Below are 54,995 nucleotides of genomic sequence, written 5' to 3'. Positions count from 1 at the left end.
TCACGTCCAGCATCAGCGCTTCATCCGCGCCAGCCTTCTCGGCTGCAATGCAGGCAATGATGCAATTCAGCTTGGAGTGAGAGTTGAGCTTGGGATCCTGGGTCATCGGCAGCCCGCGGATATGCGGCACTGTGGCCAGCTTGATCGGACGCGGCAGATTTGGGCGTGAATGCTCCATGATGATGGTCATTGTCGGCCCCTGCTGCGACAGCGACGGGTGCTGGAACGGCCGGGTCTTTACCCCCCGCGTCACCATCAGGCGGGCATGGGCATCGGTGGTCATGCCATTGGCTTTTTGCGTCTCTAATACGGCATTTTTCACGCCGTCCCGATCCATGCCAATATCCAGGTCAATGGCCTTGGCGGCCTCAAACAAACGGTCCAGATGCTCGTCAATGAAAGCCCAAGTGCCGTTGTAGAGCCGCAGCCCTTCCCACACCCCGTCTCCCAGCATGAAACCGCTGTCATAGACACTCACCTTGGCCTCGGCCTTGGGGAGGATTTCACCGTTCAGATAGATCAGGATCTCTTCGTTGCGCTGATCTTCTTCAGCCTGATGGGTGCTCATTTTTTCGGTCATGATGTCCTCCTGCGGGCGCAAACTAGTAATATTGGATCCAATTTCCAAGCAGTAACTTGCTGTCACCTGTCCGTGAAATGCGGGCGCCGCGGGTTGAGCCGCGCAAGCTCAGCCGGCAGGGTGGCTGCAAAACAGGATGGAGGCAGAGATGCGTGTTCTGGAGAGACTGAAACCCTTGGCCCTGATGGGTCTCATTGCCATCGGCACAGTGGCGCACACCAACCCGCTGCAAGCACAATCTACCGAAGTGCTTACCGTGGCCGGCGGTTGCTTCTGGTGCGTGGAAAGTGATTTTGAAAGCGTGCCGGGGGTGATTGAAGCGGTGTCGGGCTACACCGGCGGCAAAACGGAAAATCCTACTTACAAGGACGTGACCGGCGGCGGAAGCGGCCACTACGAGGCGGTGCAGATCACCTTTGATCCGGCAAAAGTATCGCGGGAGCGCCTGCTGGAACTGTTCTTCCGTTCGGTGGATCCCACCGATGACGGCGGTCAGTTCTGCGACCGCGGAGACAGCTACCGCACGGCCGTGTTTGTCTCTAACCCAGAGGAAAAGAGCCTTGCAAAGCAAGTCAAAGCCGAGGCGCAAGAAGCCCTGGGGCAGAACATCGTGACACCGGTCCTGCAGGCTGGAACCTTTTACGAGGCAGAAGACTATCACCAGGACTACTACAAAGGCGACAGCCTGGTGTTTACCCGCTTTGGCCCCAAAAGGCAGGCGGCAGCCTATAAGCGTTACCGCCAGGCCTGCGGACGCGACGCGCGGGTAGCGCAGTTGTGGGGAGATGACGCGCCTTTTGCCAAGGGGTACTGAAGCGGGGCGCTGCCCCCTTGGCCTGACGGCCAATTCCCCCGAGGTATTTTGAACCAGAAAGAAGCAGGGCGCCCTGGATCAGAAACGGGCGCCCTGTACCTCTGTCAGCTCTGGAATGACATCTGCAGTGCCGTGGCGTGTCACCATCAATGCCGCGGCGCGGCTGGCTGTTGCCATTGCCTTCTCCATGGCCAGGCCCTGGTCCAGGCTTGCCAGCACATAGCCGGTGAATGTGTCGCCGGCACCAGTGGTGTCAACCGCGGTAACCGGTAGGGCCGGAACCTCCTGAGTTGTGCCCGTATCGCCGTCGATATGCCGGGCGCCCTTGGCACCAAGCGTGATGATCACATCCCTGACGCCGATTGCGCCGGGCGGCTTCCCAATGGCCTGCTCAAGCTGTGCCGCCTCGACTTCATTCAGGATCAGAAAGTCCAGAAACGGCAGCACCGCCTGCACCGCATCGGCATCAAAGGGGGCCGCCGCGTAGCAGACCCGCAAACCCAGCTGCCGGCCCAGCTGCGCCGCTTCAGCCTGCAGGCTGGTTTCATTCTGCATCACCAGGATATCATCAGGCTTTGCCTTTGATAGAGCCTGTTTCAGCTGTTCTTGGCTCAGCGCCCGGTTGGAGCCGGGGAACAGGATGATTTGATTTTCCCCATCCGGCTCCACTGCGATAATGGCATGGCCTGTTGGCGTATTGATCTGGGTAACATGCTCAATCCCGACGCCATAGCTCTGCAGCCGCTCCACCGCCCAATGCCCGTCCGGCCCTACGGCACCAATGTGATGCACTTCGCTGCCGGCCCGGACTGCAGCAACCGACATATTGGCCCCCTTGCCGCCCAGGAACCTATCCAGGCTGGAGGCGGCAAGGGTCTCCCCCGCCGCCGGCAGATGCGGCATGGCATAAACCATATCCGCGTTGATCGAGCCCAGGTTCCAGATCGCCATGCCGGATCACCCGATGTTGCAGGCCGCCAGCACCGCCATGTTCAGAATGTCATTGGTGGTGGAGGTGGTTGAACAGATCTGGATCGGCTTGTCGATGCCCGACAGGATCGGACCGATCACGGTGGCGCCGCCCATCTCCTGCATCAGCTTGACCGAGATCGAGGCCGAGTGGCGGGCCGGCACGATCAGGATGTTGGCCGGGCCGGTCAGGCGCTGGAACGGGTAATACCGCTGTGCCCGCTCGTTCAGCGCCACATCAACGGTCATTTCGCCTTCGTACTCAAAATCGACTCCGCGCTGATCCAGTACGGTGGGGGCGACATGCATCTTCTCGGCCCGTTCCGACACCGGATAGCCAAAGGTCGAGAAGCTGACAAAAGCAACACGCGGCTCAAGCCCCATATGGCGGGCCACGCCGGCGGCGCGCTCGGCGATATTGGCCAGGTGGTTCTCGTCCGGCCATTCATGCACCAGCGTGTCGCCGATCAGCACGATCCGGCCTTTGTGCAAAAGCGCGGTGACGCCTGCAACACCATGCTCGGCATCGGCATCAAACACATGGTTGATCCGTTCCAGCACATGTGCAGATTTCCGGGTGGCCCCGGTCACCAGACCGTCGCCATGGCCATGCGCCAGCATCAGGCTCGAAAACACATGCCGGTCGCGGCCGACCAGGCGGTGAATGTCCTTGTGGTCAAACCCTTTGCGCTGCAGGCGGCTGTAGAGGAAATCCTTATAGGCATCAAAATGCGGGGTGTTGGCGGCATTGACCACCTCAAGCTCGCGCACTGCGTCGCCCAAGCCGGCTTTTTCCAGTTTCTCGCGCACATCTTCCTGACGGCCGACCACCAGCGATTTGCCAAAGCCCGAGCGCTGGTACATCACCGCGGCGCGCAGCGCCCGCGGGTCATCGCCCTCGGCAAAGATCATCCGCGACTGGGCTGAACGGGCCCGTGCGTTGAGGCCGCGCAGGATCGAGGCGGTCGGGTCCATGCGGGACTTGAGGCCAACCTCATAGGCATCCATGTCGACAATCGGACGCCGTGCCGCACCGGTGTCCATGCCCGCCTTGGCAACCGCCGGCGGGATCCGGTGGATCAAACGCGGATCGAACGGGGTCGGGATGATGTAATCCCGGCCAAAGGAGAGCGATTTTCCATAGGCCAGCGCCACCTCATCCGGCACATCCTCGCGTGCCAGTGCGGCCAGCGCATGGGCACAGGCGATCTTCATCTCATCGTTGATGGCACGGGCGTGGATGTCCAGCGCACCGCGGAACAGATAGGGGAAGCCCAGCACGTTGTTGACCTGGTTCGGATAGTCCGAGCGCCCGGTGGCAACGATGGCATCCACACGCACTTCATGCGCCTCTTCCGGGGTGATCTCCGGATCCGGGTTGGCCATCGCAAAAATCACCGGATTGTCGGCCATGGAGGCAACCATCTCCTGGGTCACCGCACCTTTGACCGAAACGCCAAGGAACACATCGGCGCCACGCATCGCCTCTTCCAGCGTGCGCAGATCGGTGGAGATGGCATGTGCCGATTTCCACTGGTTCATGCCCTCGGTGCGGCCCTGGAAAATCACACCCTTGGTGTCGCAGACGATACAGTTCTCGTGCCGCGCACCCATGGCTTTCAGCAGCTCGATACAGGCAATGCCCGCCGCGCCGGCACCGTTGAGAACGATTTTCACGTCCTCAATCTTCTTGCCCGACAGATGCAAAGCATTGATCAGGCCGGCCGCGCAGATCACCGCAGTGCCGTGCTGGTCGTCGTGGAAGACCGGAATGTCCATCTCTTCCTTCAGGCGCTGCTCGATGATGAAACATTCGGGCGCCTTGATGTCTTCCAGGTTGATGCCGCCAAAGGTCGGCCCCATCAGTTTCACCGCATCGATGAACTTGTCCGGGTCTTCGGTGTCCAGTTCGATGTCGATCGAGTTCACATCGGCAAACCGCTTGAACAGAACCGACTTGCCTTCCATCACCGGCTTGGAGCCCAGCGCGCCCAGGTTCCCAAGCCCCAGCACTGCGGTACCGTTAGAGATCACCGCAACCAGGTTGCCCTTGTTGGTATAATCATAAGCGGTTTCAGGGTTCTCAGCGATTGCTTCGCAAGGAACCGCCACACCCGGAGAGTAGGCCAGCGACAAGTCCCGCTGCGTCGTCATCGGGACGGTGGCGTTGATCTCCCATTTACCCGGCGTCGGCTGCAGGTGGAACGCCAGGGCTTCTTCATTGGTGATCTTTGATTTGGGCATTGAAACTCGTGTCCTCTCCTCGTCGGAGACCCTCTTATCCCAGCCAACCGCGGCCCTCAATCAAGGGTTTCAAGAATCTGTATAGCCAGAATTGAGATAAAAGCGGCTAAAACACGATAAATACCGTCAGGTTTTCGCCTCAAAGTAGACCGGCCGCCGCTTCATTTGTTCAGTAGATGTTAACCTGCACCTGAACGCCAGGTGGCGCTCGGGTCGGAAACCAAACCGGGAAAGCACCTGTCAGAATGACATCTGTCCGCCCGGCAACCGGGCATAGGATCAAAGGAACAATGAGGAATGATAAGCATCCACAACAATTCCGGTGCGATGGTCGCCCTGCAGACTCTGGGCGGTGTGAATACGCAGCTCAACACTGTTCAGGACAGCATCTCGACCGGTAAGGAAGTCAATACGGCGCAGGACAGCGCCGCGCTTTGGGCCATATCCGAACTGATGAATTCGGATATTTCCGGTTTGCAGTCCGTCTCGGACTCTCTGTCCCTGGGCGAGGCAACCGTGGCCGTAGCGTCTGCCGGGGCGGAGCAGATCACCGACACCCTGACGGAAATGCGGTCACTTGCGGTGATGGCAGCAAGCGGCATGGGCGACTTCAGCAAGTTCGAAGCCGCGCTGGCCAAGAAGTCCGAGAAGATCAATTCGATTATCTCCTCCGCCAGTTTCAACGGTGTGAACTTGCTGAAAACCGATGTCGACGGCAGCGGCGGCACCTCGCTGACCGTTGCGTCCTCCCTTTCCGGAACCGGCAGCCTCTCCATCATCAGCGTCGGCGGCGCAGATTTCGAAGGCAGCCCGCTGTTTGACATCGGCAACCGCACTGCAATCACGGACAGCGCCAGCGCCATGACCGCCCTGAGCGAAATCGAAGGCTTTCTGTCTTTTGCAATCGACAGTTCGGCGGCATTGGGCGCCAGTGCAAACAACCTGGCCAGCCAGAACAGTTTTGTCGGCAAACTGTCGGATTCGATCACCCAAGGCGTCAGCTCGATGATCGACACCAGCATGGAAGAGGCGGCAACTCAATGGCGCGCTCTTCAGGCACAGCAGCAGCTAAGCACCGTGGCGCTCTCCATCGTTAACACTATGCCGGACACCCTGCGCAATCTCTACTGACAGCAGCCTGCCGCCGGGCTGCCCGGCGGCAGGCACATCCGGGTTTCCCTCGGACTCCCCCCAATGTAAATGTCATGCAACGACGACCCCGGGGGACTTTTCATGACCGTAACGCCCATGATGGCGCAGTATCTCGAGATCAAGGCAGCGCATGCGGACGCGCTGCTTTTTTACCGGATGGGCGATTTCTACGAGATGTTCTTTGAGGACGCGGTGAATGCGGCCGAGGCCCTGGACATCGCGCTGACCAAACGCGGCAAACACAACGGTGAAGACATCCCGATGTGCGGCGTGCCGGTCCATGCAGCCGAAGGCTACCTGCTGACCCTGATCCGCAAAGGCTTCCGCGTCGCCGTGGGCGAACAAATGGAAAGCCCGGCCGAGGCCAAGAAACGCGGCTACAAATCCGTGGTGAAGCGTGATGTGGTGCGGCTGGTGACCCCCGGTACCCTGACCGAGGATTCCCTGCTGGAGGCACGCCGCCACAATTTCCTGGTCTCCTATTCCGAACTGCGCGACGAGGCCGCGCTGGCCTGGGCTGATATCTCCACCGGCGCGTTTCACGTGATGCCGGTTGCCCGGGTTCGCCTGTCTCCCGAACTGGCCCGCCTCGCCCCCTCCGAACTGATCGTCGCCGACGGCCCCGCCTTTGACGCCGCGCTGCCGTTGGCTGATGAGTACAAAATCCCGCTGACCCCGCTGGGCAAGGCAAGCTTTGACAGCACCGCAGCGGAGAAACGGATCTGCAGCCTGTTCAACGTCAGCGCCTTGGACGGCTTCGGCACCTTCACCCGTGCGGAAGTCTCAGCCATGGGTGCGCTGATCGACTATCTGGAGATCACCCAAAAGGGCAAACTGCCGCTGCTGCAGCCGCCGCAGCAGGAGGCCCAGGACCGGGTGGTGCAGATTGATGCCGCAACCCGCCGCAATCTGGAACTGACCCGCTCGCTGTCCGGCGGCCGGGCCGGCTCGCTTCTGTCGGTTGTAGATCGTACCGTCACCCCCGGCGGCGCCCGTCTGCTGGAACAGCGCCTGTCCAGCCCCTCGCGCAGTCTGGATGTGATCCACCAGCGCCTTGCCGCTCTGGACTTCACTGTTGATAAAACGCAGACCGCAGAAGATCTGCGTGCTTCACTGCGTAAGACCCCTGACCTTGACCGGGCATTGTCACGCCTCGCCTTGGAGCGCGGCGGTCCCCGTGACCTGGCCGCCATCCGAAACGGGCTTTCTCAGGCAGAGGTGATTGCTGATCTTTGCTCTGGTCAGAACCTGCCCGAACTGATGGCCCGCGCCATGTCTGAATTGCAGGGGTTCGATGACCTGCTCTCCCTGCTGGACGCAGCCCTGATTGCCGAACCGCCCTTGCTGGCCCGCGACGGCGGTTTCATCGCCACCGGTTATGACCCGGAACTGGACGAGGCCCGCACCCTGCGCGACGAAGGCCGCTCGGTCATTGCCTCGATGCAGAAGCAATACGCCGAACACACTGGCGTTGCCTCGCTAAAGATCAAGCACAACAATGTGCTGGGCTATTTCATCGAAACCACCGCGACCCATGCGGACAAGATGATGTCGCCGCCGCTGAATGAGACATACATCCACCGCCAGACAACCGCCAACCAGGTGCGTTTCACCACGGTGGAGCTCAGCGAGATCGAGACCCGCATCCTTAACGCAGGCAACCTGGCGCTGGAGATCGAAAAACGGCTCTATGCACGGCTTTCAGGCGCTATCCTGGACTGCGCAGCCCGGCTCAACACCGCCGCCCGCGGACTGGCCGAATTGGACCTGCTCACAGGCCTCGCAGACCTCGCCCGCGGCGAGAATTGGACCCGCCCCAAAGTCGACAACAGCCGTGCGTTCCACGTGGAAGGCGGCCGCCACCCGGTTGTGGAACAGGCCCTGCGCCAGCAAGGTGGCGAGACCTTCGTGGCCAATGACTGCGATCTCACCGCCCAGGACGGCGCCGCTGTCTGGCTGCTGACCGGTCCCAACATGGCCGGTAAATCGACCTTCCTGCGCCAGAACGCGCTGATCGCCCTGCTCGCCCAGATGGGCAGCTATGTCCCGGCCGAGGCTGCCCATATCGGCCTGGTCAGCCAACTGTTCAGCCGTGTCGGCGCCTCGGACGACCTGGCCCGAGGCCGCTCCACCTTCATGGTCGAGATGGTCGAAACCGCCGCGATCCTGAATCAGGCCGACGACCGCGCATTGGTGATCCTGGATGAAATCGGCCGCGGCACCGCCACCTATGACGGCCTGTCCATTGCCTGGGCAACACTTGAACATCTGCACGAAGTGAACCGCTCCCGCGCGCTGTTCGCCACCCACTACCACGAGCTGACCCAGCTTGCCGCCAAACTGGAAGGCGTCGACAACGCCACCGTTGCGGTCAAGGAATGGGAAGGCGAGGTGATCTTCCTGCACGAGGTCCGCAAAGGCGCTGCCGACCGCTCTTACGGTGTGCAAGTGGCACAGCTGGCCGGCCTCCCCGCTTCTGTGGTGGCCCGTGCCCGCGACGTCCTCGATATGCTGGAACAAGGCAGCCGCGAAGGCGGTACCAAGATCCAGATCGACGACCTGCCCCTGTTTGCAGCTGTCCCACCGCCACAGCCCAAAGCCCCCGCAGGCCCCTCTCCTGCAGAAGAACTCCTGGCCAGCATTCACCCGGATGACCTCAGCCCGCGTGAAGCGCTGGAAATGCTCTACAAGCTGAAAGAAGCCGCAGGCTAAACAAAAGCGGCCCCAACCGGGACCGCTCTTTCATCTTGCCAAAAATACTCCCGCCGGAGGCAGCGCCCGCAAGGGCGCACCCATCATGCAGGCGTCGAAGACACGCCAACCTGCGCCGCGCGCAGCAGGCGGTCATGCAGCATGAAGCCTTCCGCCGACACCTGAATGATGTCGCCCGCCTTGGTGCCCGGCACAGGGGCCTCAAACATCGCTTCATGCACCTTCGGGTCGAACTTGTCGCCGACCTCGGGCGAGACAATCCGGATGCCGTGCTTCTCAAACACACCCAGCAGCGAACGCATGGTCAGTTCCACACCTTCGATCAGCGCCGCAGACACTTCACGCTGCTCGTCGGTGGCGGCTTCAATCGCGCGCTTCATGTTGTCATAGACCGGCAGCATGTCGCGGGCCAGTTTCGAACCACCATAATTCTCCGCCTCGCGGCGTGCCTTGTCACCGCGCTTGCGGGCATTCTCGGCATCCGCCAGCGCCCGCATGAAGCGGTCTTTCAGCTCATCCCGTTCCGCCCGGAGCGCATCGATTTCCAGCGAGGCGTCATCAAATTCCTCGGTCTGCGTCGCCAGCTCTTCAGCCTCGGCGGCGGCGATGTCATCCAGAAAGTCTTCGTCCTTGAGCTCTGCCATGTTTCACCTCTAACTCCGGTCCGACAACAGCTTGCCGACCAGTTGTGCCGTATAGTCCACAATCGGCACGATCCGTCCGTAATTCAGGCGCGTCGGGCCAATCACCCCCACCGCACCAATGATCTTTCGATCCGCGTTCATATAGGGAGACACCACCAAAGAGGAACCCGAAAGTGAGAAAAGTTTGTTCTCCGAACCGATAAAAATGCGCACGCCCTCGCCGTCCTCGGTCAGTTCCAGGAATTCGGCGATATCGCGCTTGCGCTCCAGGTCGTCAAACAGGGTGCGGATCCGCTCCAGCTCCTCCGCTGCACCGGTCTCTGCCAGCAGATTCGCACGGCCCCGGACAATCAGCCGGGCCTGATCGCTGCCGTCATCTTCCCAAACCGCCAGACCGCTTTCGATCATAGCATGCGCCAGACTGTCGATCTCCTGCCGCCGTGCCGAGATCTCACCCTGGATCTGCCGCTGCACCTCACTCAGCGTCCGCCCTTCAATAAGCGCATTGAGGAAGTTCGCCGCCTCCCGCATCGAACTGGGCGTCTGCCCCGGCGGCGGCGTGAACAGACGGTTCTCCACGTGGCCGTCCGAAAACACCAGAACCACCAGCGCCCGGTCATGCGCCAGCGAGACAAACTCGATATGGCGGATCTCGGCCTCGTGCTTGGGTGTCAGCACCAGCGACGCCCCCTGCGTGACGCCCGACAGCGCCGCGCCCACGCGGTCCAGCATGCCGCCCACGTCGCCGGCGTTCTTGCCCAGGGTCGCGTCAATCTTTTGACGGTCCTGGGCTTTCAGGTCCTCGACCTCCAGAAGGCCATCGACAAACATCCGCAAACCCAGCTGCGTCGGCACCCGTCCGGCACTGATATGCGGGCTGTCCAAGAGCCCCAAGAACTCCAGATCCTGCATCACATTGCGCACTGTCGCCGCGCTGACCTTCTCACTTAGTGAACGCGTCAGCGTGCGGCTGCCCACCGGATCGCCGCTCTCCAGATAGCTTTCCACCACCGTCCGGAACACTTCCCGGGAACGGTCGTTCAGATCCTGCAGAATGTTTTGCGGGTCACTCATCGGCCTTCCAGCGTGTCTTGCGGTTTCAACATAAGAAGCCGCTGCCAAGATGTCATTAAAGAGCAGCAGGCCAAAAGGTCAATCGGGCTTGCATCGCCTTGGTCCCGGGGGCTATCCCCAAGCCAACAGCAAAAGGATGTATCATGCGACCCTCCGGACGAGAATTGAATGAAATGCGCGCCGTCTCGATCGAGACCGGTTTCACCAAACACGCCGAGGGCTCCTGCCTGATCAAGATGGGCGACACCCACGTGCTCTGCACTGCCACCATCGAAGACCGCGTGCCGCCGTTCATCAAAGGCACCGGTTTGGGCTGGGTCACCGCCGAATACGGCATGCTGCCCCGCGCCACCAACACCCGCATGCGCCGCGAGGCTTCCTCGGGCAAACAGGGCGGCCGCACCGTTGAAATCCAGCGTCTGATTGGCCGCGCCTTGCGGGCCGGCGTCGACCGCGTTGCCCTGGGAGAGCGCCAGATCACCGTCGACTGCGACGTGCTGCAGGCCGACGGCGGCACCCGCTGCGCCTCGATCACCGGCGGCTGGGTGGCGCTGCGCCTGGCGGTCAACAAGCTGATGAAGGCCGGCGACGTGCAGATCGACCCACTGATGGATCCAGTCGCCGCGGTGTCCTGCGGCATCTATGCCGGCCAAACGGTGCTGGACCTCGACTATCCGGAAGACTCCGAGGCCGGCGTGGACGGCAACTTCATCATGACCGGCTCCGGCAAGCTGATCGAAGTTCAGATGTCGGCCGAAGGCTCCATCTTCTCCCGCGACCAGATGAACCAGCTGATGGACTTGGCTGCCAAAGGCACCGCCGAACTTGCCGAGATGCAGAGGGCCGCCTGCAAATGATCCGCAAACTGGAAGGCGGCAAGCTGCTTGTCGCCACCCACAACAGGGGCAAGCTGCAGGAGATCTCCGAGATTCTCGCTCCGTTCGGTGTGAGTGTGGTAGGCGCCGACGAAATGAATCTGCCGGAACCGGAAGAAACCGAGGACACCTTCGTCGGCAATGCCCGCATCAAAGCCCATGCCGCGGCCAAGGCCACCGGCCTCCCTGCCCTTTCCGATGACTCCGGCATCACCATCGACGCACTGAATGGCGCCCCCGGAGTCTATACCGCCGATTGGGCCGAAACCCCCAACGGGCGCGACTTCAAAATGGCGATGACCCGCGCCAATGACGAACTGAACGCCGCCGGTGCCAATGCCCCCCGCACCGCCCAGTTCCGCTGCACCCTGGTCATTGCCTGGCCCGACGGCCATGACGAAGTCTTCGAAGGCGTAATGCCCGGCCAGCTGGTCTGGCCGATCCGCGGCGAACACGGCTTTGGCTACGATCCGATGTTCCAGCCTGACGGTTTTGACATCACCTGCGCCGAAATGGATCCGGCAGAGAAAAACAAGATCAGCCACCGCGGCAAAGCGGTGGCCCGGTTCGTCCAGGGCTGTTTCGGTGGATGACTGGCGCAATGGGGGCTTTGGCCTCTATGTGCATTGGCCCTTCTGCCAGGCCAAATGCCCCTATTGCGACTTCAACAGCCATGTCTCCGCTAAAATAGACCAGAACCTATGGGTTAGGGCCTATTTGGCCGAACTGGACAGACTCTCTGAACAGCTATCAGGCCGCGTTCTGAACTCGATTTTCTTCGGTGGCGGCACCCCGTCCCTGATGCTGCCCGAAACAGTCTCTGCCATTATCGAACGGGCACGTGAAATCTGGCCCTTTGCCAACGACATAGAGATCTCTCTTGAAGCAAACCCAGGCTCTGTCGAGGCTGGCCGGTTTACCGGCTACCGCGATGCCGGCCTCAACAGGGTCTCTATGGGCATTCAGGCTCTGAACGACGAGGATCTGCGCCGTCTGGGTCGCATCCACAGTGTGTCTGAAGCCAAGGCCGCCTTTGACATCGCCCGCAATTGTTTTGACCGTGTGAGCTTTGATCTGATCTATGCCCGCCAGGGCCAATCCCTGGAGGCTTGGCAGGCTGAACTGCGCGAAGCCCTGTCGATGGCAATCGACCATCTGTCGTTGTACCAGCTCACCATCGAAGACGGCACAGCCTTTGGTGACCGCTACGCCCGCGGCAAGCTGCGCAACCTGCCGAGCGATGACACCTCCGCCGACATGTACCAGGCCACGCAGGAGATCTGCGCGGACTTCGGTATGGGTGGCTATGAAATCTCCAACCATGCAAAGCCCGGTTCGGAATCGCGGCACAACCTGATCTACTGGCGCTATGGCGACTACGCCGGCATCGGCCCCGGCGCCCATGGCCGCCTTACCCTGAACGGCACCCGCTACGCCACTGAGACCCACCTCTCCCCTGGTGCCTGGCTGGATGCTGTCCGTAAAGGCAACGGCGAATCCCTGCGAGAGGCTCTGGTTAAGGAAGATGCAGCGGCTGAATACCTGATGATGGGGATGCGCCTATCTGAAGGCCTGGATATGGTGCGGTATTCCCAGCTCGCGGACCGTGACCTGCCTGAAAACCGGCTGGATGACCTTGTACAGTTAGGTATGGTCACTATCTCTGACCAGAGGCTGCGCGCGACTCATCAAGGCCGCGCGGTATTGAATGCGGTTCTCCGCGACCTGTTGATGGATTGAAGCAATGCGTTTTCTCTACGCCGGCCTTGGACTTCTTTTTGTTGCCCTGGCCGTCATCGGCATTGTCCTGCCTCTCCTGCCGACGGTTCCCTTCCTGCTGCTTGCCGCCTTCTTCTTTGCCAATTCCTCGGACCGTCTGCACAATTGGATCTTGGCCCATAATGTCTTTGGCCCGATGATCACTGACTGGCGCGACCACGGTGCCATCCGGCCGGGCGCAAAAAAGGCGGCAACCATTTCGATTGCCGCCGTCTTTGGCATTTCCCTACTGGTTGGCGTTCCCACTCATGTATTGGGGATCCAAGCGCTGGTGCTCTCAGCCGTTCTGATCTTTATCTGGACCCGGCCTAGCGGCTAAGCAGATTGCACAGCTCATCCAGCTGATCCAGATCCTCATAGCTGATCGTCACCGAGCCGCTTTCCCCGCCCGACTTGTGATCTATGGAGACCTTCATCTTCAGCATCGCTGACAGATCACCTTCCAAGGCGCGAGTGTCTGCGTCCTTTTCAACCGCTTTCTTCGGTTTCTTTGCCGCAGCGGTTTGATAGCCGGCAGCATCTTTCTTCACCAAAGCCTCAGTCGCGCGGACGGATAGACCACCTTTCACAATCTTCTTAGCCAGATCGGACGCATGATCCGACGTAATCAAAGCCCGTGCGTGGCCGGCAGACAGCTTCCGCTCCTGCACCAGGATCTGCACGTCCTCGGGCAAATGCAGCAGCCGCACCAGATTGGCAATATGGCTGCGGCTTTTGCCAAGCGCCTCTGCCATCTTTTCCTGGGTATGGCCGAACTTCTCCATCAGCTGCTTATAGCTCTGCGCCTCTTCCATCGCGTTGAGGTCAGAGCGCTGAATGTTCTCGATGATGGCAACTTCCATCATCTCGAGATCGGAGTAGTCCCGGATCAGCACCGGCACTTCATGCAGCTGCGCCGCCTGCGAGGCACGCCAGCGGCGTTCGCCGGCGACAATTTCATATTGTCCGCCAGGGCGCGGCCGCACGATCAGCGGCTGCAAAACACCCTTTTCCTTGATGGAGGCGGTCAGGTCATCCAGATCCTCCTGCAGAAACTGCCGGCGCGGCTGGTTCGGGTTGGCAACGACGTTTTCAATCGGCACCAGAATTTCCGCATTCCGCGGTGCCTCAGCCTGCGTGCTCACCGGCGCAGGGTTCACATCTGCCATCAACGCCGACAGCCCCCGGCCGAGCCCGCGCGGTTTTGCTTTTTTTTCTGCCATGGTTGCCTCCGGTACGTCTTCTGCATTTACGCCGCAATCTTGTGATGTTTATTGAGGATTTCTTCCGCCAGGGCGCGATAGGCCTGTGCTCCCTGCGAGTTTGTATCATAGTTCAGAACCGGCTGGGCATACGACGGTGCCTCGCTGACCCGAACGTTGCGCGGGATTTTGGTTTGAAACACGAGCTCACCCAGATTGTCGCGGGCATCCTGCTCAACCTGCTGCGACAGGTTATTACGCCGGTCGAACATAGTAAGGACGATTCCCTCGATCCGCAGCGCAGGATTGGCCGACTGCCGTACTTCGCGGATCGTCAGCATCAACTGAGTAACACCTTCCAGCGCAAAGAATTCGCTTTGCAGCGGCACCAGCACAGAATGCGACGCCACCATGGCGTTGACTGTCAGAAGGTTCAAGGAAGGCGGGCAGTCAATCAGCACATAGTCCCAATCGTATTCATCCATCGCCGTTTGCCGCAGCGCATCGTGCAAGAGAAAGCTGCGCTTCTCATTGGTAAACAGTTCTATATCCGCTGAGCTGAGATCAACAGTAGCCGGAATGATGCAAAGATCTTCGATTTCCGTCTGCCGGATCACGTCTGTCAGCGACGCGTCTTCGACAAGCAGGTCATAGGTCGTCAGATCCCTGTCCGACGGCTCTATCCCAAGCCCGGTAGAAGCATTCCCCTGCGGATCCAGGTCCACAACCAGCACCCGCAACCCGCACTCAACCAGCGCCGCTGCGAGATTTATGGCTGTCGTTGTCTTCCCTACCCCGCCTTTTTGATTTGCCACCGCGATAATACGAGGCCCCTCAGGCCGGGAACAATCAGACACGTGCCACTCCCCTAATTTTCAGGATTACTGCTTCTGGTTCTGTCAGACTTCTAACCGGTTCCGCATCAAAGCGCCATTGCTGCCGCGCGTTATCCACTTCTTTTTTCCAAGTAACTCCCTTTGGAAACAGCGCGGTACCGCCGGCTGCCAAGTGGCGTTCCGAGAATTCAAGAAGGAGAGACAGGTCTGCCAGCGCCCGGGCGGATAGAATATCCGCGTTCTGAGGGTCAGCTTGTTCGATTCTCTTTGAAATAACGGTGAGACTGACGCCGCATTCTCTGGCAGCGGACCGCAGGAATGCAGATTTCCTCTGATCGCTTTCGATCAGCGTTACTTTCATGTCCGGCTCTTCGTCAGCAGCCAGGATGGCTACAATCACACCGGGGAACCCGCCACCAGAACCGATATCTGTCCAGAGGCTGCCCCTTTCGCCGCACCTGAACACTTGAACGGAGTCAGCTATATGCCGCGTCCAAAGGTGATCCAGGCTGTTTTTGGAAACCAGATTGATCTTCGGATTCCACTTCCGGATCACTTGCTCAAAGATTTCCAGCCGCTGCATTGTTTCACGTGAAACATCCAGGGATGCGAGAATTTCTTTCTGGTTCATGCGGATTTCCCCTGGCGGCCCTGCTCCTTCCGAAGCCGAGCGAGCAGAAGAGCCAAGGCAGCCGGGGTTATACCGTCAATCCGAGCCGCCTGTGCCAGAGTTTCCGGCTGAGCGCGAGCAAGTTTCTGCTGCAGTTCCTTAGAAAGGCCCTCAATCCCGTCATATACAAAGCCGGCAGGAATGACATAACCCTCGTCCCGCTTCATCGCGGATATCTCCCGCTCCTGCCGGGCAATGTAATTGGCATACAATGCATCCCGTTCGACTTGCCTGCGGATGTCACTTTCGGCTACGGAAAGTTCCGGCAGCAACGGAAGCATGTCCTCAAAAGTCACATCCGGAAACGCCAAGACGTCCAGCCCGGAGCGCTTATTGCCATCCTGGTTGACGCGAATACCGGCCTCCAGAACCTGCTTGGGCGTAAAGCTGGCTGCCTCCAGGGTTGAACGCGCTGCCTCAAGGCGTTCGCTCTTGTCCTGGAATGCCGCTTGCCGCTCCGCCCCGACACATCCGAGCTCGATCGCCATTGGTGTCAATCTCTGGTCGGCATTATCCGCACGCAAAGACAGCCGGAACTCCGCTCGCGATGTGAACATCCGGTAGGGCTCACTCACCCCGTTGGTGGTGAGGTCATCTATCATCACCCCGATGTAGCTGTTGGAGCGGCCAAATACGGCAGGTTCCCTGCCCTTGCAGCGCAGAGCAGCGTTCAGGCCAGCAACAAGCCCCTGGGCAGCAGCTTCTTCGTAGCCCGTGGTGCCGTTGATCTGCCCTGCAAGGTACAGTCCGGGAACCTCTTTCAGGGCCAGATCCAGTGAGAGCGCGCGCGGATCGACGTAGTCATATTCAATCGCATAGCCCGGCTGCAGGATTTCTGCATTCTCCAGTCCTTTGATCGAGCGGACATAATCCTCCTGTACATCCAGCGGAAGGCTCGTCGAAATTCCATTGGGATACACGGTGTGGTCGGAAACGCCCTCTGGTTCCAAAAAGATCTGATGAGAGTCCTTATCGGCGAAACGGACAATCTTATCCTCGATTGACGGACAGTACCGCGGCCCCACCCCCTCTATGTGCCCTCCATACATGGCAGAGCGGTCCAGATTCTTCCGGATAATGTCATGTGTCTTTGAATTGGTGTGGGTGATCCCGCAAGAAACCTGCTTTGCGTTCAGTTTCTTCGTCAGGAAGGAGAAGAAGACCGGATCTTTATCACCAGGCTGCTCATCCAGGATACTCCAGTTGATCGTCCGCCCGTCAAGCCTCGGCGGTGTCCCGGTCTTCAACCTGCCCAAAGGAAGGTCAAAGCTGTCGAGGCGTTCTGCCAACCGGTCGGAGGGCTTGTCGCCCATACGCCCGCCCGGCCTGGAAACATCACCGATGTGAATGACGCCGCGCAGGAAGGTGCCGGAGGTCAGAATCACTGCGCGGCTGGAGATCTCGCTGCCATCGGCAAGGACCACGCCGGCGACGGTTTTCCCATCCATCACAAAGTCAGTGACTTCGCCTTCGACGATATCGAGATTGCTCTGAGCTTCTGTCAGCTTCAGCATTTCAGCCCGGTAAATTGAACGGTCCGACTGCGCTCTTGGCCCTTGAACTGCCGGCCCTTTACGCCGGTTGAGCAAACGGAATTGGATACCTGCCAAGTCGGCCACCCGGCCCATCACCCCGTCCAGTGCGTCAATTTCCCGAACCAGATGCCCCTTGCCCAGGCCGCCGATTGCAGGATTGCAGGACATAACGCCAATCCCGCTGCGGTCCAGCGTGACCAGAGCGGTCCGTACACCCATGCGCGCTGCGGCATGGGCGGCTTCGGTGCCGGCGTGCCCGCCGCCTACTACGATGACATCGTATGCTGAATGTTTCACGTGAAACACTCCTTCACTTTCCTAAGCAGAAACTCGAGAAGATCTCGTCCAGCAGGTTTTCAACGCCGATCCGGCCCACAAGCATTTCCAAAGCCCGGATCGCCGACCGCATTTCCTCGGCTGCAATATCATAAAACTCCGGACCACGCTGCAGGATATCCTGTGCTTCCTTTAAATTCACCAGAGCTGTCAGCATAGCATCCCGGTGCCGCGCACGGGTGGCAATGCCGGCCTGGGCAGAACGGTTCTGCAAAATCTTGGAAATGTGATCAACCAGATGATCGATTCCCTGACCGGACCGGCCAGAAACCGCATTGCCGGCGTCCTCCCGCAAATCGGCCTTGGGACGCAAGCGGATGTCGCCGGCCCGCATTTCCACATCGAGGAGTTCATCGTCCTCCGCCAGAAAAACACGAAGATCCGCATCTTCCGCCCGTTTGCGAGCCAGGGCGATGCCGATACCTTCGACGTGGTCATCCGTGTCCCGCAGGCCGGCAGTGTCCAATAGGGTAACAGGCAAGCCGGCGAGGTCCATACGGACTTCGATGATATCGCGTGTAGTGCCGGCATACTCAGAAGTGATCGCTGCTTCGCGGCCGGCCAGCGCATTCAAAAGCGTCGACTTCCCGACATTGGGTGCACCAATGATAGCCACTTCAAAACCGCTGCGGATCCGCTCTGCAAATTTGACGCCGGCGGTTTCCTGTTCCAAGCCGGCTTGAACGTTTTGCAGCAGGCCGACAACCTCCGGCGTAACGTCGACAGGCACTTCTTCGTCGGCAAAGTCGATAGTGACCTCTATCAAGGAGGCCGCCCGGATCAGATTTGCCCGCCATTTCTCGGCCAGATCTCCAAGCCCGCCGGCGAGAATCACCTGCGCCTGTTTGCGTTGGGCTTCGGTTTCTGCATCGATCAGATCAGCCAGGCCTTCAACCTGGGCCAAATCCAGATTGCCGTTTTCCAGCGCCCGGCGGGTGAACTCCCCGGGTTCTGCCATTCTCAAACCACTGATTCGTCCAAGCGAATCGAGCACTGCAGTTACGACGGCAGTGCTTCCATGTGTTTGAAATTCAACAGTATTTTCGCCCGTAAAGCTATTCGGAGCGGAGAAGGTAAGAACCAGCGCCTCGTCCAGGCGTTCACCTGATTCGTCCCGCAGAACCCGCAGGCTGGAGCGCCGCGCCGGCAAAGCACGGCCGCATAGCTGAACACCAGCCTCCAACGCCAAAGGGCCGGAGACGCGGATCACCGCAACCCCGGCCTTGCCTTGAGCGGAGGCCAGCGCAAAGATCGTGTCCATTGGGTGGCCCTTCTCTCTCGCCGGCCCGGATCAGGTGTTCATCGAGTCGAAGAACTCAGAGTTCGACTTGGTCTGCTTCAGCTTCGACAGCAGGAACTCAATCGCGTCGGTGGTGCCCATCGGGTTCAGGATCCGGCGCAGCACAAATGTCTTGGCCAGATCGACTTTGTCGACCAGCAGGTCCTCTTTCCGGGTGCCGGATTTGAGGATGTCGATCGCCGGGAACACGCGTTTGTCGGCAATCTTACGGTCCAGCACGATTTCCGAGTTACCGGTGCCTTTGAATTCTTCAAAGATCACCTCGTCCATGCGCGAGCCGGTGTCGATCAGCGCGGTGGCAATGATGGTCAGCGAACCGCCCTCTTCGATATTGCGCGCGGCACCAAAGAAGCGTTTGGGGCGCTGCAGCGCGTTTGCGTCGACACCACCGGTCAGAACCTTGCCCGAGGACGGCACCACGGTGTTAAAGGCCCTACCAAGTCTTGTGATCGAGTCGAGAAGAATCACAACATCTCGTTTATGTTCCACCAAACGCTTGGCCTTTTCGATGACCATTTCGGAGACCGCAACGTGCCGGGTCGCCGGCTCGTCAAAGGTGGAGGAGACAACCTCACCCTTCACCGAGCGCTGCATGTCGGTCACCTCTTCCGGGCGCTCGTCGATCAGCAGAACGATCAGGTAGCACTCCGGGTGGTTCTTTTCGATCGAGTGGGCGATGTTCTGCAGGATCACCGTTTTACCGGTCCGCGGCGGCGCCACGATCAGCGAACGCTGGCCTTTGCCGATCGGCGCAACCAAGTCGATCACCCGGGCGGAACGGTCCTTGATGGTGGGATCCTCGATCTCCATCTTCAGACGCTCATCCGGGTAGAGCGGGGTCAGGTTGTCGAAGGCAATCTTGTGACGGGCCTTTTCCGGCTCCTCAAAGTTGATCTTGGTGACATTGGTCAGCGCAAAGTAACGCTCACTGTCGAGCGGAGCCTTGATCTGGCCTTCCACGGTGTCGCCGGTGCGCAGCGACCACTGGCGGATCATATCGGGGGAAACATAGATGTCATCCGGACCCGGCAGATAGTTGGCTTCGGGCGAGCGCAGAAAACCGAAACCGTCCTGCAGCACTTCCAGCACGCCGTCGCCGCCGATTTCCCAGCCCTCATCCGCGCGTTCGCGCAGGATCTGGAACATCATCTCGCCCTTGCGCATGGTCGAGGCGTTTTCGATCTCCAGCTCCTCGGCCATTGCCAGCAGCGCTTTGGGGCTTTTTGCCTTGAGATCGGACAGATTCAGGGATTGCACGGTCATATATATACGGCCTCTACTCCCCCGTTTGCCCAGGGGGTCGGTCTGACGACAGGATTGGAAAACACGAAATGCCCGGACGGGCCCGTTGAGAGCCATACATAGGGACTCGTTTCAGGTGAGTCAAACGCCGGCTGCAAGCGTTCCGGCGCTGCTGGGCCTGTTTCTGCGCTTCTGCGTCAGAATTTGAAGGTGACCGAAACCACAATCATCAGCATCAGCACGGTGGGGACCTCATTCATCATCCGGAACTGCCGGCCGGTGAGAGTATTCCTGCCTTCTTTGAAATCGCGGTAGCGGAACAGCAGCCAATGGTGGAACCAGGTCATGGCAATCACTGAAACGCCCTTGGTCCAGGGCCAGATGTAGCTCCAGTCGACGATTCCAGGCGTTAGAACGATGAACAGCCCTGCAGCCCAGGAGACATACATTGCCGGGCGCATGATGATCCTGAGGAGCTTCTCTTCCATTTGAAGGAAGATCGGCACTGCTTCCTGCACATTCTCAGCCTGCTCCACGTGATACACAAACAGACGGGGGAGATAGAAGAGACCTGCCATCCAGCTGAGGACAGCCATGATGTGCAGCGATTTGGCATATGGGTAGAGCGTGAACATGACATCGCTCAGGTCCATGGGCTGTTCTCCCGAACTGATCTGATCTCTCTAATAATTAAATGATTATTAGAAGGATGATGTTTTTGTAGTGTGCGTGGATTCCGGTGGATAAGTGAGTCCTCCTCCGCTTATCCCCAGCAGGGATAAGATTCCAGCTTGGATGGGACCGGAGTCGTGGAAATTTTCTTAACGCCTTAGAAATAAGGTGCGTTAAGAATGTGTTTACCTATCCGTACTTGGGGATAAGGCAGGGATGATCCGGGGAGAGCCGGCATATCCACGGATTCAAAGTTATCCTGACTCACAAAGGACGACTCAGCCGGCTGAATCCTGAGATTTGCGTCAACCCCTGTAGTCTTTACTTGAGCGTGGAAAACCATACAAAACGTCCTGAAACAATCTGCGTCTTTCCCACGGGGTTTTCCACATGACTGCCCACATAGTGCTGGCTTCCGGTTCCGAAATCCGGGCGCATCTTCTGCGCCAGGCATGCATAGAATTTGAAACCGACGTGCCGCGGCTGGATGAAGAGGCGATCAAGGCCGCGCTGCTGGCTGAACAGGCGCCGCCGCGCGACATCGCCGATGCGCTGGCTGAGGCCAAGGCACGCAAGATCAGCGGCAAACATCCGGGCAAACTGGTGCTAGGCTGTGATCAGGTGCTTGATTTCGAAGGGAAACTACTTTCCAAGCCAACCAGCGAAGAGGTTGCGCTGGCGCAGCTCAAGGAAATGTGCGGCAAGCGGCATATGCTGCTGTCGGCCGCGGTGATCTACCGCGATGGCGAACCGATCTGGCGCCATGTGGGGCAGGTCCGGCTGGTGATGCGGAAATGCTCGGATGCTTATCTGCAGGACTATGTGTCCCGCAACTGGGACAGCATCCGCCACGCGGTGGGAGCTTATAAACTGGAGGAGGAAGGCGTGCGCCTCTTTGCCTCCATTGACGGAAGCTACTTTAATGTCTTGGGATTGCCGCTGATGGAGCTTATCAGTTACTTAGGCCTGCAAGGGGTAATCGAGCAATGACAGAAGCAAAAATCCCGCTCGCCGGCGTTATCGGCTGTCCGGTTGCACATTCCAAATCTCCGCAGCTGCACCGTCACTGGCTGAACACCCATGGGATCGCCGGCCATTATGTGCCGATGCATGTGGAGCCCGAAGATCTGGCGGACACTATCCGGATGATGCCGAAGATGGGGTTTGTCGGCGCCAACGTGACCATCCCGCACAAGGAAGCGGTGATGGAGATTGCTGACAAGGTCACCGACCGGGCCAAGCTGATTGGTGCGGCCAATACGCTGATCTTCCGCAAGGACGGCACCATCATGGCCGACAACACAGACGGCTATGGTTTTATTACCAACCTGCATCAGGGCGCGCCGCTGTGGGAACCGCAGTCCGGGCCGGCCGTGGTGCTGGGCGCCGGCGGCGCCTGCCGCGCGGTGGTGGCCTCGCTGCTGGAGGCCGGCGTGCCCGAGATCCTGCTGACCAACCGCACCCGCGACCGCGCCGAGCAGCTGCAGAGCGATTTTGGCAGCCAGGTGAAAGTGTCTGATTGGGTCCAGGCCGGCAATATTATTGAAGAAGGTGCGCTGATCGTGAACACCACCTCGCTGGGCATGGTCGGCAAGCCGCGCCTGCGGGTGCCGCTGGACGGGCTGCAGCGCAATGCCGTGGTGACAGATCTGATCTATGCGCCGCTGAAAACCGACCTGCTGCAAACAGCCGAGGAGGCCGGCTGCACGGTGGTCGATGGGCTCGGCATGCTGCTGCATCAGGCGGTTCCGGGTTTCGAGCGCTGGTTCGGCCACCGCCCCGACGTGGATGCAGCCACCCGCGCGGCGGCGCTCAGATGAGTTTCAGCCTCGGCCTTACCGGCTCCATCGGCATGGGCAAAAGCACCACCGCCAAACTGTTCGCGGCCCAGGGCTGCGCGGTGTGGGATGCCGATGCGGCGGTGCACCGGCTGTACGGCAAGGGCGGAGCGGCAGTCGGGCCGATGCAGGCCGCCTTCCCCGGGGCCATCGAGGATGGCGAAGTCAGCCGGGCCGTCTTGAAACAGATCATTGGCGCTGACCCGGACGCATTAAAACGCATCGAAGCCATCGTGCATCCCTTGGTTGCGCAGGACCGGGCCGCCTTCCGGGCGAAGGCGCAAAGCGATGTCCTGGTCTTTGACATCCCGCTGCTGTTTGAAACCGGCGGCAATGCCGAAATGGACGCAGTGGCCTGTGTGAGCGTCGATGCCGAAACCCAGCAGCAGCGGGTTCTGGCCCGCGGCACGATGACGGTTGAGCAGTTCCGGCACATCCTGCAAAAGCAGATGCCGATTGAGGACAAGCGCGCCCGCGCCGATTACGTGATCGAAACGGACACTTTGGAACACGCCGAGGCGCAGGTGGCAGAGATCCTCGCAGATATCAGGAGCAAACTGGCCCATGCGTGAAATCGTTCTTGATACCGAAACCACCGGCTTTGATCCCTTCTCCGGCGACCGGATTGTCGAGATCGGCGCGGTGGAGCTCTACAACCACATGCCCACCGGCAAGACGTTCCACGAATACATGAACCCGGAGCGCTCGATGCCGGCCGAGGCATTCTCGGTGCACGGTATCGGCCCGGATCTGCTGGAGCCGCCGCAGAAACCCGAACCTGGTGCCGTGACCCTGCGGGACAAGCCGGTGTTTGCCAAGATTGGTCAGAAATTTCTGGACTTCGTGCAGGACTCCAAGCTGGTCATTCACAACGCCAGCTTTGATATGAAGTTCCTGAACGCCGAACTTGGCTGGATGGGGCTGCCGAAATTGCCGATGGATCAGGCCATTGATACGCTGGCCATGGCCCGCCAGCGGTTCCCGGGCTCGCCGGCGACGCTGGATGCGCTGTGCCGCCGCTTCAACATCGACAACTCCAACCGGACCCTGCATGGGGCGCTGCTCGACTCCGAGATCCTGGCCGATGTCTATCTGGAGCTGATCGGCGGCCGGCAGCCGGATTTCGGCCTGTCAACGCAGGCCTCCTCCAGCTCGGTTCATGTGGAAGACGACTGGCGCCCTGCCCAGCGGCAAACGCCCCTGCCCTCGCGGATCACAGCCGAGGAACAGGCCGCGCACGAGGCCTTTGTGGCCAAGATGGGCGATGACGCCCTGTGGAAGGCGTCCTGACCTACGCAGCGTGGCCCACGCAGGTTCACCCAAGCCGGCCGGGAAAAAGAAAAACGCCGCTGAATATCAGCGGCGTTTTCTGTTTCAAAACTCTGAATCCTTACTGGGTCGGCGCAGCCGCAGCGGCCTCTTGCTGGCGGCGGGCCAGTTCGTTGCGGTAGATCGCGACGAAATCGATATTGTCCAGGTTCAGCGGCGGGAAGCCGCCGTCGCGGGTGATGTCCGACACGATGCGGCGCAGGAACGGGAAGGTCTGGCGCGGGCACTCGATCAGCAGGAACGGGTGCAGCTGGTCTTCCGGCACGCCGGCGATGTTGAACACGCCGACATATTCCAGCTCCAGCACAAACAGGACGTTGCCGCCTTCCTTGTTCTTGGACTCGACGGTCAGCTTGGTGACAACCTCATACTGGTTCTCGGCCGAACGCTTTTTCGCATCCAGGTTCACCTGCACACTGACGTCGGGCTGCACGTCGCCGCCGGTGCCTTTCTGCGCCATCACGTTTTCAAACGACATGTCGCGGATGAACTGGCCCAGAATGTTCATCTGAACCTGGGGCTGCTGCTGGGCTTCGCCGTTTTCGGCCATGGAGATACTCCTGAAAAAATGCTTTGGACCGTGCTTAACAGCTTGATCCGGGTATCTCAACGGGGGCCGTCAACCCAGCCCGACGGGCCCTCAGGGCGCTTCCCCGGGGTCACATCTTCGTAATCGCCGTCGATGATGTCATCGGGCCGGCCCGCGGTTCCTGGGTAGTGGCGCCCCTGCATGCTGCCCGGCCCCATCTGGAACTGCGCCACTGTGACACGGGCGCGCAGGTAGCGGTACACCGCCAGCCGCACCGGCGGCATCAGCAGCGCAAAGCCGAAGGCGTCGGTAAAGAAACCAGGCGTCAGCAGCAAAGCGCCTGCAAACAGGATCATAGCCCCATGCGCCAAGGGTTCTGCCGGATCGTTCAATTGCTGAAACGAGGACCGCAGCTGCCCCATTGCCATCCTACCTTGGGTTTTCACCAGCCAGGTGCCGATCACCGCGGTCAGCACCACGATGGCCAGGGTCGGCCACAGACCGATGGCGCCCCCCACCTGAATAAACAAAGCGATTTCAATGATGGGAACCATCAGGAAGGCCAGGAAAAGATACATTAGGGTTTCCTTGAGATCATACGCTGCAGCGGTAGACTTGCCCCCGCCCGTCACCTACATAAGACTTGACCGCTTTGGTTTCAAACCAAGCACGAACGCCTAGCATGAGGTATCCATGGAGTCGCCTGTGATTCAGCTTTTGGTTTTGGCCGGTATTGCTGTGTTTCTGATCCTGCGCTTGAAAAGCGTGCTCGGAACACGCGAAGGCTTTGAAAAGCCGCCGTTGCCGCAATCCGAAGCGCGCGGCCGCCGTCCCGATCTGGAAGTGATCGAAGGCGGGCCGGACCGGGACATCACCGACTATGTCGCCGATGACAGCCCGCAGGCGCGGGCACTGGCTGAGATGAAACGGGCAGAGCCGTCGTTCCAGGTGCAGGAATTTGTTCAGGGCGCCCGTGGCGCCTATGAAATGATCCTGATGGGCTTTGAGCATGGCAACCTGGACGACATCCAGCCCTTCCTGGCAGAAGATGTGTTCGACAGCTTTGTCGATGCCGTCGCACAGCGCGAGGATCAGGGTCTGAAGATCGAGGCCGAGTTCATCGGCGTGCGCGAAACCACCGTGGCCGATGCGCAGTTCGACGCGCAGTCCGGCCGTGCCGAGATCACTATGCGCTTTGTGGGTGAGATGACTTCGGTTGTCCGCGACCGCGGCGGCGACATTGTCGAAGGTGACCCGAAGGCAGTGAAACGCCAGAAGGACACCTGGGTCTTTGCCCGCAACATGGGCGCGGACGACCCCAACTGGCAGCTGGTCGCGACGGACGCATGATTGCCGCGCTTCGGGGGGCACTGGCGGCAGCTGCATTTGCAGGTGCCGCAATGACCGCCTCCGGGGCGCAATCCGAGACCGTCTCCAGCATGCTGGAGTTTTCCGACCTGCAGGGCTGGGCCGAGGACGACCACGCCGCGGCGCTGTCAGTTTTTCTGGAAACCTGCCGCGACCTCAAGGACCCCGATTGGGCGGCCCTCTGCAAGGCCGCGCATTCCCAGGCACCGGAAGGCGCCCGGGCCTTTTTTGAACTCTTCTTCCGCCCGGTGCTGATCGAGGACGGCAATGCCGCCCTCTTCACAGGTTACTTTGAGCCTGAGCTGAACGGCTCCCGCTACCCATCTGGCCGTTATCGCTATCCGGTCTACAAGATGCCGCCTGAGGCGCGCCAAACCAATCTGTGGCTGCCGCGCCGGGACATTTTGACCAGCGGCGTGATGGAGCGCCGCGGGCTGGAGATTGCCTGGGTCGACGACCCGGTCGAGCTGTTCTTTCTGCAAATCCAGGGCTCCGGCCGGATCCGCCTGCCGGACGGCTCGATGATCCGGGTTGGCTATGGCGGTGCCAACGGGCACGAATACAAATCCATCGGCCGCGAACTGGTCCGCCGCGGTGTCTACAACGCCCATCAGGTCAGCGCCCAGGTGATCAAGTCCTGGGTGCGCCGCAACCCGGTGGACGGCAAGGAGCTGCTGTTTCACAATCCCTCCTACGTCTTTTTCCGCGAGGTGCGCAAAGTCGCTGCCTCCAAGGGTCCTCTGGGTGCCATGAACCGCTCGGTCACGCCGATGCGCACCATTGCCGCCGATCCCGCCTATACCCCGCTGGGCGCGCCGGTCTGGGTGGAAAAGGACGGCCATATGCCGCTGCGCCGGCTGATGGTGGCGCAGGATACCGGATCCGCCATCAAGGGTGCACAGCGGGCTGATATCTTTGTCGGCACCGGCGACGAGGCTGGACAAACGGCCGGCACAATGAAAGACCCCGGGCGGATGGTGGTGCTGCTGCCGATCCAGCGGGCCTATGCAATGTTGCCGGAAGACCTTTGAATGACACGGCGGAAATTGACGGAAGACGAGATCGACCTCTGGCAGAAGGTCGTCAAGCAGACTGAGCGCCTGTCGCCCGGCTCTCACTCCACGCCGCCCTATCCGCCGAAACCCAAGCCGAAACCGGTCAAACATCCGGAGCCGCGGCTCGACCCGTTTGAACTCGGCAGCCGCGCCAAGCCAAAACCGGTGAAACACGACCTCAAGCCCTCGATCGCCCGCAGCCTGGCCAGCGATCCGGTGAAGATGGACGAGAAGTCCTTCCGCCGCATGAAGCGCGGCAAGATCCGGCCCGAGGGCAAGCTGGACCTGCACGGCATGCGCATCGATGGGGCCCACCCTGCCCTGACCCGCTTCATTCTGTCTGCCCAGGCCTCGGGCAAGCGGCTGGTGCTGGTGGTCACTGGCAAGGGCAAGCACCGGGATGAGCCGGGTCCGATTCCGGTGCCGCGCGGGGTGCTGCGCCACAAGGTGCCGCAATGGCTGGCGCTGCCGCCCTTAGCCCAGGCGGTGCTGCAAGTGACGCCCGCCCATATCAGTCACGGCGGAGAAGGCGCGTACTACGTGTATCTGCGCCGCGCCCGCTGAACCTCGCTGCCTGTGCTACTTGTCGCTGCTGAGCGGTGCACTTAACGAGACTTGGGTCGCGTTATCCCGGATGACAATCTGCCCCGGCAGGATCCGCCCTATAGGCACGCTCTCGCGTTTGAACGTTTCGGTGGTCTCCTGCGCACCGTTCAGCAGGGCCAGCAGCGCCGGCGAAGTTGCGGCGACAAAATGCTGCGAGCCAGCTTCCTCGGCAAACTCGGTGGTGTCGATAATGCCGACCGGGAATTCCTTCACCTCTTCGATGTTGTCGAGATTGCCCAGCCGCTCGCGCCCGTCCAGCCCGCGCAGGCGCTGCGACAAAGTCAGGATATTGTCCTTGCGGGAGACGAAGATCAGGAAGGGCTCCGGCACTTTTTCAAACCGGCGCATTTGCGTTTTGAAGACATCGACATCCAGATCCGGTGACATCAGCACCACCCCGCCCAGGTTCCTGGCCGCCCAGCCTGGGGTTTGAATCTCGATCTGCCGCAGGGTTTCCATCGTCAGCAGCCCGCCCATGGAATGCGCCACGATCACGATCCGGTCGACGCCCGAGGCCCGCAAGTGCCGCAGCAGCCGCTCCAGACCATCGCGGGCAAACAGCACGCTGTCGCCGTCATAGGCATAGCCCAGCGGCTTACCCTTGCTGGGCCAGGAATAAACAACCGTCGCGCCGGGGATTTCGATATCATGGCTCAGCTGTGCGGCCCGGAAGGCGGTCTCGGCCTGGGTGGAGTTGAACCCATGCACAAACAGCGTCACTTCCCGCTGTTTGCTGGGAAATTTGCTCAGTTCCTGCTGCAGGCGGGCCGTGAAATCAGCCTCTGACGCAAAGGTCTTGCGCCCGGCCATGGTGAACTCACGCAACGGGTCGGGATCACCATAGCCGAACTTCAGGTCCCCGGCCGCATGCCCCGGCGGGATCGACACGGTGAGTTCCAGCAGGCTGAAGTCCTCAGCCCGCTCCGACCCAAAGGTCCCGTCAGGCAGCGGTTCGCGGGTGGTGGCGGCAAAGACGGTCTTCGCGGTGCCCACTTCCAGTGCTTCGGGCACGGTGGGGCTGTAGGACCGGTCTGCACATCCCCCCAGTCCGATCAGTAACAAAGCGGCAACCGCGCGCAGGCCCAGCATTGATATCTGCCCTCAAAACCAATTGACGGCAGGCTACTGCACCTGCCGCCAATGTCCAGAGACCCGGCCCGGTTCCGGCGGTTTACAGCACGTAACGGCTGACGTCGGCGGACCGGCCCAGCTCGCCCAGATGCTTCATGACAAAGCTGGCATCGACGGTCACCGCCTCGCCCGAGCGGTCCGGCGCGGTAAAGGACAGCTCCTCAAACACCCGCTCCATCACCGTGTAAAGCCGGCGCGCACCGATGTTTTCGACGGTCTGGTTGACCTCAGCCGCAATCTTGGCCAGCGCCGCGATACCGTCTTCGGTGAAGGTGACCTCGACCTCCTCAGTGCCCATCAGCGCAGTATACTGGCGGGTCAGCGCATTGTCGGTCTCGGTCAGGATGCGCACGAAATCGCCCTCGGTCAGCGCCCGCAGGTTCACCCGGATCGGCAGGCGGCCCTGCAGTTCAGGCAGAAGGTCCGAGGGCTTGGCGATGTGGAAGGCGCCCGAGGCAATAAACAGGATGTGGTCGGTTTTCACTGGCCCGTGCTTGGTGCTGACGGTAGTGCCTTCGATCAGCGGCAGCAGGTCGCGCTGCACGCCCTCGCGGCTGACATCGCCGCCGCGGGTCTCCTGCCGGGCGCAGACCTTGTCGATCTCATCCAGGAACACGATGCCGTTCTGCTCAACCGATTCCAGCGCGGTACGGGTGACGGTTTCATCATCCAGCAGCTTGTCCGCCTCCTCGCCGATCAGCACCTCATAGCTTTCGGCCACGGTCATCTTCTTGCGGGTGGTGCGCCCGCCCATGGCTTTGCCGAACAGATCGCCGAGGTTCAGCATCCCCATATTGCCGCCGCCCGGCTGGCCGGGAATGTCGAACATATTGCCCATCGGGTTTGAGGTATCGGCCACATCGAGCTCGATCACGGTGTCGTCCAGCTCGCCTGCCTTCAGCTTCTTGCGGAACATTTCGCGGGTAGCGTCGCGCGCGTCGGTGCCGGCGATGGCCTCGACCACACGGTCCTCGGCCGCCTTGTGGGCGTTGGCCTTCACTTCCTCGCGCATGTACTCGCGGGTCTGGGCAATGGCGCTGTCGACCAGATCGCGGATGATCTGTTCCACGTCGCGGCCGACATATCCGACCTCGGTGAACTTGGTGGCCTCAATCTTGATGAACGGCGCCCGCGCCAGCTTTGCGAGACGGCGCGAGATCTCGGTCTTGCCGACACCGGTGGGGCCGATCATCAGGATGTTCTTCGGATAGACCTCGTCGCGCAGGTCGTCTGCCAGCTGCTTGCGCCGCCAGCGGCTGCGCAGGGCCACGGCCACGGCACGCTTGGCCTCCTTCTGGCCGATGATAAAGCGGTCCAGTTCGGAAACGATTTCGCGCGGGGTCAGATCGGTCATGTCTCTCAGCTTTCTTGTTTCACCGGGAACCTAATCATGGGCGCGAAAAACACAAGCCGATCACGCCTTGATCACGGATACCTCACGCCGGAACACGCACCAAACACGCCAGATAATAGGCCGGTGAGCCCCGGTTTCTTTTTGAACGCGAACCTGCCCAGATGCAGCCAGCGTTTTGTTCAGGAGCCAAAGGGAGACAACAATGCTGAATCGCCGTTCCTTCTTCGCAGCCGCCGCTGCAACCACCGCCGCCGTGACCCTCACCGGCGCAACCGCAGCCGTTGCCGGCGGCGTCAAAGGCCATTTCGAGGGCCGCTCCAACCACGTGACTTCCGGGGCTGTCAAAATCGTTGAGGAAGGCGGCCGCTACATCGTCGAACTGGGCGATGATTTCTCGCTGGACGGCGGCCCGGATCCGCGCGTCGCCCTGGGCAAGGACGGCAAATACGACCCCGACACCAAGCTGGGCGCGCTGCTCAGCCTGACCGGCAAACAGCGTTACGCGGTGCCCGCCACCTGGGACATTTCCAAGCACAACGAAGTCTACATCTGGTGCGAAGTCGCCGGCGTGCCGCTGGGCGTTGCCAAGATCAAGTAACCGGCGCCGCCACTCACCTAGCGAAGCCAAAGGGAGGGCTGGGCATTTGCTCAGCCCTTTTTCTGTTAAGGGAGCAAAGCGCTAGTGCTTGCTGCCTTTGGTCAGCTCGGTCCTGCTGGGCGGTGAGCGTCTGCCCTGGTGGGCGCGGTACGCGCCCGCCATGGGGCGGGCAGGCGCGTGGCTGCCGCTAGCGCGACAGCCGATGAGTTCGATTGAATTAGTGAGACGGCGGCAGCCGATGCAAGGGCAGTACCCCGCTAAGCGGCGCCAGCAGCGCAGCCCGGATCCGGCTCCAAAACGCACCCAGGGCCACCAGGAACACGCCAAGCGCCAGGATTGTGATCGCGGTGCCCTCGCCGTTGAACACCGTGCCGGCCAGCGTGACGCTGTAGCCGATGGCGGCAATTAGGAACGACCGGCGGTCGATGATGATCGCAATCAGGGCAAACAGCAGCAGAACACCAAACAGCAGCATGTTGGAGCCTGAGGTACCCGCGTCCAGCAGGCTCAGCGCGATGGTGTTGACCAGGGCCGGCGCGGCAACAACGTGCAGCCAGAACCCCTGCGCCGACCGCCGCGTCACCCGGTGCGGGTCGCTGAGGTCAAAAGCCATCGCCACGGCAAAGACGGCAAAGCCGACGGCCAGGGTGATCCAGGCAAAGGGTCCGCTGGCCGACAGCAGGAACAGGTCGCTCACCCCTGCCGGGGTGCCGGCCTGGATAGCGCCAGTCAGCAAGGCAAAGACAAAGACCCCCAAGGCGATCAGCGCCATTGCAAAGGGCACCCGGAAGCGCAGCCAGAACACGGCAATGGCCAGTGTTGCCAGCGCAAAAGGCAACGGCAGGCTGGAATAATCGTTCTGCGCGATCATGAACGGTTGCGAGAAATGCGCCGCAAAACCGGTGCCCGCATTCCCGGCCCACAGCAGCGACAGCGCAATCGCCGGCGCCACCATACGGCGGCGGCGAATGAAATACTCGGACAAGATCCACAGGACCACGGCGCCGGCGGCAGCGGAATAGACTGCTTTTTGCTGATAGCCGCCCAGCGAGCCGGCCAGATCCACCGCGGTGAAGGCCATCCAGCCGGAAGCCAGGATCAAAAGGCCAATGACAATAAAGATCTCGTTGAACCCTTTGAACAGCTCAAACGGTTCATCTCCCGGTGCCAGGTTCTCCCGCGCACCCCGCCGACTGTCGGCCAGCGCCAGCAGCGAGGCTGCCTGCGCCTCGCTCAGCAGACCGGAGCCAACCGCAGCCCGCAAATCATCCTGGCTGATGCGGCTCATCTCAGCTGTCCTGGCCGATGGTTTCGACGGTCAGGTTGCCATTGGTGTAGACGCAGATGTCGGCAGCGATGGCCATCGCATCGCGGGCCACTCCTTCGGCGGATTTTTCGCTGTCCATCATGCCGCGCGCCGCAGCCAGGGCGAAATTGCCGCCCGAACCGATGGCCGCCACATCATGCTCTGGCTCCAGAACGTCGCCGGCGCCGGTGATCACAAACATGTCCTTGCCATCGGTGACGATCAGCATCGCCTCCAGCTTCTGCAGGTATTTGTCGGTGCGCCAGTCCTTGGCGAGCTCCACGCTGGCGCGGGCCAGCTGGCCCGGTGTCGCCTCAAGCTTGGCTTCCAGCCGCTCCAGCAGGGTGAAGGCATCCGCGGTCGAGCCGGCAAAACCGGCAACCACGTCAAAGCCGCCGGGCGACAGGCGGCGCACCTTGCGGGCGGTGCCCTTGATCACGGTTTGGCCCAGCGACACCTGGCCGTCGCCGGCGATAACCACCTCGCCGCCCTTCTTTACGCCGATAATGGTTGTGCCGTGCCAGCCGGGGAATTGATCGTCTGCCATTCATGCCTCCAATTGAGTTGCCCTTTATATGGAACCATCCCCTATCCGGCACAAGGGAAAGCGGTCTTGCCCCCGCAGGCACAGCAGCCTTATCAATCTGGGAATGAGCGAGGCACGTATTCTTACCTTCTATCTGCACGACAGCCTGCGCCGGCGCGCAGAGGCGGGGCGGCACAATTTCATCAACAAGCTGTGCAATGTCGTGCGGGAAGCCGGGTTCTCCGTCGCCTTCACCGGCCCGAAACAAGAGCAGCTCACCTTGTCGGTTTCCCGCCCGGGGTATGCCATGTTCCACATGGCGGATCCGTTCCACGACCGGGCGCTGACCATGCGCAAAGTGTATGAGTACCCGTTCTGGGCCATCGAAACCACGGCCAAGCGCTGGGACTGGCAGGTTGCCCGCAGCAGCTTCCCGGCGGAAAAGGCGGATCGCAAAGAAGCGCAGCGCTTTTACAAGTTCTGGCAAAACCGGCAGTTCGGCCCCGCCGCGGCACAGGCGGACAAACAGGGCTTTGTCTATATTCCGCTGCAAGGCCGCCTGCTTCAGCACCGGTCGTTCCAATGCTGTTCGCCGCTTCGCATGGTGGAACAGGTGCTGGAGCACGACCGGACCCGCCCTGTGGTGGCGACCCTGCATCCGAAAGAGACCTATTCCGCCGAGGAACTGGCGGCGCTTGAACAGCTGGAAAAGCGTTTTCCCCGTCTGACAGTGCGCACCGGCGGCATGGCCGGATTGCTGGCCGGCTGCGATTACGTGGTGACGCAGAACTCCTCTGCTGCCTTCTTCGGGTACTTCTTTGCCAAACCGGCGGTTCTGTTCGGGCAGATCGACTTTCACCACATCGCCGCAAATGTCATCCAGGACGGCGCGGCAGCGGCGTTGGAGATGGGCCCGCATCTGCAGCCGGACTATGCAGGCTATGTGCATTGGTTCTGGCAGCAGATGTCGATCAACGGCGGGCTGGATACTGCGGAGGAGAAGATACGGTGCCGCCTGAAGGCGGCCGGATGGCCGGTCTGACCGCGTTAAAACCTAAGCAACCCGCCATGCAGCCAGTGCAGAGCGGGGCTGAGATTCCAGCAATTGTGGGACTCAGCAGCACATCCTACATGGGGCTCACAACCGGCACAGGGTCGGCTGTTTCTCAGAAGGACTAGCGCAATGACTACCGCAAACATCTACGCGCCGCTCGGAGCAGTCACCGTTCTCCGCGTGGTCGACACACTGATCAACGTGAAAACTGCTCTCGTGGAATGGAACGAGACCCGCCAGACGCGTAACGCTCTGGACAAGCTGTCGGACGCCCAGCTGGCAGATATCGGCCTGGTCCGCGGCGACATCGCGTCGCTGTAATCCGCCGGCCAGAACTGAGTTTTCTAAAGCCGCCCGGTTGGGCGGCTTTTTCTATGTTAGAGACTGCTTTCAGCCGCTGATCTTGTACTTTCCGGCCTGGTCCGGAACCCAGGCCTCAATCGCAGCCGTGGCAACCACATGCCGGGTGCCGGCCTCGGCATCCTCCACATCCAGGCCGCCCTTGACCGCCCTCACATTGGCCCGGCCCCGCGGCAGGTCTTCAGCCACCAGACCGCAATCCACTGCCTCCGGCTGCTGCACGCCGATGGTCACCTCGACGCGCATTTCGCTGTGATCGATCCCCAGCTTGGAAAACAGCGTGATCGAGGAGTGATGCAGCGCGTCCTGCACCGCGCGCCGCGCCGCCTTGGTATAGTCCTGGCCGTAAAGGTCATTGCCCATACCCATTTCCAGGATGATGCGTTTCTCGCTCATTGCGCGGCCTCCATATCAAAGGACACCACAACGGCGGCATTGGCGATCACCGTGCGCCCGCCGTGGGGTTTCTCGATGTTCAAACCGCCTTCCACTACCCGGATGCTGGGCCGGCCGTAGGGGAAGATCTCCTTCAGCGCGTCTGTGTCGACGGCCTCTGGCTTCTGCACACCGATCTCGGCGTCGATGATCATGTCTTCCTTCTGGAAATCAAACAGCTCCGCCATGCTGACGGAGTTGTGCCACAGCGCATCCTTGATCGCGCGGCGGGCGGCCTCGGTATAGTCCTCGCGCCGCAGCGACGTGCCCATGCCGAATTCCACCAGTACCCGTGTCTTGGCCATAGTGCCTCCTGTACCTGTCTCGGCGCGGACCGTCGCAGGGTGGCGGCGCAAAGGAAAGAGCCAGTTTGCCGCCGGCTACTGCACCAGAGCGCAGGGCATGAAAAAAGGGCCGTCCCCGCGGGGACAGCCCTCTGAAACCCTTTAATAGGGATCCGGCTTAGATCGCGTCTTCGATCCAGCTCTGCAGCGCAGCCTTGGGGGCGGCGCCGGCCCGGTTCGAGATCACCTGGCCGTCCTTGAAGATGAACAGCGCCGGGATGCCGCGCACGCCCATTGCGGCGGCGGAGTTCGGGTTGCTGTCAACGTCGACCTTGGCAATTTTCACCTTGCCGTCGAATTCCGCGGCCAGCTCTTCCAGAGCCGGGCCAATCTGCTTGCAGGGACCGCACCACTCAGCCCAGAAATCCACCACAACGGGGATATCGGAGTTCTTGACTTCGGCGTCAAAGGTGGCGTCGGTGACGGCTACGGTGGACATATGCATGTCTCCATGGAGTTATGTGGCAACTGGAGTTGGAACCTATGTACGGCTTAACAGATCGTCAAGGTTCCATCCGCCGCAGCAGCGCCTCTGTCATGCGCTCGTGCGGAAGCGGCATCAGGGTTGCTGTGCTGGTCCACAGAAGCGCGGTCTCAATGATCCGGTCCGGGTAAATCTGTGCCAGCGCATAGGCATAGGCGCCCATCTGACGGAGCAGGCCTTCGGGGCATTGCTCAGGCGTTTCAGGCAATGTGGCGTTGGATTTGAAATCCACAGCCAGGACTTTTTCCGGTGTGACAATCAGCCGGTCGATGATGCCGTGCAGGCGGTTGCCCTGCAGTTCCGCCGTGACCGGCACTTCAGCCAGCGCATCCGGCTGGAAGATGTGCAAAAGGGCCGGATTTTTCAGCACTGCCGAGGCTTCGCCCAGAAGTTCTGCAGTGTCTTCACTGCCCTGAAGCAGGTTCTGCGCCAGTAGCGGCCAGTCTGCCTCGGGCCGGCCCGGCAGATGCTCCAGCAGCAGGTGCAGCCGGCTTCCGCGGGCTTTGGCAGCCTCTTCGTCCAGGCCCTGATCACCGGGCAGAGCCTTTGCTCCGCCCAGGTCCGAGGGGCTGAGCGCCGACGTCGGTGCTTCATAGGAACGGGCGGGCCGGGTGAAGACCTCCGGCAGGGAATACTTAGCAGTTTCGAGGACTGGCGGCACTTCCAGCGGCAGACCGTCCCAATCACCATGCTGCATGCGCAGGCCTGTGCCGCCACCAGTCTCGCACTCCATGGCGCCGCCTTCCCGCATGGCACCTTCGACCATGCGGTACCAGCTGTCGCCGGCTTCACCTGCGTCGCCGGCGGCGGCGACAATCAGCCACTTCTCCGCCCGGGTTAGAGCCACATACAAGAGTCGCAGCCGCTCGTTTTGCAGCTTCTCCTGCGCTGCTTCGCGGGCCGCCAGCATGGCGGCGGGCATCTGCTCCTTCGGCACCTTCCAGACCGGTGTGCCATCGGCCAGCATAATCTCTGCATCCGTCGGCGGCCGCCGTTTCGCGGTGTCCGGCAGGATCACGATCGGCGCTTCCAGACCCTTGGAGCCATGCACCGACATCACCCGGATCATGTCGCCGGCGGCGCTCATCTGGCGTTTGATTTCCAGATCATCGGTTTGCATCCAGACCAGAAACCCGGTCAGGCTCGGCACATCCGTCCGCTCATAGGCGAGAGCCTGCGACAGCAGCGCATTGATGCCGTCCTCGGCCTCCGGACCCAGCCGGCCCAGCAGTTTCTGGCGGCCGCCGTGGCGGGTCAGAATGCGTTCGATCAGGTCGAAGGGGCGCAGGAAATCGGCATTGGCGCGCAGGTCGTTCAGCACCGCCATGGTTTCCGGGAACTCCCCTGCCCGTTCGCGCAGCGCCGGCCACAGGTACATCGCCTCCCGCCGGTGCGCGAGGTCGAACAGCGCCTGTTCCCCCCAGCCGAACAGCGGCGATTTCAGAGCCTCTGCCAGCGACAAAGAGTCTTCGGGCAGCGCCAGGAACCGCAGCAGTGCGGCGATGTCCTTCACCGCCAGTTCCGCCCCCACCTTCAACCGGTCAGCACCGGCGATGGGCAGCTCAGCCTTTTTGCAGGCGCGGATGATTTCCGAGAACAAGTCCGAGCGCCGCTGTACCAGGATCAGGAAATCGCCGGCTGTCACCGGCCGGCGCCGGAAGGTGCCGCGCTCCGCACCGTCCTCGGGGATGGTCACACCGGTTTCGATCATCTGTTTGATCGAACGCGCGATCCGTTCGGCCAGGATCACCGTGTGATGGCGGCTGCTGGGGCGGTCGACGGGGCTGGTCCAGTCGGGATCCTCGTCATCCTCGACCTTTTCGACCACCGGCCACAGGTCCACCCGGCCCGGCAGATCGGATTTGAAGGCTCGGTGCAGCGCTTCCTTGCGGAAGCCAGCCCGGGGGCTATCCTTGAACACCAAATCAACCAGTTTCAGGATCGCGGCGGAGGAGCGGAAGGAGAAATCAAGCGAGGCATCCTGCAGCCCTGCCCCGGTTTCCGCCAGCCGCTTGCCAAATTCCTGTTGCATCCGGTCAAACGCATCCGGGTCAGCGCCCTGGAAGGAATAAATCGACTGCTTCTTGTCGCCGACCACAAAGATCGTGCGCTCCACATCCGACCGCGCGCCCTCGCCGGCAGTGAATTCCTGCGCCAGCTTCTCGATCACGTCCCATTGCACCGGGCTGGTATCCTGCGCCTCGTCCACCAAAATATGGCCGATGCCGCCATCCAGCCGATACAGAACCCAGGCCGCCACGCCCGGATCGTTCAGCAACTGCCGGGCCTTCAGGATCAGATCATCAAAGTCGAGCCAGCCGCGCAACTGCTTGCGGCGCTCGTACTCCGGCAGAAAGGCGGCGGCGAAACGGTGCAGATGGTGGCTCTTGCGGGCGGCGGTGAGGCCGAGCCGCTTGGCACGGGCATCCTCCACCCGCAACATCAGCGGCTCTAACCGGTCCATCAGCGAGAGGTGGGACTCACGCAGTTTCTTGGTCGGGAACTTGCCAACCTTGGCGGTGAACGGTTCCTTTGTACTGGCGCCGGTCAGGAAGATGCTTTCCAGCGTGCCGAGATCACCAAGTGTGGGTTCGGTGATACCCGCCAGCTTGGCAGCGGCCTTTTGATCGGTCGCACCGCCCTGCCCCAGCATCTCGCGGGTGCGCTGCAGCAGTTCCTCTTCACCGCCAAGGAACACCAGTTCCTCCAGTGCAGCCTCGTCAAAACCTTCGGGCAGTTCGAACAGCTCCAACAGGCCGCCCCGGTCCAGCGGCTGGCCAAAATCGGCGCGGCGCTGGCAAATGGCGGCGGTCAGGGTCTCAAAATCGCTGTCGCTGACATGCCGCGCCAGCGCATCGACCAGCGGGGCCTCGTCGCCTTGGGCAAAATCCTCCATGATTTCCGCCCGCAGCAACTGGCCCGCGCGGTCGTCCATTTCCGAGAACTGCGGGCTGACGCCAGCCTCCAGCGGAAAGCGGCGCAGGAGCGACGAACAAAAGGAGTGGATGGTCTGGATCTTCAGCCCGCCCGGCGTCTCGATGGCGCGCGCAAAGAGCGTGCGCGCTTTGGCGAGATCCTCGGCGGCGGTGTTGACCTCGCCCAGCTCTGTCAGGGCACCAATCAGCGCCGGATCACCCAGCATCGCCCATTCGCCCAACCGCTTGAACAGCCGGTTCTGCATCTCGCTGGCGGCGGCCTTGGTATAGGTGAGGCAGAGGATATGCTGCGGTTGCACGCCCTTCAGCAACAGCCGCGCAACCCGGTCGGTCAGCACTTTGGTCTTGCCGGAGCCGGCATTTGCCGCCAGCCAGGTGGAGGCATCCGGGCGGGCGGCGCGGAACTGCGCCTCGGAGGCGGCGTCGCGGATGGTCATGCCAGATCCTCCGGCTGCGGCGTGGCGCTGCGGTCCCATTCACCGTAGCGCGCCAGGTGGTCATAGTCGCCGGCGATGTCGTCCCGGTGCACCATGCGCCGGCTCGAATACCCTTGTTCAGGTTCGAAATAGGCTCCGATCAGGGTGCGTAATTCGTCCCAGACCTTGGCCGGTGGCTGCTCGTCTAAGGGTGCGCGCACTTCCTTCATCTTGCTGCCCAATCCTATGAACAGAGCACGGGCGACCTCGGCTGCACCAAGATCCTCAAAGGCGCCTTCTTCAGCCATCGCAGCCTCGATCAGCAGCTGTTTTTCGAACTTCTTCTGCTGGGCTTCAGAAGGAGGCGCGCCGGTCTTGTAGTCGTAAAGATGCAGGAAGCCGCACTCATCCATGTCGATCCGGTCGGCGCGGCAGGCGATGGTGAAATCCAGCGGATCCAGCCGGGCGCTGCCCTTGGCCTCAAACGCAATCGGCTTGGCGCGGGACTGGCGTTCCTGTTCCGCCAGCACAAAGTCGCCGGCAATCTTGCGGATGCGCGTGTGCCACAGGATGCGGGCAACCGGCCAGGGCACATGAGTGTCCAGCAATTCGCGGGTCTTGGTGATGAGGTGATCAGCAGTCAGCAGCGAAGGATCGGCCTGGGCTTCCTTGATAAAATGCTCAAACACTTCATGCACGACAATGCCGCGCAGCAGGGCGTCCGGCTCCTGCACCAGCGAATTGAGCGGTTTCAGCCGCAGCACATGCTTGGCGTAAATCGCATAAGGGTCGCGGATCAGCCGGGGAATTTCGGTAATCGTCAGCCGCCGCGGCCGACTCGGAACCGGCGGCCGTGGCGAGGGCCGCGGCATTTGCGGGATCGGCGTGGGTTCTTCCAGCGCTTCGGCCCAGCCCAGCCATTGGCGGCCCTTGGCCCGCATGACATCCAGCGCATCCCGGCCGCCTTGCTCCGGCAGGCCGGACAGCAGGTTGGTCAGCCGGTTCAGCCAGCGCGAGGGAACGGTATCGGCTTCCTCAGAGCGTTCGGCGCGTGTCAGCCAGACCTCGGGCGCGGCAATTGCCTGCTGGAAGTCATGCGCCGACAGGCCGATGCGGCGTTCCGGCAGCAACAGCCCCGCCTGATTGCGCAGTTGGCGGTTCAGCCAGGGGTCGGGAGAGGCGGCCTCGGGCCAGCTGCCTTCGTTGAGGCCGCCAAGGATCACCAGGTCGGCCCCTTGCACACGGGCCTCCAGCGTGCCCCAGATCATGATTGAGCCATAGGGCGCATCACGGTCGCGCACTTCACCTTGGCTCAGCAGAGCACCCAGCAGGTCAGCGAAATCACGGGCGGACATCTCGCCGCCATAAGGCGCCTCAGCCTCCAGGTTTGCAATGCAAGCAAGCGCGGCTTGGCCGGCTTTCTTGTCCCAAAGGGTGCCGGAGCCCTCAGCCTGGCTGCCGGCCGCGATGCGTTCGGCCAGATCGCGCAGGCGCTCGACCCAGTCCGTCAGGGGCAGGGTGCTGGTGATCTCCTGATGTGCGAAACTGGCTGACAGCCATGCTGTCCAGCCAGGTGTCAGCTCCCGGCCCGTCTCAAACTGCGCAAAGGCTTCGGCATTGGGGAAGGGCGGGCCGTTGCGGCGCAAGGAGAGTTCCAGCTCGCGGGTCTGGCGCAGGTGATTGCCGCGGTCCGTGCCATCGTGCGTCAGCGGGTGTTTCAGCAGCGTCAGCAGGCTGTCACAGGTGAGCGGCTTGCAGAACAGTCCCGCCACATGGCGCAGGAAGCGGCCCGGCGGAGACAGCTGCAAAGGCTGGCCGGCCGAGTCGTCGGGCAGGATGTCCCAGCGGTCCAGTGCGGCGGAAACCTGGCGGGTCAGCATTCGGTCCGGAGTGATCAGCGCAGCAGTCTGGCCGTCCTCGGCTGCCTGCCTCAGGCGCAAGGCAATGGCCAGCGCCTCGGAGCGGGGGCTGGGCGCCTCGACCAGCGTTACTTTTTCTGTGGCCCTGTCCAAACCTTCCAGCTTGGGTCCTTCACTCATCCAGGCATCTGTGACCGGGGCCGGGCGCAGGGCCAGCGACACCAGCTTGTTCCGTTCCGGCGAGACCTGCGCTGCACCAGTCCAGGGGAGTACATCCGACGGCGAAATCCCCAAGTCTTTCATCAGCTTGTGGAACCGGTACTGCGGGTGATCTTCCGAGATCATGGGGTCATCCAGGCCGTTCCAGACGTGATCCGGCTGGTCGAAGTCGAACCCAGGCAGCACCACGGCGCCTTGCGGCAGGCGGGCGATGGCCTGCATCAGCAGCAGCGTGGTCCCGCGCGAGCCGGTGGAGCCGGCCAGGATCACCGGATGCTGCGGCGGTGTGTGCTGCCAGTGTTCAACCAGGTTCAGCACCACCTGCCGCTGCCGCGCCTGGGCGTCCATCGCGCCCTCATGCAGGCCGGTGAACTCATCCGCGATGCCGATAAAGGCCTGCGCCCGGGCCCAGTGGCCGGACATGTCAGAGACATCAAGATTGCGGATGGTATCGGTGCTGACGCCTTCACCCTGCATTTCGTCGATCAACGCCGCCAGGCTGTCAGACAGATCATAGAGCGAGGCGCGCGAGGCCAGATCGGGCTGGGCGTCCAGCAGCTTGGCGATCAGCTGCGACAGCTCCAGCCGGCGCCGCAGTGGCGGCAGAGCGGGCGGCAGGCCCTCCAGCGTGGCGCGCTGGGCCAGATCCGTCAGCATCAGCATCCGCGGCAGCAGAAGGGCAGGGCCGTCATCAAACAGTATCCGTACCCGCCGCGCCATGCGGGAGGTGTTGAGGATCAGCTCGGCCCGGGCCAGAGCCTCGGGCGGCTGGCCGAGGGTACGGGCGCGCAGGCCTTCAACCAGCGCCCGCGGGAAATCGACGCCGCAGGGCACGGCAAAGACGCGCGGGGTACTGGTGGGTTCAAACATCATCTGCGGCGATCAGCTCCTCGGCCAAGGTAATCCCTTCGGGGTGGCCCACATCGCACCAGCGGCCGGGATATTCCAGTGCAAACAGCCGGTTGTCCGCAGCCATTTTGTTCCACAGCACGTTCAGCGAGAACACTTGTTCTTCGACGTGGTGCAACCCGTCTGTTTTCAGGATCTGCACCCCGCCATAGACCAGGTTGCCGCTCCGGCTGATGCGGCCCTCGGCGTCTGCCGAGAAATCGCCTCCGCCGGGGCGGCCCACGGCACGGTCCAGCGGCACGCAGACCAGCAGCGCGTCCATGGCGTCCGGGTCCCAGGCCTCAAGCGCCAGTTGCAGCGGGTTCGGCCCTTTCCAGATGGCATCGGTGTTCATGGTGAAAACCGGCCCATCTCCCAGCAAGGGTAGGGCGTGGCGCAGCCCGCCGCCGGTGTCGAGGATTTCGGGGCTTTCGAGACTGATCTGCACGTTTTCAGGCTCTAACAAAGCTTGCAGCGGCTCAGGCTTGTAATGCAGGTTCGCCGCGATCCGGGCCGGCTGAATCGCCTTGGCCAGCTCCAGCGCGTGGGTGATCAGCGGCCGGCCGGCGACTTCGATCATCGGCTTCGGCTTGTCGCGGGTCAGCTCCCGCATCCTTGTGCCAAAACCCGCAGCAAACAGCATGACGGCATCAGGGGAGCGCTGCATCAGGGCCTCAGATTGTTCAGGTTGTCCGGGGTAGGGACAGGCAGGCTGTCGCGCAAAAGCCCTGCAACCGGGGCCAAGGCGGGATGCTCCAGCCCGCGGATGAAATGGTCCCAGACCCGCGGAATCAGGTCGACGTAATGCGGTTTGCCGTAGTCCATGCTGAGCCGGGCAAAGACGCCAAGAATACGCAGGTTCCGCTGCACCCCCAGCACCGTATAGGCGGTGCGGAAGCCGGACTCGTCCACGCCGGCGGCGGAGATGTAACGGTCGATCATTTGCATTTCGATACCCGCCGGAACATCGCGGCGCGCGTCTTGCAGCAGCGAGACCAGATCATAGGCCGGGTGGCCGGAACGTGCGTCCTGAAAATCCAGCAGGCCGACCCGGGCCACCCCTTCCCGCTCTGGCAGCCACAGGAGGTTTTCGGCGTGATAATCGCGCTGGACCAGTACCGGATCGCCTTTGATCGTCTCGCGCAAGATATCTTCGAACTGGTCCTCGAACCGGGATTGCAGCTGCGGATCGTGGCCGCCCAGGATGCCATCGCGGTATTTCGAAAGCGCCAGCCCCGCCATTTCCGCCATCATCCGCGGGCCGTAAGGCTCCAATTCCGGCATCGGTGCCTGATGCAGAGCCACGAGCGCATCAGTTGCTGCTTCATAAAGCTCCTTTTCCAGCGCCGGTTCGCGCAGGACAACGCGGGCAAACAGGTCGTCTCCCAGATCCTCCAGCAGCAGGAAGCCGTGTTCCGCATCCCGGGCCAGGATCTCCGGAGCGCTGAGTCCCTGGGCGCGCAGGTATTCCGCGATGCGGATGAAGGGGCGGACGTCCTCACCCTTTTCGGGCGGTGCGTCCATCAGAACGACGGTCCGGCCATCCTTCACCAGCCGCTCATAGCGCCGGTTGGAGGCATCGCCGGCCAGCGGTCCCCGCTGCCAGGCGGCATAAGGTGTTGATGCGAGGAAGTTCTCACACAGGGTGTTGCGGTCACTCATGCGCAGATGCGCTCCATCAGGGGCTGCCATTTCGCATCGCTCCAGCGGAGCGTCAGATGGCGGCGGTCTTCGTGTTCCGGGTCCAGGGCAAGGGCCAGGTGCAGGGCGTGGGGCGGCGTCAGCTCGGCCAACCGGTCCGGCCATTCGACCAGGCAGATGGCGCTGTCGAAGGCTTCGGTCAGGCCTAGCTCCTCCAGTTCATCCAGCGAGGACAGCCGGTAAAGATCGGTGTGCCACAGCTCGCCGGCAGGCACGTCATAGGTCTGCACCAGGGTGAACGTCGGCGAGGGCACATCCTCGGGAATCTCCATCAGCGATTGGATCAGATGGCGGGCGAAATGGGTCTTGCCGGCCCCGATCACCCCTTCCAGCAGCAGGCAATCGCCGGGGCGCAGGGCCCCGGCGATTTCTGCGGCCAGTTGGGCCGTATCATCCGGTGAGTTCAGCGTGCGGGACGCAGTATTCGGTGTCATGGCGCTAGAATGGCGCCGCGGCTGATCCGCCGCAAGCCGGTTTCCGGGCTCAGCTTTGGCTGATGGCGGGGAAGCGCTCCTGGCTTGCCGGCAGGGCGGCCGTTTCCGGGGCGCGGAAGCTGACCATGGTGGCGCCGCTCTGGATGGCGGAGACCTTGCAGATCAGCCGGGTGCCGTTGCGCAGCTGAACGTGGGCCCACCAGGTGTCGCGCTCTTCGCAGCCGGCAACAAAATCGCGGATCTCGCCCCAGACCGGGGTCGGCGCGCAGGTGTCCTGCCAGATCCGGCTGGCGTCCATGATCGACACTTTGGCAAAGCTGGCTTCGGGGTCCATCTGCCACAGGCTGCCATAGGCGCTGTTGGAGAAAGTCATGGAGCCGTCATTGGCAAAGACCGCAATCGCCTCGTCCATCTGGTCCATGATCGACTGGCCCATCTCCAGCTCAGCGCGGAATTGGCGGGTGAGTGTGACCTCGGCGGTGATGTCCTCGAACAGGAAGGCAATGGCACCATCCGGGTGCGGCCGGCCCGAGACCTTGTAGACCGAGCCCGACGGCAGCGACCAGGTTTCCTGGTAACGGCCTTCGGCGGCGGCCTCCAAAAGGTCGGCCATCTGGTGGCGCCAGCTGGAATAGCTTTTGGGCTCCGGCATCATCCGCTGATCGCGCAGCCGGTCAAAGAACGTCAGCAGATTGGGGCGCGAGCTAAGGAAATTGGCGGGCAGGGCGGTGAGGTCGATCAGCACCGGGTTGAACAGCACCAGCTGGCGGTTGCGGTCAAAGATCGCCAGGCCGATCGACAGCTGGGCAAAGGTTTTCGCCAGGGTCTGCACAAAATTGCGCTGGGCAACCTCAGCGTCGACCACGGCGTTCACATCCACCGCATGGCAGAGCCAGCCGGCTTCGGTTTCGGTGGTCGAAACGTTGTACCACAGTTTCTTGCTGCTTTCCGGCAACGGAATGCTGATCCGCTCCGGCTTGCCGCTGGTCATCGGGTCATGCAGATCGGTGAACAGGGGTTCGGCAAAGTCGGCGTTGCGGCCGCGGATCTTCTGGCTGAGGTCGTCATAGGCGAGGTTGGACCAGGTGACATCGCCCTCTTCCGACTGCAGCCAGACCGGGTAAGGCGCCTGATGCACCGCGGCGCGCAGGGTGGTGAGCTCCTGATCCAGGGATTTGTTTTGCTCTTCCAGGGTGCTGCGGCGCAGCTGCACGCGGGTGACCCCGTCGATCCATTCGCAATGCGCCTCGCGGCTTTCGGCAGAGGCAGTGCCCGACAGCACCAAAGGCCCGACATCCTTGAGGAAACCGGGCGATTGCGGCAGGCCGGGATAGCTGCGGGCAAGCTGGTCGCGCAGCATGCTCCAATCGAAGTTCTCGGTCTGGTCGCCGATGAACTTGCGTGCCCCCGAAGACCAGCCGATCAGGCTGTTGTCGTCGAACAGGAACACCGCATCGGCGCGGCCGTCGCCCGCCAGAAGGTCGTGCTCCATGCCGCGGCGGCGCGGCGCCGGCGACAGCCACCAGACCGCGGCTGCGGCCGTTGCCGCGCACAGCGCTGCCAGTACAAACCACTCGATCGAAGCGAAGTTCTGCATGTCGTCCTGCCCAATTCAGCTCTCGTTTACCGGCATGGTTCCCTAATAAAGGTTAAATCAAGTTTAATTGGTTGCCCAAAAGTGAATAGTTAAATTTCTAGAGGAATATTTTTTCCAAGCGCCGGATTGCTGCCGCCTGCCAGGGCATCAATCTTCTTGCGCGGCCAGGACACTTCGACAATAGCACCGCGGCGGTCCTGATAGGGGTTGAGGGTCTGGAACGTATCCGTTCCATTGGCGAACCGCAGCTGGGCGCCGGTGCGTTCCAGCAGCGTTTTGGCAATGAACAGCCCCAGACCCATGCCTTCATATTCCGGCCGCTGTCTCAGCTCGCTTTCACCGCGGCGGCGGCGCACGAAGGGGTCGCCGATCCGGCCGATCAGCTGCGGCGGGAAGCCGCGCCCGTCGTCGCAGATTCGCAGGGTGATCCGCTCGTCATTCCAGGCCGCATCGATCCAGACAGTGGTTTTGGCAAAGTCGACGGCGTTTTGCACCAGGTTGCGCAGCCCGTGGATAATCTCGGGCTTGCGCATAACGGTGGGCTGCTGGAAATCGCCGCCCTCCAGCGGCTCTTCGCTGTAAACAATTACCTTGCCGCGGTTCATATGCGGCTCAGCGGCCTCATTCACCAGGGTCGAGAACGGCGCCTGGCGCAGGTGCAGGTCGTCTTTGCCGGCCCGGCCCATGCCGCGCAGGATGTCGCGGCAGCGGTCAGCCTGCTCGCGGATCAGCGCTGCGTCCTCGCGCAGGTCGGGGCGGTCATCAAGCTCCTCTATCAGCTCGGCGCTGGTGAGTTTTATGGTCGCAAGCGGCGTGCCCAGCTCATGCGCGGCGGCGGCCACAACCCCGCCCAGGTCGGTCAACTTCTGCTCGCGCGACAGCGCTAGCTGGGTGGCGCTCAGCGCATCCGACATCGAGCGCATCTCGTTGCTGACGCGGAAGGAATAGGCGCCAATGAACAGGATGGCGATGACGATGGCGATCCAGTTGCCGAAAATGAAGATATCTGGGATGCGCAGAATGAACCCCTGCTCGGTGCGCAGGGGCAGGTGGAACTCGGCCATCAGGGTGACCAGGATAATGGCGGTGGCACCGATGATCAGGGTCGGGCGCAGCCCCATGACGGCAGCAGAGATCGTCACCGGGCCCAGCACCAGCAGCGCAAAAGGATTGTTCAGCCCGCCGGTCAGATACAAGAGGAACGCCAGCTGCAAGAGGTCGAACAGTACCATCAGGAAGTTCTCGAACTCGCTCAGGCGCTTGTTCTCAGGAAAGGCAAAAACGGCGATCAGGTTGCCGGCGGCAGAAACCCCGATAGCCAGATAGCACAAGGCCAGCTCCAGCTGCAGGCTATAGCGGTACTGCGCCACGGCGATGGCCGTGACCTGGCCGGCAATGGCCACCCAGCGCAGCAGAATCAGCGTGCGCAGCCGGATCCAGTTGCTGTGCTCCTGGCCGCTCATCAGCCGGAAAGGGCGTTCGCTCATGTACTTCGGTGCTCCCGCAGATGTGACGCCGTGCGCCAGTTGCATCGGCTGTAATTCTTGATAGGTCTGGCGCCGCAAACGATCAACAACCCTTCCCTGATGATAAGTGTGATCTCATGACCCGCCTATATGCTCTTCTTGCTGCCGTATTTGTTGCTGCCCTGCTGGGCGGCGCCTGGATGATGACCCGGGGAGGCAATGGGGGTGACAAATTCGCACAGTGCCGCAGCAGCCAGATTGCCGGCGGCGCGGACACCATCGGCGGCCCGTTTGAGCTGGTCAATGCCAAGGGCGAGACCGTCACCGACAAGGACGTGATCACCGAGCCGTCGATTGTCTATTTCGGCTACACCTTCTGCCCCGACGTCTGCCCGATGGATTCCGCCCGCAACGCCGATGCGGTTGATGTGCTGGCAGACCGCGGCATGAGCGTAACGCCGGTGTTCATTTCCATCGACCCGGAGCGCGATACCCCTGAGGCAGTGGGCGATTATGCCGAAAACCTGCATGAGAAGATGATCGGGCTGACCGGCTCGCTGGATCAGGTGAAGGCCGCCAGCAAGGCTTATAAGACCTACTTCAAGAAGAACGAGGGCGACGAGGATTACTACCTGGTCGACCATTCCACCTTCTCCTACCTGGTGCTGCCCGAAGTTGGCTTTGTCGAGTTCTTCCGCCGCGACGAAACCGCCGAACAGATGGCCGAGAAAGCCGCCTGCTTCATCAGCAAAACCTGAAGCAGGATAGCTGTTTGACCTTTCCTGCCGCGCGGACATATTCTTGCGTGAACAGAAAAAGGACGCGGAGGACCGGGCATGGCCGAAACTGCTCTGCAGGAGATTGGACCGGATAAGACGCTGCTGCTGGTCGATGACGACGAGCCGTTTCTGCGGCGTCTTGCCAAGGCAATGGAGAAACGCGGCTTTGAGGTGGAGACCGCAGGCTCGGTTGCCGCAGGCAGCGCTATCGCCACAGCACGGCCGCCGGCCTATGCGGTGGTCGACCTGCGGCTGGAGGATGGCAACGGCCTCGACGTGGTTGAGGTGCTGCGCGAGAAGCGCCCCGACAGCCGGGTTGTGGTGCTGACCGGATACGGTGCCATCGCCACCGCGGTTGCCGCGGTCAAAATCGGCGCCACGGACTACCTGTCCAAGCCGGCCGATGCCACGGACATCATGAATGCGCTGCTGGCCAGCGAGGACGAGCTGCCGCCGCCGCCGGAAAACCCGATGAGCGCCGACCGCGTGCGCTGGGAGCATATCCAGCGGATCTACGAGCTTTGCGACCGCAATGTCTCGGAAACCGCCCGGCGGCTGAACATGCACCGCCGCACCCTGCAGCGGATCCTGGCCAAGCGCAGCCCGCGCTGAACCCTGCATTTCAAGTAGAAGTTCCTGCCCCGCCTGACCGATGGCGGGGCGCTCGCAGGTGTTGCGTCCCCTGCGCACGCTTGCTTCACGTAAAATTCTCCTCTGCCTGTCATAGTTCGGGCTGATCGCGGTCACCGCCGGGCCTGACACACCCGGCACTCAGGAACAGGTTCCCCTCTGCGGGGACGTGCAGAGACAACGTTTAGCACGCGGGCGGATATGCCCGTCCGCCTCCGCCTTTTGGCGGCGCCGCCTTCCTTTACCAGCTTGGTGGATACGCAAGACCGCCAGCAGACAGCAGAAAACAGACTGCAGACACCGGCAGGGCAGCGCCCTGGCCGGACAGAACCCGTTGGCAGGCAGGACGGGTGATGCCGGCAGCCCGGGTCCGGAACTGTCAGGCGTCACATCTGCTCAAGAAGCTGATGATGCCGGGCAACGAAATCCTGCCGCACCTCGACAGGCGGGCGCAGGCGGATCTCCAGGTTGCGGACGATATCCTCATTCGGCCGGCCAAAGAACTTGGTGGCTTCTTTCTCGGAAAATCCGGCAATCTGCACGGCTTCCATCCAGGCGCTGACCTTGTCGGCCCGTTTGATCTGCGCTTTCACCGTCTTGGGCAGGGCGGCCGGCAGCCCGAACCGCAGGTGAATGGCAGCAGTCAGCCGCAGGTCCAGCTCGCCGTATCCCGGGCCCACGGCGGCCTTCACTGGCGAGATCATGTCGCCGATCACATACTCCGGCGCGTCATGCAGCAATGCTGCCAGCCGCCATTTGACCGGCGCCTTGGGGCGCATCCGGGTGAAAATATCCTCAACCAGCAGCGAATGCTCGGCCACCGAATAGGCGAAATCCCCCCGGGTCTGGCCGTTCCACCGCGCAACAAAGGCCAGCCCGTGGGCGATGTCCTCGATCTCGATATCCACCGGGGTCGGATCCAGCAGATCCAGGCGGCGCCCCGAGAGCATCCGTTGCCAGGCGCGGGGGTGTTTCATGGGCTGCCTCTCGAATTTTTTTGTCTGCTTCGTGAGGCCGCAGGATAGGGCGCAAGCCCCGGTTTCCATAGGCTGAAATTGCAAAAAGTTAAGGGGGGAAACGGATGGGTTCATAACCTCTTTTGACACCCGGTTGACCGGTTGTGAGTTTGAAAAGAGCCCTTTGCGACCCCATATTAATAGTACGACGGGGGTCATTGCCCCTCCCAGGCAAGCCCCTTTCGCGAACGTGATGCGAACGAAAGGAGCAAGTCATGTTTAAGCGTCTGTTAGGTCTTTCCCTGCTCTTCGGCATGGCGGCGACGGCCCCGCCGGCCTTTGCGGCCAGCTGCGGCGACCGCGAGGTGATGACCGCTAAGCTGGAAAGCGGATACTCCGAACGGCTGACCGCCGGCGGATTGCAGAAGAGCCGCCCCGAGGCCACTGTGATCGAGGTCTGGTCGTCGGATGAAACCGGAACCTTTACTGTTCTGGTGACACATGCAAACGGGATCAGCTGCGTTGTCGCAACCGGCTCGTCCTTCTTTCATATCCCGGAAAAAGAGCCGGATCCGGGTACGCCAAGCTGAACCTGTGCAGCTTGACAGGCTTCCCCCCACAGCCTGCCCTGCCTTGAAGGCCTGAGCTCAATTCTCAGGTTGCCCGTATCTTCGTTGAATCTAAACACTCCCGGTGTTAGGGCCTTCGGCAAGATTACGTGTAACCGGAATGGAGCAGACTATGGCCGGGGATTATATCGTCAAGGACATCGCGCTGGCAGGCTTTGGCCGCAAAGAGCTGGACATCGCTGAAACGGAAATGCCGGGCCTGATGGCGCTGCGCGAGGAATACGGCGACAGCAAGCCGCTGAAAGGCGCGCGCATCGTCGGCTCGCTGCACATGACCATCCAGACCGCGGTTCTGATCGAAACGCTGGTGGCGCTGGGCGCCGATGTGCGCTGGGCGTCGTGCAACATCTTCTCGACCCAGGACCACGCTGCCGCGGCAATCGCCGAAGCCGGCATTCCGGTCTTCGCCATCAAGGGCCAGTCGCTGGAAGAGCATTGGGATTACTTGGATAAATCCTTCATGTTCCCCGAGGGCGCCAACCTGATCCTGGACGATGGCGGCGACGCCACTCTCTATGTGCTGCTGGGTGCCCGCGCCGAAGCCGGCGAAGAGATCATCCCGGTGCCGCAGTCCGAGGAAGAAGCGGTTATCAAGGCGCAGATCCAGAAACGCATGGAAGCCTCCCCGGGCTGGTTCACCAAGACCCGTGATGCGATCCTGGGTGTTTCCGAGGAAACCACCACCGGCGTCCACCGCCTGTATGAGCTGCAGAAAAACGGCCAGCTGCCGTTCCCGGCGATCAACGTGAACGACTCGGTCACCAAGTCCAAGTTCGACAACAAATACGGCTGCAAAGAATCGCTGGTCGACGGCATCCGCCGCGCCACCGACACCATGCTGGCCGGCAAGGTTGCAGTGGTCTGCGGCTATGGCGATGTGGGCAAAGGCTCTGCTGCCTCCCTGCGCGGCGCCGGCGCCCGAGTGAAAGTGACCGAAGCTGACCCGATCTGCGCCCTGCAGGCCGCCATGGACGGTTTTGAAGTCACCCTTCTGGAAGACGAAGTTGCCACCGCGGATGTCTTCATCACCACCACCGGCAACAAGGACGTGATCCGCATCGAGCATATGCGCGAGATGAAGGACATGGCGATTGTCGGCAACATCGGCCACTTCGACAACGAAATCCAGGTTGCGGCGCTGAAGAACCACAAGTGGACCAACATCAAGGACCAGGTGGACATGATCGAAATGCCCTCGGGCAGCCGCATCATCCTGCTGTCCGAAGGCCGCCTGCTGAACCTCGGCAACGCCACCGGCCACCCGTCCTTCGTGATGTCGGCGTCCTTCACCAACCAGGTGCTGGCCCAGATCGAGCTGTGGACCCGCGGCGACAACTACGAAAACGACGTCTATATCCTGCCCAAGCATCTGGACGAGAAGGTCGCCCGCCTGCACCTGGGCCGCATCGGCGTCAAGCTGACCCAGCTGAGCTCTGAGCAGGCTGCCTACATCGGCGTGAAGCCCGAAGGCCCGTTCAAGCCGGAGCACTACCGCTACTAAGCGGCTTCGCTTTTGAATATTCAGCGCCGCTGGAGCAATCCGGCGGCGCTTTTCCTTTGATTGGCAGTGTTTCGGCAACTGGCGCCGTTAGAGTTTCGCGGTGAGCGTCTGCCCGGGTGGGCGCGTGCCCGCCGCTGACGCGACGGGCAGGTGGCTATACTTGAGCGAGGCGTTTGCCGGCGATGCAGATCATCGCTGGTTCGGCATATGGCTGCCGCGCCCCTCGGGTGTCAGGTCGAACAGGCTCCAGAGCGGCCACAGCGCATCGATATGGCGGGGCTGCCAGGGGCTGGGCTCAAAGAACATATCGGACCCCCAGAAATGCCGGATGCTGTCCCCGGTGCGGGTGAAGACATGCAGCATCGGCAGCTGCGCGCCGGCTTCATTCTCGGCCAGGTAATCCTGCTGATAACTGGTCCCTTCAGCAGAATAGAGCGGCAGTGCCTGCCATCCCTTCTCCACTTGCAGCGCCGCCAGCCGCTCTGGTGAGGATTGCGCGACAACGGCAAACCCCATTCGCTCCTGCGTGGGAAACCTGCCCGCGCCAGCCGTCCAGAAAAGCCGAACACATCGGGCAGGCCGCCTTGGCCTCCGGTCCGTACATCAGCGAATAGATGGCAAGGGTGCTGTTTTCACCAAACAGCTCCCGCATGGATACCTCAGCCCCGCTGGTGCTGCGGAAGCCGTAGTCTTGCGCAACCAGCCCGCCTTCCGGCAGGGCGCGGCGCAGGGCGGCGACCTCTTCCGTCTGTGCCCGCAGCGCAAGTTCGGCTTTCAGCAGTTCATTGCGCGCAGCCCGGTAGGCCGCGCTTTCATTGGGGAGGCTTACAGGCATGGTTCACCCTTTCCGGCTGGCAAGCTTTAAATTTAACAATATTGTTAAATAACGAGTCATTCCTGTCAAGCCGGACTCCGGCCTCGGCATGTCGTTCCCATTTGTCTCGCATTGTCCGGGTTATTGCTTTGCGGAATCGGGGCCGGGCAGCCTATACCTGATGTCACGGTCAGGACGGCCAAGACAGAGATTTTCATACGCGTGTGGTGGATATGGAGCACGCGGGGTGGAAGGGAAGGTCTTGTTTGTCCCCAAGACCTTCCCTTTTTCAATTCAGGCGCAGCGGGATCAGAACAGCCCCAGCACCGCACCTGCAGCGGCGCAGGCCAGCGTGGCATAACCGCCGTCGATCAGCGTCAGCTTCACCGGCCGCATCCCGTACATGTTGTTCAGCGCGATCCAGGGACTGATGAAGAACAAGCCGACACCGGCGCCGCCCACCAGGCCCGCGCCCAGGGAATCGATGCCCGACAGGGTGAACACATGGCGCATCATGCCAGCGACGATCAGCTGCAGAACAAAGGCCATGGCAAAAATCGCCGGGCTCTGGCCGCCCTTCGGTTTGCCGTTCTCGTCGCATTCCACACCTGCGGCCTCGACCCAGGGTTTGGCCAAGGCGCCGTAATAGACCGCGCCCAGCACAAAGGCAGCCGCAGCCGCCGCAATCACACTTACAAGTTCCATGATGCTCTCCCTGATTTTTCTGCCTGTGGAGAGCAGCTTGGCAGATCAGCCGGGATCTGTCTCCCCCAGCGCGCAGATGGCGGACCACTCGGCCTCGCTCACCGGCTGCACCGACAGGCGGGAGTTTTTGACCAGCACCATTTCCTCAAGCCGCGGATCAGTTTTGATCTGATCCAGAGAGACCGGCTTGGCAAAGGGGCGCACCGCCTTGATGTCCACGCATTCCCAGCGCGCGTCCTCGGTGGTGCTGTCGGGATGCGCCTCGGCGCAGACCTCGACGATGCCGACCACGGATTTTTCCTTCTGCGAGTGATAGAAGAACCCGCGGTCGCCGATTTTCATCTCGCGCATGAAATTGCGCGCCTGGTAGTTGCGCACGCCGTCCCATTCCTCACCGTCTTCGCCTTTGGAGACCTGGTCATCCCAGCTCCAGGTGGAGGGTTCGGATTTGAACAGCCAGTAACGCATCAGCCGATGACCTTTTTCCAGGTGATCAGTTCGACAGCTTCAAACAGGCCTGCCTTGTTGTAGGGATCACTGTCCGCCCAGGCCTGGCCGGCTGCCATGTCTTCGACGTCCAGAATAACCAGGGAACCGGCCATATTGCCATCCTGATCCAAGAGCGGGCCGGCCTGCGCCACAACACCGGTGTCGTTGATATAGGCCAGATGAGCGTCGCGGTTGTCGAGACGGGTCTGCAGGGCGCCGGGTTTGTCGCGGGCAATCAATGCGATGAGCATTTTATTCCTCTTTTAATGGTCTTTTAAGCAAATGTGCCGCTGCCTCGCTGATCGTCAAGCGCTGATCGAGCAAATTGGTTACCGTGAGCGTGATCGGCATGTCCAATCCCATCCGCTGGGCCTGCGCTGCAACGGCCCGCGCGGTGGCGGCGCCTTCGACGGTGATGCTGGAATCAAACTCCTCGCCGCGGCCGATAGAGAGGCCCAGCCGGTAGTTGCGGGACAGGTCGGAACTGCAGGTGAGCGTCAGGTCGCCAAAGCCCGACAGCCCAGCCAGCGTTTCCGCCTTGGCACCGCAGGCCAGCGCCATGCGCTGCATCTCGGCATAGCCGCGGGTCATCAAGGCGGCACGGGCGCTGTCGCCGAGGCCCGCACCGATGACCGCGCCGCAAGCGATTGCCATGACGTTCTTCAATGCACCGCCGATTTCGGCGCCGGCAGTGTCCGTCGTGCGGTAAAGACGCAGGTTGGCGGTGGTCAACTGCTCCTGCAGCACCTTGCATTGCTCGGCATCGCCGCAGGCAAGCGTCAGGGCGGTCGGCAGCCCTCTGGCAATATCGGCAGCAAAACTCGGGCCGGTCAGCAGAGCGGCGTCTGCTTCTGGCAGGACTTCCTGAATGACGGCGATAGGGCCCAGGCCAGAGTCCAGCTCGATCCCTTTGCAGCAGGCGACAAGCGTCTTGCCACGCATATGTGCCTGAAACTCCTCCAGCACGCCTCGAAGTGTCTGCATCGGCACGGCCAGCAGCAGCACGTCAGATTCGCAGGCTTGGGCAATATCTGCAGTGATAGAGAGGTTTTCCGGCAGCGCCACGCCGGGCAGGCGGGTGCCGTTGCGGCGGCTGTCCTGCATCGACTGCGCCTTCATGGCGTTGCGGGCCCAGAGGGTGACTGGCCCGTTGCCGGCCAGAGAGATGGCCAAAGCGGTGCCGAACGCGCCCGATCCCAATACCGAAATGCTCATGCCTTGGCTCCCTTGCGGCCGGATCCGATCAGCGCCGGGCTGGTTTGGTCGAGCGGCCAGCGCGGGCGGGCGGTCAGGTCCAGCCCGTCGCGCGCGCCTGCCTTGAACCGCTCCAGCCCGGCATAGGCGATCATGGCGGCGTTATCCGTGCAAAGCCGCAGCGGCGGCGCGGTAAAGGCAGCGCCTGCCTCGGCACAAACAGTCTCTAACGCGGCTCGAATGGCGGTATTTGCCGCCACACCGCCAGCCACGGCAACGGTTGGCTGCGCAGGCTGCTCTTCCAGATAAAGGCGGATCGCCCGGCGGGTTTTCTCTGCCAGCGTATCCACCACAGCCGCCTGGAAGCCGGCACAAAGGTCGGCGCGGTCCTGGCGGGTGAGACCGCCTTTCTCTGCCACGATCTGGTCCCGCATCCGCATCAGCGCGGTCTTCAGGCCGGAGAACGACAGGTTGCAATCCGGCCGGTCCAGCAGTGGCCGCGGGAAGCGGAAGCGTTTGGGATCGCCGCCTTCGGCTTCAGCCTGCACCGAAGGGCCGCCGGGCTGCGGCAGGCCCAAAAGCCGGGCGGTCTTGTCGAACGCCTCGCCCGGGGCATCGTCGATGGTGCCGCCGAGCCGGGTGAAATCCTCCGGCCCGCGGGCCAGCAGGTACTGGCAGTGGCCGCCGGAAACCAGCAGCATCAGGTAGGGATAGGCAATGCCGTCGGTCAGCCGCGGGGTCAGCGCATGGCCGGCCAGATGGTTCACGCCCACCAGCGGCAGACCGGTGGCGGCGGCGATCCCCTTGGCGCACATCACGCCCGACATCACCCCGCCGATCAGGCCGGGGC

55 protein-coding genes and 1 pseudogene (1 of these 56 running past the window's edge) are annotated in these 54,995 nt (G+C 61.8%); 21 read left to right on the top strand and 35 right to left on the bottom strand.

Features of this window, described 5'->3' with window-relative positions; genetic code table 11:
- Positions 1-580: the 5' portion of a D-amino acid aminotransferase gene (locus RA19_RS11135; protein ID WP_039162961.1), read on the bottom strand. 329 nt of this gene lie to the left of the window's left edge; the window shows 580 of its 909 coding nt (coding positions 1-580); it begins with the start codon at positions 578-580; the stop codon falls past the left edge of the window.
- A gap of 148 nt (positions 581-728) precedes the next feature.
- Here RA19_RS11135 and msrA point away from each other — a divergent pair, with 148 nt between their 5' ends.
- Entirely contained in the window at positions 729-1,394 is a 666-nt protein-coding gene (gene msrA / locus RA19_RS11130; RefSeq protein ID WP_039162959.1) for a peptide-methionine (S)-S-oxide reductase MsrA, read from the top strand.
- Between the two features lie 78 nt (positions 1,395-1,472).
- On the opposite strand, the gene RA19_RS11125 is transcribed toward msrA, so the two are convergent.
- Both RA19_RS11125 and RA19_RS11120 read right to left on the bottom strand, forming a co-directional pair.
- On the bottom strand, positions 1,473-2,345 hold the full coding sequence (locus RA19_RS11125; protein ID WP_039162508.1) for a ribokinase: 873 nt from the start codon (positions 2,343-2,345) through the stop codon (positions 1,473-1,475).
- 6 nt (positions 2,346-2,351) lie between these two features.
- Positions 2,352-4,607: an NADP-dependent malic enzyme gene (locus RA19_RS11120; protein WP_039162505.1), complete on the bottom strand. Its 2,256-nt coding sequence runs from the start codon at positions 4,605-4,607 to the stop codon at positions 2,352-2,354.
- A gap of 297 nt (positions 4,608-4,904) precedes the next feature.
- Here RA19_RS11120 and RA19_RS11115 point away from each other — a divergent pair, with 297 nt between their 5' ends.
- Both RA19_RS11115 and mutS read left to right on the top strand, forming a co-directional pair.
- Positions 4,905-5,738 carry a flagellin N-terminal helical domain-containing protein gene (locus RA19_RS11115; RefSeq protein WP_039162502.1) on the top strand — a complete coding sequence of 278 codons (834 nt, stop codon included), beginning with the start codon at positions 4,905-4,907 and terminating at the stop codon, positions 5,736-5,738.
- A 102-nt stretch (positions 5,739-5,840) separates the two neighbouring features.
- The gene (gene mutS, locus RA19_RS11110) at positions 5,841-8,471 is read left to right on the top strand and encodes a DNA mismatch repair protein MutS (protein ID WP_039162499.1); all 2,631 of its coding nucleotides are present in this window, start codon (positions 5,841-5,843) and stop codon (positions 8,469-8,471) included.
- An 83-nt stretch (positions 8,472-8,554) separates the two neighbouring features.
- Here the strand turns inward: mutS and RA19_RS11105 are convergent, their stop codons facing one another.
- Positions 8,555-9,115, bottom strand: coding sequence for a nucleotide exchange factor GrpE (locus RA19_RS11105; protein ID WP_039162498.1), 561 nt, complete (start codon positions 9,113-9,115; stop codon positions 8,555-8,557).
- Positions 9,116-9,124: 9 nt separating this feature from the next.
- Positions 9,125-10,189 carry a heat-inducible transcriptional repressor HrcA gene (hrcA, locus tag RA19_RS11100; RefSeq protein ID WP_039162496.1) on the bottom strand — a complete coding sequence of 355 codons (1,065 nt, stop codon included), beginning with the start codon at positions 10,187-10,189 and terminating at the stop codon, positions 9,125-9,127.
- Positions 10,190-10,332: 143 nt separating this feature from the next.
- Between hrcA and rph the strand changes: the two genes are divergently transcribed.
- Genes rph through RA19_RS11080 form a run of 4 tightly spaced genes read left to right on the top strand, consistent with a single transcriptional unit; the run spans position 10,333 to position 13,162 of the window.
- A complete protein-coding gene (gene rph / locus RA19_RS11095) occupies positions 10,333-11,046 on the top strand; it encodes a ribonuclease PH (protein WP_039162494.1) in 714 nt (237 codons plus the stop codon).
- Positions 11,043-11,657 (top strand): RdgB/HAM1 family non-canonical purine NTP pyrophosphatase, encoded by a 615-nt coding sequence (gene rdgB / locus RA19_RS11090; protein WP_039162492.1) that lies wholly within the window; start codon positions 11,043-11,045, stop codon positions 11,655-11,657. Before rph ends, rdgB begins: the two co-directional genes overlap by 4 nt.
- Positions 11,650-12,804 carry a radical SAM family heme chaperone HemW gene (hemW, locus tag RA19_RS11085; protein ID WP_039162490.1) on the top strand — a complete coding sequence of 385 codons (1,155 nt, stop codon included), beginning with the start codon at positions 11,650-11,652 and terminating at the stop codon, positions 12,802-12,804. The genes rdgB and hemW overlap by 8 nt, the downstream gene beginning before the upstream one ends.
- A gap of 4 nt (positions 12,805-12,808) precedes the next feature.
- A complete protein-coding gene (locus tag RA19_RS11080; RefSeq protein WP_039162488.1) occupies positions 12,809-13,162 on the top strand; it encodes a YbaN family protein in 354 nt (117 codons plus the stop codon).
- Here the strand turns inward: RA19_RS11080 and RA19_RS11075 are convergent.
- The 7 genes from RA19_RS11075 to RA19_RS11045 all read right to left on the bottom strand — a co-directional run bounded on the left by RA19_RS11075 (position 13,152) and on the right by RA19_RS11045 (position 20,596).
- Entirely contained in the window at positions 13,152-14,045 is an 894-nt protein-coding gene (locus RA19_RS11075; protein WP_039162486.1) for a ParB/RepB/Spo0J family partition protein, read from the bottom strand. The two genes, RA19_RS11080 and RA19_RS11075, sit on opposite strands and share 11 nt — an antisense overlap.
- A gap of 26 nt (positions 14,046-14,071) precedes the next feature.
- Entirely contained in the window at positions 14,072-14,881 is an 810-nt protein-coding gene (locus tag RA19_RS11070; protein ID WP_039162483.1) for a ParA family protein, read from the bottom strand.
- Positions 14,874-15,491, bottom strand: coding sequence for a 16S rRNA (guanine(527)-N(7))-methyltransferase RsmG (gene rsmG, locus RA19_RS11065; protein ID WP_039162481.1), 618 nt, complete (start codon positions 15,489-15,491; stop codon positions 14,874-14,876). The genes RA19_RS11070 and rsmG overlap by 8 nt, the downstream gene beginning before the upstream one ends.
- A complete protein-coding gene (gene mnmG, locus RA19_RS11060) occupies positions 15,488-17,362 on the bottom strand; it encodes a tRNA uridine-5-carboxymethylaminomethyl(34) synthesis enzyme MnmG (protein ID WP_039162957.1) in 1,875 nt (624 codons plus the stop codon). Before mnmG ends, rsmG begins: the two co-directional genes overlap by 4 nt.
- A 13-nt stretch (positions 17,363-17,375) precedes the next feature.
- Complete coding sequence (gene mnmE, locus RA19_RS11055; protein ID WP_039162480.1) at positions 17,376-18,662, bottom strand: tRNA uridine-5-carboxymethylaminomethyl(34) synthesis GTPase MnmE; 1,287 nt, start codon at positions 18,660-18,662, stop codon at positions 17,376-17,378.
- Positions 18,663-18,692: 30 nt separating this feature from the next.
- Positions 18,693-19,964 carry a transcription termination factor Rho gene (gene rho / locus RA19_RS11050; protein WP_039162476.1) on the bottom strand — a complete coding sequence of 424 codons (1,272 nt, stop codon included), beginning with the start codon at positions 19,962-19,964 and terminating at the stop codon, positions 18,693-18,695.
- A gap of 176 nt (positions 19,965-20,140) precedes the next feature.
- Complete coding sequence (locus RA19_RS11045; protein WP_039162474.1) at positions 20,141-20,596, bottom strand: CopD family protein; 456 nt, start codon at positions 20,594-20,596, stop codon at positions 20,141-20,143.
- Between the two features lie 409 nt (positions 20,597-21,005).
- On the opposite strand from RA19_RS11045, the gene RA19_RS11040 reads away from it, so the two are divergent.
- From RA19_RS11040 to dnaQ, 4 genes are read left to right on the top strand one after another with little or no spacing between them, the layout of a single operon-like run.
- Positions 21,006-21,605 carry a Maf family protein gene (locus RA19_RS11040; RefSeq protein ID WP_039162472.1) on the top strand — a complete coding sequence of 200 codons (600 nt, stop codon included), beginning with the start codon at positions 21,006-21,008 and terminating at the stop codon, positions 21,603-21,605.
- On the top strand, positions 21,602-22,435 hold the full coding sequence (locus tag RA19_RS11035) for a shikimate dehydrogenase (protein WP_039162470.1): 834 nt from the start codon (positions 21,602-21,604) through the stop codon (positions 22,433-22,435). Before RA19_RS11040 ends, RA19_RS11035 begins: the two co-directional genes overlap by 4 nt.
- On the top strand, positions 22,432-23,025 hold the full coding sequence (coaE, locus tag RA19_RS11030) for a dephospho-CoA kinase (RefSeq protein ID WP_039162468.1): 594 nt from the start codon (positions 22,432-22,434) through the stop codon (positions 23,023-23,025). The genes RA19_RS11035 and coaE overlap by 4 nt, the downstream gene beginning before the upstream one ends.
- On the top strand, positions 23,018-23,743 hold the full coding sequence (gene dnaQ / locus RA19_RS11025; protein WP_039162466.1) for a DNA polymerase III subunit epsilon: 726 nt from the start codon (positions 23,018-23,020) through the stop codon (positions 23,741-23,743). Before coaE ends, dnaQ begins: the two co-directional genes overlap by 8 nt.
- A 100-nt stretch (positions 23,744-23,843) precedes the next feature.
- Here the strand turns inward: dnaQ and secB are convergent, their stop codons facing one another.
- Positions 23,844-24,332, bottom strand: a complete 489-nt coding sequence (gene secB / locus RA19_RS11020; RefSeq protein WP_039162465.1) for a protein-export chaperone SecB — start codon at positions 24,330-24,332, stop codon at positions 23,844-23,846.
- A 56-nt stretch (positions 24,333-24,388) separates the two neighbouring features.
- Complete coding sequence (locus tag RA19_RS11015; RefSeq protein ID WP_039162463.1) at positions 24,389-24,889, bottom strand: FxsA family protein; 501 nt, start codon at positions 24,887-24,889, stop codon at positions 24,389-24,391.
- Between the two features lie 115 nt (positions 24,890-25,004).
- On the opposite strand from RA19_RS11015, the gene RA19_RS11010 reads away from it, so the two are divergent.
- From RA19_RS11010 to RA19_RS11000, 3 genes are read left to right on the top strand one after another with little or no spacing between them, the layout of a single operon-like run.
- Entirely contained in the window at positions 25,005-25,661 is a 657-nt protein-coding gene (locus RA19_RS11010) for a Tim44/TimA family putative adaptor protein (protein WP_039162462.1), read from the top strand.
- On the top strand, positions 25,658-26,710 hold the full coding sequence (gene mltA / locus RA19_RS11005) for a murein transglycosylase A (protein ID WP_039162459.1): 1,053 nt from the start codon (positions 25,658-25,660) through the stop codon (positions 26,708-26,710). Before RA19_RS11010 ends, mltA begins: the two co-directional genes overlap by 4 nt.
- Positions 26,711-27,298: a Smr/MutS family protein gene (locus RA19_RS11000; RefSeq protein ID WP_039162457.1), complete on the top strand. Its 588-nt coding sequence runs from the start codon at positions 26,711-26,713 to the stop codon at positions 27,296-27,298.
- 15 nt (positions 27,299-27,313) lie between these two features.
- On the opposite strand, the gene RA19_RS10995 is transcribed toward RA19_RS11000, so the two are convergent.
- Complete coding sequence (locus RA19_RS10995; protein WP_039162455.1) at positions 27,314-28,429, bottom strand: alpha/beta hydrolase; 1,116 nt, start codon at positions 28,427-28,429, stop codon at positions 27,314-27,316.
- Between the two features lie 82 nt (positions 28,430-28,511).
- On the bottom strand, positions 28,512-29,825 hold the full coding sequence (gene hslU / locus RA19_RS10990) for an ATP-dependent protease ATPase subunit HslU (RefSeq protein ID WP_039162452.1): 1,314 nt from the start codon (positions 29,823-29,825) through the stop codon (positions 28,512-28,514).
- Between the two features lie 202 nt (positions 29,826-30,027).
- On the opposite strand from hslU, the gene RA19_RS10985 reads away from it, so the two are divergent.
- Complete coding sequence (locus tag RA19_RS10985) at positions 30,028-30,423, top strand: DM13 domain-containing protein (protein ID WP_039126432.1); 396 nt, start codon at positions 30,028-30,030, stop codon at positions 30,421-30,423.
- A gap of 217 nt (positions 30,424-30,640) precedes the next feature.
- Here the strand turns inward: RA19_RS10985 and RA19_RS10980 are convergent, their stop codons facing one another.
- A complete protein-coding gene (locus RA19_RS10980) occupies positions 30,641-31,711 on the bottom strand; it encodes a membrane protein (protein WP_039162450.1) in 1,071 nt (356 codons plus the stop codon).
- A gap of 1 nt (position 31,712) precedes the next feature.
- Entirely contained in the window at positions 31,713-32,276 is a 564-nt protein-coding gene (gene hslV, locus RA19_RS10975) for an ATP-dependent protease subunit HslV (protein ID WP_039162448.1), read from the bottom strand.
- 103 nt (positions 32,277-32,379) lie between these two features.
- Here hslV and RA19_RS10970 point away from each other — a divergent pair, with 103 nt between their 5' ends.
- The gene (locus RA19_RS10970; protein ID WP_039162446.1) at positions 32,380-33,297 is read left to right on the top strand and encodes a hypothetical protein; all 918 of its coding nucleotides are present in this window, start codon (positions 32,380-32,382) and stop codon (positions 33,295-33,297) included.
- A gap of 141 nt (positions 33,298-33,438) precedes the next feature.
- Entirely contained in the window at positions 33,439-33,630 is a 192-nt protein-coding gene (locus tag RA19_RS10965; protein WP_039162445.1) for a DUF1127 domain-containing protein, read from the top strand.
- 69 nt (positions 33,631-33,699) lie between these two features.
- Here the strand turns inward: RA19_RS10965 and RA19_RS10960 are convergent, their stop codons facing one another.
- The 10 genes from RA19_RS10960 to regB form a co-directional block, all read right to left on the bottom strand.
- Positions 33,700-34,065, bottom strand: a complete 366-nt coding sequence (locus tag RA19_RS10960) for a Lin0512 family protein (protein WP_039162443.1) — start codon at positions 34,063-34,065, stop codon at positions 33,700-33,702.
- A complete protein-coding gene (locus RA19_RS10955; RefSeq protein WP_039162441.1) occupies positions 34,062-34,409 on the bottom strand; it encodes a Lin0512 family protein in 348 nt (115 codons plus the stop codon). Before RA19_RS10955 ends, RA19_RS10960 begins: the two co-directional genes overlap by 4 nt.
- A gap of 157 nt (positions 34,410-34,566) precedes the next feature.
- Positions 34,567-34,887: a thioredoxin gene (trxA, locus tag RA19_RS10950; RefSeq protein WP_039162438.1), complete on the bottom strand. Its 321-nt coding sequence runs from the start codon at positions 34,885-34,887 to the stop codon at positions 34,567-34,569.
- Positions 34,888-34,951: 64 nt separating this feature from the next.
- Positions 34,952-38,305 (bottom strand): double-strand break repair helicase AddA, encoded by a 3,354-nt coding sequence (gene addA / locus RA19_RS10945; protein ID WP_039162436.1) that lies wholly within the window; start codon positions 38,303-38,305, stop codon positions 34,952-34,954.
- Positions 38,302-41,235, bottom strand: coding sequence for a double-strand break repair protein AddB (gene addB / locus RA19_RS10940; protein ID WP_193748255.1), 2,934 nt, complete (start codon positions 41,233-41,235; stop codon positions 38,302-38,304). Before addB ends, addA begins: the two co-directional genes overlap by 4 nt.
- Entirely contained in the window at positions 41,225-41,917 is a 693-nt protein-coding gene (locus tag RA19_RS10935; RefSeq protein WP_039162434.1) for a nucleotidyltransferase family protein, read from the bottom strand. The genes addB and RA19_RS10935 overlap by 11 nt, the downstream gene beginning before the upstream one ends.
- Positions 41,917-42,912, bottom strand: coding sequence for an aminoglycoside phosphotransferase family protein (locus RA19_RS10930; RefSeq protein WP_039162432.1), 996 nt, complete (start codon positions 42,910-42,912; stop codon positions 41,917-41,919). The genes RA19_RS10935 and RA19_RS10930 overlap by 1 nt, the downstream gene beginning before the upstream one ends.
- Positions 42,909-43,385: a tRNA (adenosine(37)-N6)-threonylcarbamoyltransferase complex ATPase subunit type 1 TsaE gene (gene tsaE / locus RA19_RS10925; protein WP_039162430.1), complete on the bottom strand. Its 477-nt coding sequence runs from the start codon at positions 43,383-43,385 to the stop codon at positions 42,909-42,911. Before tsaE ends, RA19_RS10930 begins: the two co-directional genes overlap by 4 nt.
- A 49-nt stretch (positions 43,386-43,434) precedes the next feature.
- Complete coding sequence (locus tag RA19_RS10920; RefSeq protein WP_039162428.1) at positions 43,435-44,982, bottom strand: PAS-domain containing protein; 1,548 nt, start codon at positions 44,980-44,982, stop codon at positions 43,435-43,437.
- A gap of 89 nt (positions 44,983-45,071) precedes the next feature.
- On the bottom strand, positions 45,072-46,469 hold the full coding sequence (gene regB / locus RA19_RS10915; protein ID WP_039162426.1) for a sensor histidine kinase RegB: 1,398 nt from the start codon (positions 46,467-46,469) through the stop codon (positions 45,072-45,074).
- Positions 46,470-46,585: 116 nt separating this feature from the next.
- Here regB and RA19_RS10910 point away from each other — a divergent pair, with 116 nt between their 5' ends.
- Both RA19_RS10910 and RA19_RS10905 read left to right on the top strand, forming a co-directional pair.
- Positions 46,586-47,206, top strand: a complete 621-nt coding sequence (locus RA19_RS10910; RefSeq protein WP_039162424.1) for an SCO family protein — start codon at positions 46,586-46,588, stop codon at positions 47,204-47,206.
- 78 nt (positions 47,207-47,284) lie between these two features.
- Positions 47,285-47,839 (top strand): ActR/PrrA/RegA family redox response regulator transcription factor, encoded by a 555-nt coding sequence (locus RA19_RS10905; protein WP_039162421.1) that lies wholly within the window; start codon positions 47,285-47,287, stop codon positions 47,837-47,839.
- 404 nt (positions 47,840-48,243) lie between these two features.
- On the opposite strand, the gene RA19_RS10900 is transcribed toward RA19_RS10905, so the two are convergent.
- Positions 48,244-48,834, bottom strand: a complete 591-nt coding sequence (locus RA19_RS10900) for an HD domain-containing protein (RefSeq protein WP_039162419.1) — start codon at positions 48,832-48,834, stop codon at positions 48,244-48,246.
- Positions 48,835-49,088: 254 nt separating this feature from the next.
- On the opposite strand from RA19_RS10900, the gene RA19_RS10895 reads away from it, so the two are divergent.
- Together RA19_RS10895 and ahcY are read left to right on the top strand one after the other, a co-directional pair.
- Complete coding sequence (locus RA19_RS10895) at positions 49,089-49,403, top strand: hypothetical protein (protein WP_039162417.1); 315 nt, start codon at positions 49,089-49,091, stop codon at positions 49,401-49,403.
- A 151-nt stretch (positions 49,404-49,554) separates the two neighbouring features.
- Positions 49,555-50,943: an adenosylhomocysteinase gene (ahcY, locus tag RA19_RS10890; protein WP_039162414.1), complete on the top strand. Its 1,389-nt coding sequence runs from the start codon at positions 49,555-49,557 to the stop codon at positions 50,941-50,943.
- 189 nt (positions 50,944-51,132) lie between these two features.
- Here ahcY and RA19_RS27385 read toward each other — a convergent pair.
- The 6 genes and pseudogenes from RA19_RS27385 to RA19_RS10860 all read right to left on the bottom strand — a co-directional run.
- Positions 51,133-51,778, bottom strand: a pseudogene (locus RA19_RS27385) (DUF899 family protein).
- Between the two features lie 288 nt (positions 51,779-52,066).
- Complete coding sequence (locus RA19_RS10880; protein ID WP_039162412.1) at positions 52,067-52,462, bottom strand: DUF1761 domain-containing protein; 396 nt, start codon at positions 52,460-52,462, stop codon at positions 52,067-52,069.
- Between the two features lie 45 nt (positions 52,463-52,507).
- Positions 52,508-52,930 carry an EVE domain-containing protein gene (locus tag RA19_RS10875; protein ID WP_039162409.1) on the bottom strand — a complete coding sequence of 141 codons (423 nt, stop codon included), beginning with the start codon at positions 52,928-52,930 and terminating at the stop codon, positions 52,508-52,510.
- On the bottom strand, positions 52,930-53,202 hold the full coding sequence (locus tag RA19_RS10870; RefSeq protein ID WP_039162406.1) for a YciI family protein: 273 nt from the start codon (positions 53,200-53,202) through the stop codon (positions 52,930-52,932). The genes RA19_RS10875 and RA19_RS10870 overlap by 1 nt, the downstream gene beginning before the upstream one ends.
- 1 nt (position 53,203) lies before the next feature.
- Complete coding sequence (locus RA19_RS10865; RefSeq protein ID WP_039162404.1) at positions 53,204-54,166, bottom strand: NAD(P)H-dependent glycerol-3-phosphate dehydrogenase; 963 nt, start codon at positions 54,164-54,166, stop codon at positions 53,204-53,206.
- Positions 54,163-54,995, bottom strand: an 833-nt coding sequence (locus RA19_RS10860) for a tRNA (adenosine(37)-N6)-threonylcarbamoyltransferase complex transferase subunit TsaD (RefSeq protein ID WP_039162402.1), incomplete at its 5' end; no start/stop codon positions are given. The genes RA19_RS10865 and RA19_RS10860, both read right to left, overlap by 4 nt.

This window comes from Leisingera sp. ANG-M1 (genome assembly GCF_000813745.1).
In the GTDB taxonomy this organism is placed as follows: Bacteria; Pseudomonadota; Alphaproteobacteria; order Rhodobacterales; family Rhodobacteraceae; genus Leisingera.
This window is presented reverse-complemented; position numbering and strand designations above follow the sequence as displayed.

What these genes read in the sequence shown, in the direction of transcription:
- msrA (WP_039162959.1), top strand. Translation starts at nt 729, where the DNA reads ATGCGTGTTCTGGAGAGACTGAAACCCTTGGCCCTGATGGGTCTCATT.
- RA19_RS11125 (WP_039162508.1), bottom strand. Translation starts at nt 2,345, where the DNA reads ATGGCGATCTGGAACCTGGGCTCGATCAACGCGGATATGGTTTATGCC.
- RA19_RS11120 (WP_039162505.1), bottom strand. Translation starts at nt 4,607, where the DNA reads ATGCCCAAATCAAAGATCACCAATGAAGAAGCCCTGGCGTTCCACCTG.
- RA19_RS11115 (WP_039162502.1), top strand. Translation starts at nt 4,905, where the DNA reads ATGATAAGCATCCACAACAATTCCGGTGCGATGGTCGCCCTGCAGACT.
- mutS (WP_039162499.1), top strand. Translation starts at nt 5,841, where the DNA reads ATGACCGTAACGCCCATGATGGCGCAGTATCTCGAGATCAAGGCAGCG.
- RA19_RS11105 (WP_039162498.1), bottom strand. Translation starts at nt 9,115, where the DNA reads ATGGCAGAGCTCAAGGACGAAGACTTTCTGGATGACATCGCCGCCGCC.
- hrcA (WP_039162496.1), bottom strand. Translation starts at nt 10,189, where the DNA reads ATGAGTGACCCGCAAAACATTCTGCAGGATCTGAACGACCGTTCCCGG.
- rph (WP_039162494.1), top strand. Translation starts at nt 10,333, where the DNA reads ATGCGACCCTCCGGACGAGAATTGAATGAAATGCGCGCCGTCTCGATC.
- rdgB (WP_039162492.1), top strand. Translation starts at nt 11,043, where the DNA reads ATGATCCGCAAACTGGAAGGCGGCAAGCTGCTTGTCGCCACCCACAAC.
- RA19_RS11080 (WP_039162488.1), top strand. Translation starts at nt 12,809, where the DNA reads ATGCGTTTTCTCTACGCCGGCCTTGGACTTCTTTTTGTTGCCCTGGCC.
- RA19_RS11075 (WP_039162486.1), bottom strand. Translation starts at nt 14,045, where the DNA reads ATGGCAGAAAAAAAAGCAAAACCGCGCGGGCTCGGCCGGGGGCTGTCG.
- rsmG (WP_039162481.1), bottom strand. Translation starts at nt 15,491, where the DNA reads ATGAACCAGAAAGAAATTCTCGCATCCCTGGATGTTTCACGTGAAACA.
- mnmE (WP_039162480.1), bottom strand. Translation starts at nt 18,662, where the DNA reads ATGGACACGATCTTTGCGCTGGCCTCCGCTCAAGGCAAGGCCGGGGTT.
- rho (WP_039162476.1), bottom strand. Translation starts at nt 19,964, where the DNA reads ATGACCGTGCAATCCCTGAATCTGTCCGATCTCAAGGCAAAAAGCCCC.
- RA19_RS11045 (WP_039162474.1), bottom strand. Translation starts at nt 20,596, where the DNA reads ATGGACCTGAGCGATGTCATGTTCACGCTCTACCCATATGCCAAATCG.
- RA19_RS11040 (WP_039162472.1), top strand. Translation starts at nt 21,006, where the DNA reads ATGACTGCCCACATAGTGCTGGCTTCCGGTTCCGAAATCCGGGCGCAT.
- RA19_RS11035 (WP_039162470.1), top strand. Translation starts at nt 21,602, where the DNA reads ATGACAGAAGCAAAAATCCCGCTCGCCGGCGTTATCGGCTGTCCGGTT.
- coaE (WP_039162468.1), top strand. Translation starts at nt 22,432, where the DNA reads ATGAGTTTCAGCCTCGGCCTTACCGGCTCCATCGGCATGGGCAAAAGC.
- dnaQ (WP_039162466.1), top strand. Translation starts at nt 23,018, where the DNA reads ATGCGTGAAATCGTTCTTGATACCGAAACCACCGGCTTTGATCCCTTC.
- secB (WP_039162465.1), bottom strand. Translation starts at nt 24,332, where the DNA reads ATGGCCGAAAACGGCGAAGCCCAGCAGCAGCCCCAGGTTCAGATGAAC.
- RA19_RS11015 (WP_039162463.1), bottom strand. Translation starts at nt 24,889, where the DNA reads ATGTATCTTTTCCTGGCCTTCCTGATGGTTCCCATCATTGAAATCGCT.
- RA19_RS11010 (WP_039162462.1), top strand. Translation starts at nt 25,005, where the DNA reads ATGGAGTCGCCTGTGATTCAGCTTTTGGTTTTGGCCGGTATTGCTGTG.
- mltA (WP_039162459.1), top strand. Translation starts at nt 25,658, where the DNA reads ATGATTGCCGCGCTTCGGGGGGCACTGGCGGCAGCTGCATTTGCAGGT.
- RA19_RS11000 (WP_039162457.1), top strand. Translation starts at nt 26,711, where the DNA reads ATGACACGGCGGAAATTGACGGAAGACGAGATCGACCTCTGGCAGAAG.
- RA19_RS10995 (WP_039162455.1), bottom strand. Translation starts at nt 28,429, where the DNA reads ATGCTGGGCCTGCGCGCGGTTGCCGCTTTGTTACTGATCGGACTGGGG.
- hslU (WP_039162452.1), bottom strand. Translation starts at nt 29,825, where the DNA reads ATGACCGATCTGACCCCGCGCGAAATCGTTTCCGAACTGGACCGCTTT.
- RA19_RS10985 (WP_039126432.1), top strand. Translation starts at nt 30,028, where the DNA reads ATGCTGAATCGCCGTTCCTTCTTCGCAGCCGCCGCTGCAACCACCGCC.
- RA19_RS10980 (WP_039162450.1), bottom strand. Translation starts at nt 31,711, where the DNA reads ATGAGCCGCATCAGCCAGGATGATTTGCGGGCTGCGGTTGGCTCCGGT.
- hslV (WP_039162448.1), bottom strand. Translation starts at nt 32,276, where the DNA reads ATGGCAGACGATCAATTCCCCGGCTGGCACGGCACAACCATTATCGGC.
- RA19_RS10970 (WP_039162446.1), top strand. Translation starts at nt 32,380, where the DNA reads ATGAGCGAGGCACGTATTCTTACCTTCTATCTGCACGACAGCCTGCGC.
- RA19_RS10965 (WP_039162445.1), top strand. Translation starts at nt 33,439, where the DNA reads ATGACTACCGCAAACATCTACGCGCCGCTCGGAGCAGTCACCGTTCTC.
- RA19_RS10960 (WP_039162443.1), bottom strand. Translation starts at nt 34,065, where the DNA reads ATGAGCGAGAAACGCATCATCCTGGAAATGGGTATGGGCAATGACCTT.
- RA19_RS10955 (WP_039162441.1), bottom strand. Translation starts at nt 34,409, where the DNA reads ATGGCCAAGACACGGGTACTGGTGGAATTCGGCATGGGCACGTCGCTG.
- trxA (WP_039162438.1), bottom strand. Translation starts at nt 34,887, where the DNA reads ATGTCCACCGTAGCCGTCACCGACGCCACCTTTGACGCCGAAGTCAAG.
- addA (WP_039162436.1), bottom strand. Translation starts at nt 38,305, where the DNA reads ATGACCATCCGCGACGCCGCCTCCGAGGCGCAGTTCCGCGCCGCCCGC.
- addB (WP_193748255.1), bottom strand. Translation starts at nt 41,235, where the DNA reads ATGATGTTTGAACCCACCAGTACCCCGCGCGTCTTTGCCGTGCCCTGC.
- RA19_RS10935 (WP_039162434.1), bottom strand. Translation starts at nt 41,917, where the DNA reads ATGCAGCGCTCCCCTGATGCCGTCATGCTGTTTGCTGCGGGTTTTGGC.
- RA19_RS10930 (WP_039162432.1), bottom strand. Translation starts at nt 42,912, where the DNA reads ATGAGTGACCGCAACACCCTGTGTGAGAACTTCCTCGCATCAACACCT.
- tsaE (WP_039162430.1), bottom strand. Translation starts at nt 43,385, where the DNA reads ATGACACCGAATACTGCGTCCCGCACGCTGAACTCACCGGATGATACG.
- RA19_RS10920 (WP_039162428.1), bottom strand. Translation starts at nt 44,982, where the DNA reads ATGCAGAACTTCGCTTCGATCGAGTGGTTTGTACTGGCAGCGCTGTGC.
- regB (WP_039162426.1), bottom strand. Translation starts at nt 46,469, where the DNA reads ATGAGCGAACGCCCTTTCCGGCTGATGAGCGGCCAGGAGCACAGCAAC.
- RA19_RS10910 (WP_039162424.1), top strand. Translation starts at nt 46,586, where the DNA reads ATGACCCGCCTATATGCTCTTCTTGCTGCCGTATTTGTTGCTGCCCTG.
- RA19_RS10905 (WP_039162421.1), top strand. Translation starts at nt 47,285, where the DNA reads ATGGCCGAAACTGCTCTGCAGGAGATTGGACCGGATAAGACGCTGCTG.
- RA19_RS10900 (WP_039162419.1), bottom strand. Translation starts at nt 48,834, where the DNA reads ATGAAACACCCCCGCGCCTGGCAACGGATGCTCTCGGGGCGCCGCCTG.
- RA19_RS10895 (WP_039162417.1), top strand. Translation starts at nt 49,089, where the DNA reads ATGTTTAAGCGTCTGTTAGGTCTTTCCCTGCTCTTCGGCATGGCGGCG.
- ahcY (WP_039162414.1), top strand. Translation starts at nt 49,555, where the DNA reads ATGGCCGGGGATTATATCGTCAAGGACATCGCGCTGGCAGGCTTTGGC.
- RA19_RS10880 (WP_039162412.1), bottom strand. Translation starts at nt 52,462, where the DNA reads ATGGAACTTGTAAGTGTGATTGCGGCGGCTGCGGCTGCCTTTGTGCTG.
- RA19_RS10875 (WP_039162409.1), bottom strand. Translation starts at nt 52,930, where the DNA reads ATGCGTTACTGGCTGTTCAAATCCGAACCCTCCACCTGGAGCTGGGAT.
- RA19_RS10870 (WP_039162406.1), bottom strand. Translation starts at nt 53,202, where the DNA reads ATGCTCATCGCATTGATTGCCCGCGACAAACCCGGCGCCCTGCAGACC.
- RA19_RS10865 (WP_039162404.1), bottom strand. Translation starts at nt 54,166, where the DNA reads ATGAGCATTTCGGTATTGGGATCGGGCGCGTTCGGCACCGCTTTGGCC.